Source organism: Haloactinomyces albus (assembly GCF_031458135.1).
In the GTDB taxonomy this organism is placed as follows: Bacteria; Actinomycetota; Actinomycetes; order Mycobacteriales; family Pseudonocardiaceae; genus Haloactinomyces; species Haloactinomyces albus.
Map to the genome: position 1 here is coordinate 172,835 of NZ_JAVDXW010000002.1, position 57,671 is coordinate 230,505.

The following is a 57,671-nucleotide window of genomic DNA, read 5'->3' on the forward strand; positions in this document are numbered from 1 at the left end:
CACGGAAGACGAATCTGCAGATACAGGGGATCGATACCATCGATGAGAAAGCCGTGCTGAACCTCGACCTCAACCTGCTGGTCTCGCTGCACCACCTGCTGCGGGAACGCAGCGTCACCCGGGCTGCCCAGCGCATGAGCCTCGGGCAGCCCGCGCTGAGCGCCGCCCTGGCGCGACTGCGGCGACACTTCGGTGATCAGTTGCTGACCAGAGTGGGCAATCACCACGAGCTCACCCCGTTGGCCGTGCGGCTGCGTCCGCGCACCGAAGCCGCACTGGCCGGTATCGAACGAGTGTTCACCAGTGAACCCGTCTTCGACCCCGGCACCTCGCAGGCGACCTTCCGGGTGCTCGGTTCCGACTACGCCATGTCGTTGCTCGGCGGCCGGGTCGGACGCCTGCTGGCCGAGCGGGCACCGAACGTGCGGCTACGGTTCGAGCTGCACAATCCGAGCGTGATCGACACGGCGGCGGAGGTGCTGCGCGACGTCGACGCGCTGTTGCTGCCACACGGTTTCCTTGCCGACCTGCCGAACCTCGACGTCTTCTCGGACACCTGGAGCTGCCTGGTGGCCACGGACAACCCCCACGTCGGCGAGACGTTGACGATGGAGCATCTCGCCGAGCTGCCGTGGGTGCTGACCTACCACTCGCCCTCGGCGTTCACCCCGGCCGCGCGCCAACTGCAGATGCTCGGCATCGAGCCGAACGTGCAGGTGGTGGTGGAAAGCTTCCTCGCGTTGCCGTCCTTCATCGCCGGGACGAACCGCATCGCGCTCACCCAAACCAAGCTCGCGCCACTGCTCACCGCGGGCGGCGAGGTCCGCGCGCTACCCTGCCCGTACGATGCCGTGCCTCTCGTCGAAGCCCTGTGGTGGCACCCGACGCACGACAACGACCCCGAGCACGCCTGGCTCCGCTCGATCTTCGCCGAAGCCGGACAGCAGCTCGCCGACACCGCCGTGGACGCCCACCACCGACAGCCCGACATCCGTGACTGAACAGCCCCGCGCACAAGTCCGGGAAGTCCTCACGCGCCCCCATCGTCAGACCACTGTGGACAGCGTCCGAAGACGAAGAAGACCCCGGGGAATCCGAGGATGCTCACCGTACCGGCCCGGCTCACTCGAACCGGTCGGTGGTGAAGTAACCGCGGCCACGGTCCTTGGTATCGCCACCGCGGCACCGTCGCCGACCCGACCCGGCCGAGCTCGGCGTCTCGCAGCAAACCAGCCGTAATTTCGTCGGCTACGGCGGCGGTGCCGTGAAAGGCCTGCTCTACCCTGGGGGCCACCCGCAACACCAACCTCGACTCATCATCGGCGACCCGATATGCCGACCGGCCATGCAACGAGATGGCGTTGAGGCTGTGGGCTTCTCCCTCTGGAAGCCTCCGCCCATCCCTGGATGGCGGTTGCGACTGCCAGGATCGCATCCACGACGATCAGCAGCTCCTCGTCCGACCCACCGAATGCGAGCAAGTCCCGATAGCTGACTCCGTACGTATGTACCCGCTGCAAGCGCAGCGCTACATCCTGAGCCAGGTCTGATAGGGGAAATCCTGGGACAGCATCTCTGCGATCCACATGTGCAAAGGGGTCACCAAGTGCTCGGGCAAACCCGGGAAAAGGACTTCCTCGGCTGTCTTCCCAGCGAGTCGATCATCAAGACGCTGAAAGGGACGTAACTCCGACACGAGCGAGCACGGTACGGGGTCGTGAGGAAGATCCGAACGAGCAGTGGTCAGTGCGACAGTAGAGCCGCACCGGGACGGCCAGAGAGGCCCGTCCGGCAGCGGTGGCCCGGCGGTGCTGCGTGCTGACCATCACCGCCGGGCGGGTTCGGCCCCACCCTGGTGGGCGCAGGCATCCGGTGTTCGAGACCGCGGCGCACAGCGACGGGCACCACTCGGCAGGCAGCCAACGCCGACCATGACACCGCTCTGTGGAAAGACCTCACCGGGTCCGGGAGACCCGAGACGTCCGTGAACGACTGGCCGCTCCGTTGTCATGAGGGACACCCCCAACAGAGCAATCTCTCCACTCCGGTCGGGTGACATGCTATTGATCTTGCTGCGGGGTGAGGTCGCCAGCTAGTACGAATACAGAACATGACCACTACGTCACCAACCGTGTCCGAAGAAACCTGGGAAGCCTTCATCGCCTCATACGAGTCCGAGCACCAGGCGATGGCGAACCTGCTCCGCGATCCGGAGAGCTTCGCCGCCCTGACCAGCACCGACTCAGCCAGCTCCCCACCAGAACCATTCGGGGGACTGTCCAACGTTGACGACGACCTTGAGCACGCGATGAACAAGCTGCACGAGGCCACCGCGAAACCACTTCCGCACCCTGAACACCCGGCCACGCAGCTCGCGAAGCAATGCGGCCAGAAGATCCACGACGTCGTCGTCAATGCCGACAAGCAGGTCAACGCCGAGATCGGCAAGCTCAAGGACGCCAAGAGCCTGGACACCGCCGCGTGGAACGCGATGGTGGACGACCGCGAGAAGAAAGACGGCGAGGCGCTGCTCAAGGCCAACCACGAGTTCTGGGAGGGGATCCGGGATCGCGGGAACAAGAATCCGCGTGAGCGGGGGTTCCTGCTGACCATCGCCGATGCCTACAGCGCGGCCGCCAAAGCGATCATCAACTTCCTCAAGAAGGCCGCCCTGTGGCTGATCCAGAAGCTGGAGTGGGTGTGGGACAAGATCAAGGAAGCAGCCGGCTGGGTATGGGACAAGATCAAGATAGCAGCTAAGGCAGTCGCTCACTTCTTCGGACTCTGACCAGCGTTAACCACGAACACAACAGTGCCCGGCCGCCCCCTCGGTCGGGCACTGCTGTGGTGGATCTGGTCCCGCCCCCTCCTGTCGCACAAGCACCTATCTCGGGGATTACCCCTTTCCATCTGGTCAAAGGCCGGTCTCCGTGCCCTCCGGCGGGGACCGGTCTTGTACTCAGGTGAGTGGTCAGCCCTCGCCCTGTCGCCGCTTGGCTTCGCGCAGGGTTTCGCGCAGTTCGGGCGCATGCAGCCCTGAGACGAGCCGGGCGTGATCGGCCACGGTCCGGGGTCTGCGTGGTGAGGCCGGGCATGTGTAGGCCGCAGGCACAGACAGGTGTGGCGGGTGTCGGGGTCGGCCAGGTCGACTGCGGAGATCCCGTGGTGGTGTCCGCAGGAGCCGCAGCCCAGCCGTACCGGGTGTGACCAGGCAGGAATCCCTTCTGAAGTACCCTCAGGAGCGTCAGGTCAATTAGGCCGTTCCTGGTCCCCCCAAAGGGTAGTGGGTGACGAGAAAGTGGTGGAGGTCCTCGCGAACTTGCACCAAGCGGGCATGTGTCGCTGCCATGTCTTCCAGTAGTTGTGTGCTCTCGACATCAGAGCAAGAACTGAGCCAGCGGTTGATGTGTTTGCGGTGCTTACGTGTCCACTTGAGACGCTCTTGGATGGCATCTTCAAACTCTCTGAGGAGATTCGGGCAGTAGACGTTAAGGAGAGTGCGGAGGTTGCGCCGTGCTGCCTGACGTCGCTTCGATGCGCGCCATCGTTGCAGCATGGGCGGCTTTTCGGACAAGATTCCTCCCACGTCTGTGGAGGCGGTTTCTACATAGCCTGGGGCAAAGTTCGTAGCGCCGTGGAAGCTGAAGCCGAAGGGGCCGAAGGCATGCTCAGAGTCCGTGTTTGGTCGCGGCTCTCCGATGTGAGCGTTGATGTAGTGCGTAGTTTGTTCAGCTCGTTCGCACCAGTCGTCCAAGATTGCGTACAGCTCGAGCAGTGATTCGTGAGCATTGGGCCACGAGATGGGCCTGTTTGCTTGCCCGAGCCCATGCACCACGCTTGCGCCAGCTCTTGCGAAAATGCTCGCTTCATTCGCAACGGGGAGCACCATGTTCTCCATCCTGCCAGCGTGATCACCATTAACGTAGCGCACAGGGGACTTCACCGGCTTACAGTCGAGCATCGACCACGTCACGGGGAGTGGTCACCGGATGCATAGTGGGTCCGGATTCCGCCGCCTTGGATACTCAGCCTCGGCTGGTGATGCCGAGCGCGGCCAGCAGGTCGACCACGGCGGCTTGGCGGTTCTTCGCGTAGCGGCCGGACCCGCTGTGGGCCAGGGCGTTCCCGGCGCTGTCCTGGGCCTGCCGGCCGCTGTGCCCATAGGGGGCGCGGACGATGGAGCCGAGCAGGTCTCCGGCGATGCGCACCCGGTAGCGCAGGATCTCGCCGGTCCCAGTGCGCACGGGTTCCAGGCAGTGGGCGCTGAGTTCGGCGGCGGTGTAGCTGTGCCGCTTCCGACGGTGGGGCCGCTGCGGGGACCGCGTCGTGGGCGTGCCGCGGGAGGCGCGCCGCGGTGGTTCGGCAACCGCGGGCGCGGACCGCTCCGTGTGCGATGTGGGAGCAGGATCAGGACTTGCGGACGGGGCGGTGGGTTCGTTAGTGCGTACCTGGGGAAACGATCCCGCCGGTTCCGATTGCATGCTGGTCGGGGCCTACCGCAGCGACGGGGAGGTGGGGCGGATCCTGCGCGAAGCATTGCCGCCGTACCTGGTCGTCCACGATCCGGCCCCGCACATCACGGAGCTGCTCAACCTGGAGATCGTCCGCGACGAGGTGGGCCAGGGAGGCGTACTCGACCGCCTGCTGGATCTGTTGCTCATTGCCACGTTGCGAAAGTGGCTGGGGAGGCGAGCCAGAGCAATACGTGGATGTCCTCCAGCCGAGATCCGGAGGTGCACAGTGCAGTCAAGCTGATCCACGGCAGCCCGGATCATCCCTGGACGGTGCAGTCGCTGGCCGCGGCGGTGGGATTGTCGCGGGCAGCGCTGGCCAGAGAAGCGGATCTTTCCGGAGGACGAGTCGATGACTCTCGCCGCCATCTCCCGCTCAGTCGGATACAGCAGCCCGTTCAGCTTCAGCACTGCGTTCAAGCAGCACTACGGGGTCAGTCCGCAGAAGTACCGATCCCGCTCCTGGATTTGCCGTTTCAGGCCAATGCCGGGGAGTTGAGACTTGTCCTGATCATAAGGCCTCCCCGCGGACTGGTACCGGCCTGGGCGCGATGGTCGACACCTGTACGGTCCGGCCAGTGCGCCTGGCCGTTCGGGAGCTTTCGGTGCGTGATGCAGGATCCCATTACTTGTCAGTGAAATACTGACGGTATGCGCACCCCTCCCCGTGTGACCCGTCAGGAGCTCGAGGCCGCCGTGCAACGGATCCACTCACGACGGTCTAAAGTAGACGATCAGAATCGGGAACTCCTGGGCAACGACCCAGCGAGCACCCTGGATTACCTGCGAAAATACACCGACCGCGACATTCCGAGCTGGGTACGTCAGGCTGATGTCGCCGACTGTCTGATCCTGCACGTGTGGACGTGGTGGGAGGACCGTCGACGGGAGCGCGCCCTCCTGCGCGCGGGGCTCCGAGAAGGGATGTTCCTGTCCCAACTCGGTGCGCCGCTGGGGATATCCAGCAGACAAGGAGTGCGGGATGCTCTCGACAGGCTCGAAGCACTGCTCGAGTACGACCGCCCGGACGAGAAGATCACGCGGGACGCTCGACGGGTGAAGCAGTCGAGTGATGCTCGACAGGCATGGATCGACGACAACCTCGACGAGGTGCGAACTGCAGCAGCACGCCTGCTCGCTTACTCGAACATGGTCACCGACGAGGACACCGAGTGGTTCGAGGAGTTGCAGGCTGACTACGAGGCCGACGCCTGGACGCCCGCGTCTTTGACCGTGTTGGGGTTGGCTTCCGGCGAACTGCGCGCCTCCCCCGTGGTATGTGAGTTGGATGAGCAGCACGCCGTGCATCGTGCTCTGCGATATGCCGATGGCCTCCGCAGTGCCTTCTCGACCATCCGAAAGACCAACCCCAACGGGGCAGGCTAATTACGTCACGGTGACGGTAATTCTGGTCGGCTGCTACGCCGCCCTTCCTCCGGATATCGCGGCTTCGCCACCGCGACAAGAACACGGTGGGAGGTGCCGGCCTATCACCGTCACCTCCCACCGTGGACAGTGTCGTACTCAGGCTTGGAGCAGACGCACCAGTTCGTTGCGTTCCTCGGTCGTGTACTCCTGCGCCAGCCGTGCTGCCAGTTCCGAAGGGGCGGGCAGCTTGCGCTTGGGCTGTGGCGGGCGAGTACTGACCACGGCCGGACCGTCCGAAACGGCAGCGGCTTCATCGGGCACATCAGTGCCATGCGAGGAACCGTTCACGCTGTGGGTGATTACGGCGTAATCACCCACAGGCTCAACGCTCGGCGCCTCCACATCCGGCATCTGTGATTCCGAAGCAACGGGGGTCACCACCGGCTCGGGAATGGAGGCATCCGGGTCTTCATACGGCGGACCGGCTTCCACTGCCCGGCGTTGCCGTTCCAGTGGAATTCCCGCCAAGTTCCGCGCTTGAACGACGGTGATCTCCCCGCGGGCAAGTGCGTCCTGCATTTCCGGCACCAGATCCAGCAAGGACAGTCGTTGCGAGATGTAGCCCTGACTCTTCTTGATCTTTCCTGCCAGTTTGCGCTGGGATCCGTACTTGTCCAGCAGCTCTCGTAGGAGGGCTGCCTCCCGTAGCGGTGGGAGATCCGTGCGATGCACGTTCTCGATCAGTGTCGACTCGTCGAAGACGTCTTCCCTACCGAGACGCTCCTGGATGACAACCGGCACCTCGGCGAGGTCGGCTCGGCGAGCTGCCGTGAGCCTCCGGTTTCCCTGGATGACCACCCAGTGGGCCGAGCCGATCTCGGACTCGAACTCCGGGTACCGACCGAGAAAGATCTCGTACCGCACCACACCGAGCGGCTGAAGGAGACCGTACTCGTGAATGGACTCCGCCAGCTCCTCGATGTCGTCGTAGTGGTCACGCGGGTTGCGCGGATTGTGTGCGATGCCGTTGACGGGCACGCTTGTTGGTGAGTGGGCGCTGTCTACAGTGGCGGATCCCTGTACACGCCGGCGCCCCATCAGGCCCCCTCGACTTTGCCGCCGTAACCGAGCTCGAGCGCCAGGCTCAGAAAGTCCGAACGAGCCTCGGTCGCTGTGCGCCCCGGTGGATACTGGGTCACGACCTTGCCTTCGGCGGAGGCGTTGGTGTGCATCTTGTACCGGCGGATGATGGTGTTACTGTAGTCGAGTTTCTGCTCGCCGAGCCACGCCGTGAGCGCATCGAGATCCAGACGGCCGTCTCGTCGGTCCCACAGATTACGGACGATCCGGTAGGGCAAGCTTCGGGGCTCGATCAGCTCACGCACGGTGCGTTCTGTGGGGCCGTATGCCAGCGGCTCGGGAACCGTCGGCACGATCACGTCGTCGGCCACATCAAGAGCCCGCGCCAGGACCGCAGGGCGGGCCAAGCTTCCCGGGGCATCGATGAAGATGTGCTGGTATCCGGTGTCGGCCAGCTCGGCCAGCCCCTCGGGGCGATCGTCGAGTTGGTCGTAGTCGAATGGCAGCGCCTCTGCATTACCTCGTTCCGCCCACCACACGGCTGAAGCCTGCGGGTCGATGGAGGCAACGAGTACTGGTGGCATTTCGGGATCGGCCCCGAGAGTATCGGCGACGACAGCACCGAGGTTCACCGTGATGGTGGTCTTTCCGACGCCGCCCTTCTGCGACAGGACCGCATGCACCTGAGTCATGTTTCTCCTTGTGATTCCGTTCGCTTCGCCATCCAAAATGGCTACTTCGGACAGCATGATCGTGCCACACCGCGCTAGCGGAAGGGAACGCGCCACGCCGACGGAATCCCGCTCAGGTGATTACGCCGTAATCACCCCCGGCAAGCCGATCGAGCCATAGGGCCTGCTCCAATGGCGCTCACCCTCGCGGGGTGATTACGGCGTAATCACCCCGCGAGGGTCAAGCTGCTGTTCGCAGTACAGCACTGCCGGGAAGTACCTGCCGGGCAAGGTCACGAGCAGTCTTATAGTCGGCTCGTCCGCCCACTCGCGTCGGAAACCGCCCCAGTCTCTGCCGCCAACCAGCACTTCCCACAACGGGCAGGATCACCTGAGTAGGCCCTGGGGCCGCTCCCGTGCGACGTTTACCCGGCCGTCGACGCCACCGCTCCTCCTCGTCCCACCAGTCACGCACGATACGGTCGATCACATGCTCGTCAACACGCTCGGCTCCCCTGCCCAACACGCCGAGCTGCGCTGCGACTCCCGATGGATCGCCACAAGCACGCACTCCCCGGTTGTCCTGCACGGCCAGGCCCCAATCGCAGAGTGTCTCGATGTGCCGCCACACACGAGTAGCGCCGTAACCAGTGGCACTCATCAGATCAACGAGTGTGGTCAATCCGCACAGCAGTGCCCACCGGGTTCGTTCCAGGTGATGTCCAAGACCACGCCCATACGTCCACACATCCTGCTTGACATGCTCGAGACGCCTCTCCAAACGAGTTTTGAGACTTCTTCTCTCCTCTTGGGCCACTTCGGCATCCAGTTCATCGCTCACTGAAGTTTCAGTAGTTACCGAATCAAGCCCTCCAAGTTGGACTTCTCCACCCTCCAGTTCGGAAACCCCGGGGGCGGGTGAACCTTGTGTCCCACTTTGATCCACAAGCCCGAGAAGCCGCCAAGTAGCTGCTTGAGTGCGATCCCCCGGATGTTCCCGGACGAGCCAGGCATGGCCGGTGTCATCGGGGGAGGCGAGGCGGTGTGCTGCTCGGGCAACTGCGGAGCGGCTGTGTCCGGCTGCTTGGGCCCAGCGGCGGACGTCGATGTCGACTGCCGGACGACCGGCTTCCAGAACTTGCCGGCACAGTGCGTCGAGGACTGCCCGATCCGCCGGTCCGCTTCGACCGGCCCAGCGCCATGGCACGGCATCGGCGGCAGCCTGGATGGCTGCGACCGTGGCGACCACGGCGGCGTTGCTTCCCCGCGATCCGGGGGGACCCTCCGGGAGGTGTGCGGCAGCCAGGACGGCTCGGTTCCACTGCCGCTCCAGTAGGGAGCGTGCCTCGGAGGAGCTGCGCGGAACGCGTCTGCCGCTTTCGGCTCGGCTTCTGAAGTGCTCCATGCCGATGTTGGCCTGTGCGTGTGCCAACGCGGTGGCGTCTTCCAGGCGCAGCCGAGCGAGCGCGAGGCCGAGCAGGATGCTGTATCCGTGTGCGCTGTAGTCGCCGTCCGGGGCCGGTTCGGCCAGGCGTCGCAGTGTCCCATCGCCCAGGTCGCGTACCGCACCGGTCAGCCGCAGTGCTCCGGATTCGTCGGTGGCGATCGTCCGAGGGTGGTCTGCCGCGCGGTCGCCGGGGGAGGGGGCGGCCGGGGCGGGCGTTTGCAGCGTAACCAGGAGCTCGTGCAGGACATCGGCGGTCGTTCCCCGTTCGAGCGCGGCGGCCGCCGTGTGTATCTGGCGGGGCGTGATCGTTCCGTGCACCCCGTGGATATCGGGATCCAGTGCGGAGACATGGCCACAGCGATGCCGAGCCCCTGGCGGCCGCACGCATCCTGTCCGAGGATTGGTCAGCGCTGCCGTGTCGAGTGTCGGCAGCCAGCCGCTCAGCGCGCGGGCGATTCGGGAGACCAGCTCGGCGGAGGCACCGTGAGGGACGCCGACCCAGACATGCCGACTCCCGGGTGTTCCGGAGTGGGCGACCACGTGCGGGATCGCCCGTTCGGACAACCAGAGCCGGAGACGGGCGAGATCGGTCGCCACTGCATCCGCTCCGTGCCGGTGTGCATCGAGGTCGAATGCCAGGAGCCGGTAGCGCCCCTGCCGATCGGCGAGGTACAGCGCGTGCGGGTGGCATGGCGGCCGGTCGGGGAGTGCCGTCGATGTGTAGTTGTGGTTGTGTTCGGCATCGATGCGGACCCGGGCACGTGGCGAGACGCGCACCGTGAACAGGTGGTGGAGCCGGTCTTGCTCGGCGGCATCGGCCGGAACGTTGTGCTCGGCACCCCACGCATTCGGCGTGGACGCACTGGTACCGAGCGCTGTATCGATTACCCCGTTCGGATCAATCTGCGTGTCGGGGCTAACTCGAGTGGAATCTGTGTCAGGGCGTGCGCTACCCTGGAAGCGACTAGCCAAAGTCAGCTCCCTAGGTAGGGGCACCGGTGAGGGGCGAGGTGGTGCTCGCCCCCGCCAAAAACCAAGCAAGTCGATCGGTTTCCCGTGGTGGGGAGGCCGGTCAGTGAATTGTTAACCGACCTCACCCGCCCTCACCCGAGGGCGGGTTTTTACTTGCTCGGCTGGCTCTGCACCGGTGCGATATTCGGATGTGGAGTGTCGCGGATCAGGCGGTTTGAGCCAGCACCTCCTTGTCGTCCTCGTCGTCGGTCCGCAGGTGCGGATTGTCCAGATACAGCCGCATGGCACGGCGGGCGAGCTCGGCGACCGACTCGTTCATCGCGGCCGCCTGGCTGGCTGCCTCACCATGGAGCGCAGGATCGACTCGTACGAACAGCACCTTGTCCTTGATGTCAGTCACGGCGTCCTCCCACCGCTATCGGGTTGCTTTGATCAACATAGCGTATCGACGCTAGCGGCTGTGAGTGACACGCCGTATGCGTTGTAGTTGCTCTCAAGTTGTGTACCAGACCGCTTGAGAGTGAGATCAACGACCTTCGCTTCGGGAACGCCGCAGCGGATCCGAAGCAGGTGGCGTGGCATCCGGATGATGTCACGCCGTTCCCCTGGTGCCAGGGGCGCTGCGGGCAACGCCTGCCGCACGCTCGATCGTCGCAGTCGATACACGCCCTACCTTGGCGCAGATCATCCGGACTCGCATAATGGTGGTGTGGATCCCTCCCACGTGCGTGGGGTAGCGGGTTTGGCTTTTCATAGGAGTTCCCAGGTTCAGCGGCGTATCGTCGCCTCATGGCTGCGGCCATGCGGTGCTCGCGGTATCGATCCCATGCGGCTTCCTTGCCGGGGCGGGGCGTGCCTGGGGCGGGGAAACGGAGCCTCGCGTATCAATAACTCCTGCCGTTGTCGGGCAGCAGCGAAGCTTGCGGGCTTTCTCTGGCGGTTCGACGTTCGGCGGGTCGCTGTCGTGATGCGTCGTCGCGGGGCAGCAGAGGCAGGCGAGGACGGAGGTGCTTTTGCTGGTCACGTGCCCGCAGTAGTCAGGGTAAGGTGATAAAGGCCGGTGTGAGAGATCGACGGGAAGGGCGGACATGGTTACGGGTGACGCCATGGTCAGCGACAACGACACCGTGCTCGGCGAGAGCACGGATGCGTTCAAGGCGCTCGGCGACCCCGTCCGGATGGATCTGTTCCTCCGCATCGCAACGGTCGACGAGGTCTCGTGTACGGATAGGGGTTTGAAGAACAACCGGGGAGGATTGAACGTTATCGCTGGTCACCAGGCTGGCTCAGCTTCCGTCGGAGACTGGTCACGTGCTCGTCTCCGAAGCTATGACCAGCTATGATGTTCACCAGTGTTTAATCTGTCACGGATTTTCCCCAGACCCCAGCCTGACCGCTGAGCGGACAAGTGATGCGACGGCCGGTGAGTGGCTGCTTGGCGGCCATGCGATCACTGTGGTGACGTTCGGCGCGTCGACGATGGGCACCGCGACGTGTTCGGGCCACTGCCAGGCACGGCTGGAGGCAGGGATGACGAGCAGCGTTTTGCCGAGCGCCACGAGCTGAGCGAGCTGGGACTGAGTGTGCACTTCGGGTCCGGGCCCGTCCGGGTAGGACCCGTCGAGCCGGGGCCATCGAGCGATCGGCAGGTCCGGTACGTCGCGAACATCCGCCAGCGTGAGCTGATCGTGCGACGCGAGCGGGTGCTCTGCGGGAAGGATCGCGACCTGGCCTTCGACGCAGAGGTCCTCGGTGTCGAACCCGGCGAGGTCGTCAAACGGCTGGTGCATGAGTGCCACGTCAGCGTGCCCGTCGCGGAGCAGCCCAGCCTGCTCGCCGACCTCGCACAGGAGGACCTCGATCGGCGCCGCACCAGATTTGCTCGCAACCGCGTCGAGGAGCCGTTGTAGCAGTTCATGGGACGCCCCAGCCTTCGTCGCGAGCACTAGCGGCCGCGTCGGGTCCCCGGCACGCCGCGTCCGCCGTGCAGCGGCCGCGACCGCGTCCAGGGCCGATCTGGCCTCCCGAAGTAGCACCCTGCCGGGGTCAGTGAGCCCCACTCCACGGCGATCCCGATCGAGGAGCTCGACGCCGAGCCGCCGCTCCAGCTGGCGGATTGCGCGTGAGAGCGGAGGCTGTGCGATTCCGAGCCGAACGGCGGCACGTCCGAAGTGCAGTTCCTCGGCAACGGCGACGAAGTACCGGAGCTCGCGGGTCTCGAAATCCTCCACGGACGGAGCCTAACAGCTGATACTTGCTGAGTATCACAGCCTGCTGAAACGGTCTTGGACGAGGAGTGCGCGGTTCGCAGAGCATGGATCGTGTGAACGACACGAAGACCGCGCTGGTCACCGGCGCGAACAAGGGAATCGGTTTCGCCATCGCACAGGGGCTCGGGGCGATCGGCTGCACGGTCGCGGTGGGGGCTCGCGACGATGCCAGGCGCGAGGAGGCCGTCGAGCGCCTGCGTGCCGCAGGCGTCGACGCGTTCGGGGTCGCACTCGACGTCACCTCCGACGACAGCATCGCCGCGGCGGCGGCGACCATCGAGCAGACGGCCGGGCGGCTCGACGTGCTCGTCAACAACGCAGGCATCTCTGGCCGGGCCGACGGCGACGCACAGGATCCGACGACGCTCGACCTCGACGTCGTCCGCACCGTCCTTGACACAAACGTATTCGGGGTCGTTCGGGTGACGAACGCGATGCTCCCGCTGCTGCGCCGCGCAAACTCGCCGCGCATCGTCAACATGTCGAGCGATATGGGCTCGCTGACGCGGCAGACCGGCCCGATCATGGCCGCGTACGCCCCGTCGAAGTCCATGCTCAACAGCATCACGGCACAGTACGCCCGCCGACTCGCCGATACGAACGTCATCGTCAACGCTGGCTGTCCCGGCTATGTGGCAACCGACTTCACCGGCTTCAACGCGCCGCGGACGCCCGAGCAAGGTGCCGCGGTCGCAATCCGGCTCGCCACCCTGCCGGACGACGGGCCGCGCGGCGGCTTCTTCGACGACGAGGGCGTCGTCCCCTGGTAACCCCGGACGGAGGGGAGCTCCTTCCGCACCGTCAGGAACGCCTCCCCGTAATCGGCACGCCCTACCCCCGCACCACAGGGGCCGGTAGCGGTGTGACCACAGGGTCGAGCAGGTGAACGGTCTGGTCGGTGTGCAGCGGGCACCGGTGGGGACCTTGATATGGGGTTGATCCAAACGGTGGGCGATCCTCTGCGTGTTGCGGATTCGCTGTGCTGGGCGCGTCCGACGCCAGGGTGGATTCCCGGTGTTGGGGAGATCCCGGGACGCAAGCAGTTGTTGACGGAACGAGGGGACTGGGGCGCGGTCGTGGGATCAGTCAACCGCCATCCGGTCGACGACGTGCTCGGCGATCGCGAGACTCGAGGTCGCGGCGGGCGACGGCGCGTTGCGCACCGTGGTGATGCCGTCCTCGTGGCCGATCCGGAAGTCGTCCACGAGTGCCCCGTCCCGCTCCACGGCCTGGGCACGGACGCCGGCACCGGCGCGCCGCACCTCCTCGGCGCCGATGGACGGCACATAGCGGCTCGCGGAACGCATGTAGGCCTTGATCGAGAGGCTGCCCCACATCTCCGCTGCGCCGGTACGCCAGTGGGTGCGGGCCATCCGCCAGAACCCCGGCCAGGTGGCCATGCTGCGCAGGTCGGCCGGCGCCATGTCGCGGCGGTGGTAGCCCTCACGATCGAGGGCCAGGACGGCGTTCGGACCGACCTCGAGCTCCCCGGAGACGCGGCGGGTGAAATGTACGCCGAGAAACGGGTAGCGCGGGTCCGGGACGGGGTAGATCATCCCGCGAACCAGATCGCGCTTGGGCGGGGCGACGCTCATGTACTCGCCCCGGAAGGGCACGACCCGCGGGCCGTCCACACCATCCCCCAGCCGCGAGACCCGGTCGGCCTGCAGTCCGGCGCACACGACGAGCCGGTCGACCGGGTGCACACCACCTGCGGTTTCGAGGTCGATGCCGCCGACCCGCCGGCGTACGCCGGTCACGGCCGTGGACAGCAGCACGCGTCCGCCGGCCTTCTCGATGTCCTCGCCGTATGCCCTCGCCACCGCGGCGTAGTCGGTGATCGCGGTCTCCGGCGAGTGCAGTGCGGCCAGCCCGGCCGCGTGCGGCTCGATCTCGGTGATCCCCGATCCCTCGACCCGTCGCAGCCCGGGTACGCCATTGCGCCGCGCGGTCGCCTCGAGGGCGTCGAAGCGGTCGAGTTCGGAACGGTCGACCGCGACCACGAGCTTGCCGCACTCGTCATACGGCAGCCCCCGCTCGGCGCAGTACTCGCGCAACATCGAGCGGCCACGTGTGCACAGTTCGGCCTTGAGGCTGCCGGGCTTGTAGTAGAGGCCCGCGTGCACGACACCGGAGTTGTGCCCGGTCTGGTGCACCCCGAGCCGATCCTCCTTCTCGAACACGACGACCCGGGTGTTCTCGTAGCGTCGGCTGAGCTCGCGCCCGACCGCGAGACCCACGATGCCGCCGCCGACGATGCCGATGGTCTGACCGGTCACCGATTCCCGTCCTTCCTTCTTGCGTTGGTCCAACGCTCGTCAGTTCAGCATTCGTCACTCGACGAGGCGGAGCGCGACGGTCTTGACACGGGTGTGGAAGTGAAGCGCTTCCTCGCCCTGCTCCTTGAACGACGAACCCGAATCTCGGAATCCGCCGCGTGCTGGGATGGCGACCTGACGATCCCATCGGGGTCGCTGTGCCGTTCGCCGTCGTCGTGTGGGCCGGTAAGCACGATCATGGCCAGCTCGGCCACGGCGGTCCCGACGACGTGGAAGCCGCTGTCACATGCCCTCGCCGATCCGCGCACGATGGCTGCCGTAGACCGCGTCGCGCACCTGCATGTCGGCCAGGAAGTCTCCCGGGAAACCAAGCTCGATCGAACTCGCCTTGTCCAGCTCGGCGAGGTGATCAGTGGAAAGCTCAATGTCGAGGGCGCCGAGGTTTTCGCGCATCTGCTCGGCCTTGCTGACGCCGATGATGGGAATGACCCGCCCCGACCGACGACGCAGCCACGCGATCGCCACCTGCGTCGCCCTCGCACCAATCTCACCCGCGACGTTCTTCAGGGCTCCGACGAGCGGATCCTTGCTGCCCCGCGCCAAACGACCTCCACCCAACGGCGACCAGGCGGTCACCGCCAGCCCGAGCTGTGCGGCCATGGGGACCAGTTCCCGTTCCACCGTTCGCTCGCCCAGGGAATACGGCACCTGCAGACCCGAGAACGCCGTCCAGCCCCGCAGCGTTGCCAACGTGTTCGCCTGAGCCACCTCCCAGGCATACCAGTCGGAGACCCCGACATAGAGCACCTTGCCCGCTCGAACCTGATCGTCGAGGGCACGCATGGTCTCCTCGACGGGGGTCAGCATGTCCCGAGCGTGTACCCAGTACACGTCCAGGGGGCACCATGTCGACCTCTCAGTCCAGTGGAGGCTGCGGTGTAGTCGGTGGGAGGTGCGGTGGTTTGCTGCCGCGTCGGCGTGTGCGGTGGGCCAGTTCGGCGGCCAGGCCTGCCACGGCGAGGTCACCGTCTGGTGCACAAGCTCCAGCAAGGAACCGAGCATGGCTACTCGCTATGCGATGTGTGTGGCTGCTGACGCCGCCGCAGCAACGTGGTCAGAGCACGCCCGCCAAGTCCGGTCAGCAGGACTGCGGTGCCGACGAGCACACTGGGCAGGGGCAGGGTGGCGGCCAGCAACAGGCATCCGGCGAAGCCGAGCACGGTCAGCGGGCGCAGCCAGTGGCGCTGGGAGCCGGGCAGGGTGAACGCCGAGGCGTTGGCCAGGGCGTAGTAGCCCAGCACGGCGAAGCTGGAAAACCCGATCACTCCGCGCAGGTCGGCGATCAGCACGATGACCAACACTACCGTGCCCAGCAGCAGTTCGGCGCGGTGTGGGACCTGATAGCGCGGGTGGATGGCTGCCAGCCAGGTGGGTAGTTCGGCATCGCGGGCCATGGCCAGGCTGGTGCGACCGATGCCGGCCATCAGCGACAGCAACACCCCCGCCGAGGCCACGGCGCCACCGATACGCACCAGCATCGCCAACCCGTCGAGACCGCCGGCACGGACGGCGGCGGCCAGCGGCGCCGTGGAACCGGCCAGTGTCCGGGGCCCGACGGCCAGCAGTGCGGCCAGGCCCACGAGCGCGTAGATGACCACGACGAGGCCCAGGGCCAGCGGGATCGCCCGGGGGATGGTGCGGGCCGGTTCGCGGACTTCTTCACCGAGGGTGGCGATGCGGGCATAGCCGGCGAAGGCGAAAAACAGCAGCGCGGCCGCCTGCGTGATCCCGAGGAACCCGTGCGGAAACCACGTGGTCAGATGTGCCGGGTCGGCCGCTCCACCGCCGAGGCCGGCTGCGATGACTCCGGCCAGGGCCAGCAGAGTCAGCGCCACCAGCACGCGGGTCACCCGGGCGGTCCTGCCCACCCCGAGATAGTTCACTCCGGTCAGCACCACGACCGCCGCGACCGCGATCGGCACGGGATGGGCCGGCCAGGCATAGGCACCCAGTGTCAACGCCATGGCCGCGCAGCTGGCGGTCTTGCCGACCACGAAACCCCACCCGGCCAGAAACCCCCAGACGGGTCCGAGCCTGCGATTGGCGTAGACGTAGGTACCACCGGATTCGGGATAGCACGCCGCCAATTGAGCCGAGGCCATGGCGTTGCAGTAGGCCACCACTGCCGCCAGCCCCAGCGCGAGCAGCAGCCCGGAGCCCGCCGCGGCCGCAGCCGGCCCGAACGCGGCGAACACACCGGCGCCGAGCATCGAGCCCAGCCCGAGTACCACGGCATCGAACACCCCCAACCGGCGCGCCAGCTGCGGGGACGACTCAGCAGATGTGGCAGACACGAGAGGGCTCGCTTCCTTCGCGCATAACCAGAGTGGCCAAAAACCGCCGGACGGGCCTCGGCGGGGTCATTGGGCGGTGTCCGGCTGCATGGTCCGGGTGCATGTCCGGGCGGGGTGGGATGGCCAGCCGCTTATCCGGCGACCAGGCTCCGGCGCCGACGATGAGCAAAAGCAGCAGACTCCCGAGCATGGCGACCAGGACCGGGATCACCGACCTCGGCGCATGGGTGCCCAGCAGCCACACCCGCCAGGACGATGCCACGGATGCAGTAGTGGTCATGTGTGCTCCCTAACCGTTTGCCTCGGTGCCGCTGCCGCGGTCCCCGAGGACTTCGCCGGCCAACTCCCGCAGCGCGGCTCGATCGGCGGCCAGGGCCTCACGCCCGGCGTCGGTGGCCCGGTACACCCGCCGCATGCGGCCCTCCACGGTCTGTTGTTCGGAGACCAGCAGCCCGTCGGCTTCCAAGCGGTGCAGCGTGGGATGCAACGTGCCCGGACTGATCTCATAGCCATGACTGGCCAGTTCACGGGCCATCCACGCGCCGTGGATGGGCTCCTCGGCCGCGTGATGCAGGATGTTGCAGCCGGATCGCCCCCCCCCCCGCTGAAACTCGTGCATCGTCTGCTCCACCTCGACGCCTGTCCGTCCCACCCGACACAGGAGCGACGGAACCGATATCGGAAACCGATACTACGTCGTGGAAAGATCCACTCACCGCCACTGATGTCGGCCGAACCACCCGGGCTCAAACTCGCCCATTAAGCCGCTGTCGATGGGGCGACGGCCCGGTCCGGTAGCGACCAGCTCTCGGCGCCGGACCGGCCTGCTGCCGACAAGCTCCACGAGCAGTTTCCTCGCCCGTCAGGCCACCGGTGTCCGGCACGTCACCGGCGTCAACCCGGGTACGGTCCCCAGGCTTGGCGTTGCGTGGCCGCGGGCTTGCGCCCAGCTTGCCCGCGCGGATGAGGACCGCGAGGCTGTCCATGATCACCCGGCTGCTGATCAGCGCGGACTGCTCGGCCCAGTCGTAGGGCGGGGAGCATTCCACCACCTCGATGCCGACCAGTCCTGGTTCGGACACCCGCCGGATCAGGTTCAGCGCCTCGCGGGCAGCAACCCGCCCGGTTCGGGCCAGCCGGTGCCGGGCACGAACCCGGCATCGAGCACTTCGATGTCGAACGACTTCTCCAGGTTGCCGGGGATGGTCAGCACATCGCCGATATCGACGACGTTGAGCTGTTCGCGCAGGTCCACTCGGAGTTCGTAGGAGTAGGTCCCGAACAGGTTGGTGGCGCGCCGAATCCCCCGCGGACCGAACCGAGCGCCCGGCCGGTAGGTCGCGCCCGCGTCCAACGGCACCCCGAAGATCGCCACCTCGACATCGGCAATGTCGTGCACGTTCTCCGTGAACGGCGACTTCAGGAACGTGCCGCGCTCCCCGGCGAAGTGCGGCAGTTCACTCCGCGCGAAGGTGGACAGGGTCCGGTCGTCCAGTTCGCGGAGTCCACTTCGGACTGTGTTCACGAAGTTTCGGGAGAGGGCGGTGTCGGGCCTGTGTGACCAGGTCGCCGAGCACAGCCCGGGATGGTTGCCCCGGCTGAGATTCCGAGGGGGTCCCGGCGCGGGAGCTGCCGGCTCGGCGTCCGGCCCGGTCAACCGTCGCGGTCCTCACCGGTCGGAGTGGCGACCGGAGTGGGGTCGGGGCGAGTGCGGATGAACAGCGCCGCGATCAGGGCGAGCACGCCGATGCACCCGGCGACGACGAACGCGGTGCGCAGGCCGGCGGCGTCGGGGCCGCCGGAGTGGTCGACGCTGCCGAGGGCGGCGACGGTGACGAACACGGCCGTGCCGAACGCACCGGCGACCTGCTGGAGCGTGGTGAGGATGGCGCTGCCGTGGGAGTAGAGGTGGTCGGGCAGCCCTCCGAGTGCCTCGGTCATCAGTGGGGTCATCATCAAACCGAGCCCGGCCATGAGCAGCACGTGGATACCGATGACCGCGGCCAGCGACGAGCCCGGGCCGAGCGCGGTGAACAGCCACAGCGACACCGCCATGGCCAGCGCCCCCGGAATCACCAGGGGGCGAGCCCCGAACCGGTCGAACAGCGCCCCGACGGGACGGCCGAGCAGCCCGAGGACCAGCCCACCGGGCAGCAGGGCCAGTCCGCTGACGAACGTGCTGGTGTGCAGGACGGTCTGCATGTAGAGCGGCAGCAGGATGGAAGCGGCGCCCAGCAGGCACATGAACAGCAGGACGGTCAGGATCAGAGCCACCACGAAGCTGCGGTGGGTGAACGGGCGCAGGTCGAGCAGGGCTCGGTCGTGGCGCTGCAGGCGGGTCTGGCGCACCACGAAGATCGCGAGCGCGACGATCCCGACCACGAGCGGTAGCCACGGCGGCAGCGGCTGCTCCCCACCACCGGACTTCCCGAGAGCGGACAAGCCGTAGAGCACACCGCCGAACCCGACCGCGGACAGCAGCACCGAGAGCAGGTCCAGCGGCACCGACCTGGTGTGGCTGTCGAGGCGCAGCCAGATTGCTCCGATGACCAGTGCGGTCACCGCCAGTGGCAGCACGATCCAGAACATCCAGCGCCAGCCCAGCGAGGACAGCACCGCCCCGCCGATGGTCGGTCCGAGCGCGGGGGCGACGGCGATGACGATGGTGATCGTGCCCATCGTCGCGCCGCGCCGCTGGGGCGGTACCAGGCGCATCACCGAGGTCATCAGTAGCGGCAGCATCACCGCGGTGCCGCAGGCCTGCACGACACGCCCGACCAACAGCGTCCCGAATCCCGGTGCCAGCCCGCTGAGCAACGTGCCCAGGCTGAACAGCGCCAGGGAGGCAAGGAAGATCTGGCGCGGGGTGAACCGCTCGAGCAGGAATCCGGTGGTCGGGATGACCACGGCCATGGTCAGCAGGAACCCGCTGGTCAGCCACTGCACCGTCGTGGTCGAAACACCGAGTTCGACGGTCAGGTCCCGCAGCGCGACGCTCAGGATCGTCTCGTTGAGGATCATCACGAAGGCCGAGGCGACCAGCACGCCGATCAGCAGGGTGGCCCGCGGCGCCGCGGGACTTCGGTCGGGGGCCGCGGTCGGGGCGCTCGCGGTGTCGGTCATGGGCAGTACCTCGTCAGGAGCGGATTCGGTGTGGCGGGGCCGTGGTGATGTCGAGCGTCAGGATGTCGCGGTGCGGGCGTCGTCGAGCAGTTCTGCGACACCGTCCGCATCGCGCCGGTCGAACACCTCCGATGCGGAGAGCACGCATTGCCCCGTCCCGATGCACTCGGCCCGGGCGATTGCGATCTTCATCGCTAGCCTCCCTCCGACAGGGCTCCGGGCGCGGCTCGCTGGACCCGTGTTCTCATCAGGTGATTGATTCACCCGCACGCTAGCATTTAAGTCAGTCAACTGTCTGAGAGATGTGGCCCACAAGACCGCGTGAGAGGCCGACATGCGGTGCCTGTCGCCGCACAGGGCAGTGGCCACCGTGTCGAGAACGACTCGCTGGTGTCGGTGAGCAGAGGCGGGCGATCCCGAGGCCGGACGGCCCTACCCCACAGATCGTGTGCGGTAGCCTCTGGCGACCTCGCAACGCGCGACACGGCGCAGCGAAACCGGGTGCTGTTACCGCGCGTCCGATGGGGGAATTCGCAGTGATCAAGGGAGCGATACATGTCCATCGCAGCGGCCGGGCCCCGGGATCAGGGGCTCGCCGAAGCGGTCGGTGAAGCCGCAGAAGAGGCCACCGACGAGTTCGCAATCGACCCCGGAGACTTCATCTCCGCGCGGGAACAGGGCACCTCGGCGGATACCCGGATCGAACAGCAGACGGCACCGATCGGCGAGATCGGTGAAATCGTCAACCGCAGCGTTTCCGAACGTGGTGACGACGGAGGATGGGTCAATGTCATCTGCCCCGTGGTGATCCCCAAGCGCAGTGCGTTCACCACCGTCATTCTGCCGGTGCTGGCGCTGGCTGCTCTTGCCGTGATCGGGGTGCTGGTGACCACCTCGACCGGCACGGGGCAGGCGTGGTTCGGCCCGCACATCTGGGTGCTGCTGGTGATCGTGGCCGTGCTGTTGTGGGCGCGGCGCAGCGTCATCATGGTGCCGGACGGCTGCCAGGCGATGATCACCAAGTTCAGCAAGCTGGACCGAACGGTCGGACCCGGCCGCACGGTACTTCTCGACCCCCGCAAGCAGGTCAGCTATGTCGTGAACACGACGCGGGAGTACCCGTACAACGCGCCGATCAGCGAGGCACCCACCCGGGGCGGGATCAAGGCCTCGGTCGATCTGTTCCTGCAGTTCCGCATCGAGGATCCGACACAGTTCATGTACGCCCTGGGCGCCGTGTCCGGGTTCTCCGACAAGCTGTTCAATGCGGTCAGCGAGGTCACCCGGAGCCTGATCTACCAGCAGCGGGCCGAGGACATCTACGACCTCGTGGGAGAGAGCACCCAGGAGCTGCTGGACGGCCTGAACGAGCAGTTCCTCCCCGCTGTGCGGTTGACCAGCGCCAACATCACCCACGCCGAGCCCTCCGACCAGCAATACCGGGCCGACCTCGCCGCGCCGGAAATGGTGCGCCTGGCCAAGGAGGCCTACACCTATGAGCACGAGCTCAGCCTGCGCAAGGAGCAGGACGAAGGTGACCTGAACAAGGAATTGGCCTCGATGAACGAGAGCCTGTCCGGAATCAACGCCGAGATCGCCAACCACCAGGCGCAGATGGACACCGCACTGGAGCGGGAAACCAATCGCGCCAAGGCACAGGCGCGGCAGCGCTACGTCGAGGCGGAAAGCACCGCCAACGCCAACGCCGCGCTGCTGGAAGCCCAAGCCCTGGACATTCGGGCAGTCAGCGCGGCGGAAACTCCGGAGATCCTGGAGCACCGCTACGAGCAGGACGTGCTGAACAAGCTGGAGGGCCTCGCGGAGCACCTGCCGATGCTCGTCTCACTCGGTGACGGCGATGGTGGCGACATCGACTATCTCGCCACCGCACGGCGGATGCTGGGCATTTCCGAGGATGGTGCCGGGTTGTCCGACACGGACGTGGCTACGATCCGGCAACGTACCGAGGCAATCCAGGAACGCATCCACGCCCGGGAAGCCGAGATCAGCGACTTGCTGGCAGCAAGCGCGCACGACGTGACCGGCGACGAACCCCCTGCTGAGGAAATCCCCGGTGAAGAGACCTCTGGTGAAGAGATCTCCGGTGAAGAGATCCCCGGTGCGGACCGGATCGAGCAGATCAAGGCCTCGGTGACCGACGAATCGATGACCGGGCAGGCCGAGCACCTCGACGACCCGATCTCCGGTAGCACCACTCAAGGCAACGAGCAACACCAGGCAGGTGGGCAGTGATGGCGACCCAGCAACGCAGCTTCTCCAGGATCACCGATGCGGTCGCGGCATGGTCGAACATCCGCCAGCTCATCCGAGGCGGCGACGAGGGCAATCTCGTCCCCGTGGTGATCCCGAAGGACAATCGAGGCATCGGGTGGCTCGTGCTGCTGCTGGCAGCCCTCTACCTCGCCGGGACGGCCGCATTCGGTGGTGGGGTCGTGGCCACAGTCGCCTGGGCGGGCGCCGCGCTGGCGCTGGTGCTCGCCGTGATAACGCTGTGGCGTGGTTCGATCGTGGAGATCGAACAGGGCACGACCGGCGTCCGAAGCCGTTACGGCGCGTTCAGTGGCACCTTGTCACCCGGCAGGCACTACCTGTGGTGGCCGTGGGACAAGGTGGAGTTCGTCGTCGACACCACCACGGAGATCCCGTACAACGCGCCGGTTGCGGCCTGCCCCACCTCGGAGGACGTGCCGCTGAAGGCGATCGAGTTCTTCCTGAAGTTCCGCATCGACAACCCGGTCGACTTCGTGCGCACGATCGGCGCGGGCAACTTCGACGTGGTGCTGTTCAGCGCGGTGCAGGACGCGATTCGCCAGCGCGGCAGGCGAGTGCACACCGAACAGGCCTACGACCTGCGGGGCAGTGATGTCGAGGACATGCAGGCGACGCTGAACCGACAGCTCAACAAGTACGGTGTGCAGATCCTCGGCGCGAACATCCCGGACGTGCAATTGCCGGATCAGTACCAGCAGCACCTCGCCACCCGCGAGCGTGTCGCCAAGGAACTCAGTGCTTACGAGCGCGAGTGGGAACTGACACGGAAGCGACGTATCGACAATCTCCTGATGGAGATCGAGCGCGCCAAGAAGACCCGCGACGCCAAGCTGGTCGAGGTGAACGCGGCCCGGAACAGGGCGCGCCAGGATGTCGCCAGGATGCTGGAGGAGCAGGAAACCGAGGCGCAGCGGGCGCAGTGGGAGATCGAGACTCGCGGCAGGGCGACGCTGACCGAAGCGCAGAACGAGGCGAAGTCCCGTCAGCGACTCGGCCAAGCCTACCGCGACAACCGCGCCGTGCTGCACTATGAGCTGGCCCGGCGCAGGCTGGAAGTGGGCGAAAAGCTCGCCGGGCACGCGCCGCGTCCGGTCGTCGTGCACGGCGGTGGGGGAGAGACGTCGCCACTGTCCACGCTGATGCTGTCCCAGTTGCTGCCGAAGATGAGCTCGCAAGCATTCGCCACGGGCAACGGCGCGGGTTCGGCGACGGCATCCGAGGAAGGCCACAGTGCCTCCATGGGTGAGGCCATGCACGCGATCGGGCAGACCGGCGAGCTTGCACAGTCGCTGCTCGACCGTGACGGCTCGGGGAACTAGACACAACGCCTCAGGGCGTTGTGTCCGGCGACCTCAGTAGAACGCGAAGTGGGGAAGACCGCCACGGATTCGGTGCCGACCACAGCAATCCGCACCGAATCCGTGGAAGTCCTCGCAATGCGCCACCACGCCGGTGTTCGTGCTGGACGAGGAGACCTCGGTCGAACGGCTCGGTCGGTGGTTCGCCGACCGCTGGGGTAAGTCTGCGGCGGCGACGGCCAATGCTCGGCTGGACGCGCTGCGCTCGGCCGCCGCATGGTGGCGGATGCTGTACGAGACCGCGGCCCGCGCCGAGGAGGTCCTCGCGTTGGACGTCGACGAGCTGGACCTGCGTAACCGTCGCGCGAGGGTGCCGCCGTAAAGGCGGTGCGGCCGATGTCATCGTGTGGCGCACCGCCACCGCTCGGCTGCTTCCGCGCCTGCTGGACGGCCGGAAGTCAGAACCGGTGTTTCTCACCGACCGGCGTGCCCGTGTCGAGCTACCGCCGGTGGATGTGGACCCGGGATCCAGGCGAGCGCGGTTGTCGTATCGGCGCGCGACCGAAACCTTCGAGCAGGCCACCACGAACCTGACCGGTGGTCCCCACACGCTGCACCAGCTGCGGCACTCCACGCTGACCCATGCCGCCGAGGACAGGACCAACACCTCCACCCTGCTGGCTTTCTCCGGGCACAACATCGGTGGCCTCACTGGCCCGATGCTCGAAGGTCTCCCCGGAAGTGCTGACCCGTTGGCAGCATGCCCGCGACCCTGCCGCTCGTCGCCGGTGACATGCGGGGGGGCTCCTGTAGTGGGTCAGTCTCCGTTGGGTTCGGGGCTGGTGCGCTGGGCCGGTGGGTGTGCGGGTGGCACGGTATCCAGCACCGTGGTGACCAAAGCAGTGGCATCAGCCGGGGCGCCTCTCGAATTCCCGTGGCGAATCGGCAACGTGATCACCGAAGCCGACGTGGGGTCTGAAACCGGCAGGCTCTTGTGATCAACTGGCCTGTATTCCCGTTCCGGCTTGGTGGCTGTTACTGGTTGTGGTTGCCGGGGCGTAGCGATTCCAGGTGCCCCCGAGGATCAAAGGAACGACGAGCTGGCGCAGGAGCGCGCTGATGGTTTCCGGACGCAGCGGCTGACCTGCTCGCCGACCGGGGAACAACCACGGCGAGTTCGGGTTGGGCGTAGAGCAATGGTCCGGGCGCGGATAGGTGAGCCGATGGCGAATCCGGTCTCGGGCTGAGCACGGGCGCTGCGCCAGCGCAGGTAATCACCACCTCGGGAACGCCTCGGTCGACGTCGTCCCCGTTGGGCACAGGACCACACCCCTTCCTCAAGACACCGCGGTCGCGGATCGCTTCCGTGGCATCTGCCCCGCCCGATGACAGGGGTCACGGCTAGCTTCATCGGTATGACTGATCAACAGGCGGGCCGCACGATCGAAGCTCCTTTCGAGATCACAGAGTGGGACGAGATCGTCTACGAGGAACCCGGCGAGGGACCCAAGCTGACCCGGATCACGATCCGAAAGCGCTACCAAGGCGCGATCGAGGGCTCGGGAGTCGTCGAAGTACTCACAGCCCAAGGAACCGCGGGCGCCGGTTACGTGGCCTCCGAGCGGATCGAAGGCACGCTCGACGGTCGCGAGGGCACCTTCGTCATCCAACACGGCGGTCTGGCCGAGGGAACCAACCAGAGCAGCTACGGAAACATTGTCCCGGCTTCCGGCACCGGAAGGCTCACGGGCATCTCGGGCCACGCAAAGGAGGTTCAGCAGGAAGTCCTCACACTCGTCTACACGCTATGAGAGCCACCGTGCGGCCGGACTCCAGTCTCCGTGGTGACGACCTCGCTTCACCGGGGAGCAGCCACTGCTGGCATGGGTGCAATTGGGTAAGTAATGCGCGTCGATGTTACTTGGCGTGGTGACCCGGAATCGGCCAGGACTTCGGCGAGCTCCAGGTGCCAGCGGTGCAACTGGTCGACGGCATCGAACACGCCGTCGATCCCGGGCAGACCGCCATGTTCGACGGCGACACCCCGCAAACCTGCCGCGGTGCGGGCGCCGAAACCTGCCCCTGACCATGACCGTCCACCTACCGCCCGGTCCCGCCGCTGCCCCTGAGACCTGCCCAGCGCGCAGGTTACGCAGGTCTCGGGGGCGGAATCGCTATTCCGGCCAGGCGGAGTTTTTGATGACTTCGACGAAGTCGCCGCGGACGAATCCGGGGACGCAGTGGGCGAGCACGTCGGCCTTGACGTTGCCGAACGTCGTCTCGGGGCGGTCCTTGATGCCCTCGGTGAACGCGGCCAGGAGCCGGTTTTTGAAGTCCGGGGCGGGGATGCGCGGCGACCACGGCTGCGCGCTGCTCATCGGAGACCGCGTCGTAGCCGATGCCCAGCACGTCCAGTTCCACTCCCCGGGTGACCAGAGCGATCTCGGAGGTCATGTGCAGCGGGATCTCCGGTGTGGTGTGTAGCGCGATCGCCGTCCAGACCCGGTCGGCCTGCTCGCCGGTGACGCCGTGGGCGTGCAGGAACCGCCGCGCCTCGTCGGCACCGTCGATCTCGAAGCGCTGATCGGTGCGGCGGAACCGCTCGGTCAGCCCCAGATCGTGGAACATCGCCCCCACATGCAGCAGCTCCGGATCGAACCGCAGGCCCTGCTCGTGCCCGCGCAGCGATCCCCAGAAAAACACTCGCCGGGAATGATCGAACAGCAGCGGCGCAGTACGACGCCGCTGACGGAGGGCCGCTCCTCTGGTCGGGACTCCATCTCATAGCGGGACCGTGTACCGCACCCTGGAGGGCCTTCTGCCCCTGATCGACCTACTTCCCGGCAGCGCGGACGGGATCGACTACATCGCCGAGATCGCGGACGAGTACCTCACCGGGGAGAAAGGCGTAACAATCCCCGCCTGACAACCGGGTTCGGCGGGCACTCGCGCGAGTGACCGCCGAACCGGAACGTGAGTCGACGCCTTGCCGGGTCACGCGGCGCCCCGAATAATCGCTCCCGGCCGGGCACACCGGACCCAGCCCGGGCCTCATCGGATCAGGCCCGCCTGTGTTCCGTTCCGTCGGAGACACCGCGACGGCCCCGACGGAGCCACTCGCCGGTGCTTGCGGCGAGGGTGCACATGAGTGTGAAGCTCGGACCGAGCAGACCGACGCACACGAAGGGGAGCCCCATCTTCAGAAACCCCTCGGTGGAACCGTCCTCCGTGCCCACGAGCAGCACCAGAAGGGACACGATCAGAACGACGAGCGCCACGATCCCCCCGACCGCGCCCGTGACCACCATCCACCGTCCGGCAGGTCGGCGCAGCAGCAACATGACAGCCCCCACCCCCAGCGTTGCCACGATCAGGACGTTGCCCACGCCCGCGAGCAGTTCGAACAGCTCGACCCCGTAGCTCCACTCCTCGAACGCTGCGACCGCCCAGGACCCGTGCGCCAGCAGCCCCGGAGCCACGAGCAGCGCCGCGAGGACGGCGAGGAAGGCCCCGTGGCTCCCGGAATCCGAGCTTGGTGCCTCGGACACACTTCCCCTCGATCGACGACTGCCACGCCGCCGGGAAAACCCGGCAACGAAACGAGCCACGACCGTACCCGCCCCGGTTGCCCCGGAACGACACTCCATCCGGCTCGCGACGACGGCACTCACCCGGCAACACCTCGACCCGGGCATACACCTCGACGACAGCGTCCCGGCGGATGGTGGCAATGCGCTCCATCAACGAGATCACACCGGGCCGTTCAACTTCTCACGATTTTTCTCCAGAGCCCGGCTCTGTGGGGGCACCGGTGAGGTCGTTGCGGTCGGGATCGGTGTCTGCCGTGGTCAGCGCCAGGTCGCGGTGGACGGGCCGTTATTGCTGTTGCTGCTGCGGGAGGGGTGTTTGCTTGTTCAGCAGGGCGTGGAGGTCGCCGTTGGGCAGGGGATGGGAGAACAGGAACCCTTGGTAGGCGTCGATGCCGAGGGCGATGAGCAGGTGGAACTGGACGGTGGTTTCCACGCCTTCGGCCACGCAGCGGCGCCTGATGGCGTGGGCCATGTCCACGGCCGAGCGCACGATGGCGCGGTCGAACTCGTCGTTTTCGATGCCGGCGATGAATTGGCGGTCGAGTTTGATGCTGCCGACGGGGAGGTCCTTGAGGCGGGCCAGGGAGGAGTAGCCGGTGCCGAAGTCGTCCACGGCGAAGGTCACGCCTTGGTCGATCAGGGTCTGCATGGCTTGTCGGGTGGCGTCGGAGGGCTCGAGCAGGGAGGTTTCGGTGATCTCCAGGACCAACCGGTGCGGCTCGACGCCGGAGCGGGTGAGGGTGTTGCCGAGGGTGGTGAGGAAGTCGGCGTCGCCGGCGGTGCGGTTGTTGAGGTTGACCCACACTTGCACCGGTCCCGGCGGTGTCTCGGGCCAGTCGGCCGCCTGCGCCAGGGCGGTGCGCAAGATCCACTGGTCGAGGTCCTGGATCAGGCCGGCTTGTTCGGCGGTGGGCAGGATGACCGCCGGGGACAGCATTCCCCGCTCCGGATGCTGCCAGCGCACCAGGGCCTCGACGGCGATGGGTGACCGATTGCCGTCCACGACCGGCTGGTAGTACAGCTCAAGGGCGTCGGTGTGCAGCGCCTGAGCCAGGTGTCCTTCCAACTGCACCTGCTCGCTGACGTGGGTGAGCATGGCCTCCTCGGCCAGCTGCACCTGGCCAGGGCCTTGGCGTTTGGCGGCAAACATCGCCGCATCGGCATACCGCAGCAGATCCTCACCGCTGGCAGGCTCCGCCGGCAGCATCGCCGCGCCCACGGAGGCCGAGATGCGGATGAAGTGCCCGCGCAGGGGCACGGTCATGCGCAGAATCCCGGCCACGCGTCCGGCCAGTGCCTGCAGCCCTCCAGCTTGCTCGAGCTCGGTGCAGATGATCAGGAACTCGTCGCCGGACAGGCGCGCGACGGTGCAGCCCGGCAGCTCGGCGTGGCGCAGGCGCTGGGCCACCTGCGCGATCAGTTCGTCACCGGCGGCGTGGCCCAGCGAGTCGTTGACGCGTTTGAAGTTGTCGATGTCGCACAGCAGCACCGCCGTGTCTCCGGTGGCCTGCTGCAGCGATTCCTCAATGCCGCGTCGGTTGGCCAGCCCGGTCAGCGCATCGTGGGTGGCCTGCTGCTGCAGCAGCTCGGCCTGGTGCAGGTAAGTGGTGATGTCCTGAAAGATCACCAGCCAGAACTGGCTGCCCTCCTGGGACGAGGGGGCGTAGCGCACCTCGCAAATCACCGGCCGGCCGTCGCTGCGCATCAACGTGCGCTGGCGAGCCCCCGAGGGGCCGGTGCCGTGTTCGCGGCCGGTTTCGGTGCTGATCCCCTCGCTGCGCTCACGCGGGTGCAGCAACTCGGTGCCCGACATGCCCGACAGCTGTGAGCGCGAATACCCCGTCAGCCGGCGCAGCGCCTCGTTGGCCTCCCGGATCCGGTCGTGCTCATCGAACAGTCCCACCCCCACCGGAGCGAGGTTGAGCAGGTCGGAAAACCGCTGCTGGCCCGTTTCGATCGCTTCGTGCAACTGGGCGCTGCTGCGGGCACTGGAAAGCGCCACCGCGGCGTGGGCGCCCAGGATCCAGCCCACCTGTTCGGAGTGCTCGTTGAACGCGTTGGGCTGCGAGGAATAGAGATTCAGTGCGCCGAGGTTGTCCTGCTCGGTGAACAGCAGAAACCCCATCATGCTGCCGACCCCGAGCTCGCGGGCCCGCGGCCCGTAGCGCGGCCAGCGGTCCTGGGATTCGGTCAGGTCGGGGATGCGATAGATCTGCTCTTTCCCAACGGCCACATCGAAGCACGGCCCCTCACCCAACTCACCTTGGATGTGGTCCGACTTGCGGACGCGGTCGCTGCTCGCTGCCAGGGTCTGCACCTGCTGTCCGGCTCGCAGCACCAGCACCCCGGCATCGTCGCACCCATCGACGATGCCCACCGCGTGCTGCACGATCCGATCCAGAGTCCGCTGCACCGAATCCTGCTCGAGCAGGTCGCGGGCCATATCGGCCAGCGCCTGCGCCAATTCCTCCGGCTGCCTGCTCCCTGCCATGCTCACCGAATGCCCGTGGCCGCCCGGCCGACAAACCCTTGGCCGCGTGTGCATCGGGCGGCGTTTTGGCAGTTCACCGGCCTGTCCTCACCCGATAGTGCTGTGACCGCGAAGGTTGGTCGGGTTTGATCACGTGTCAGTAAGTCACATGCTGTCACTGATTCAAAAGTAATGACACGATGAACAATTTAGAGTCTTCATTGGGTAAATAGTGCGTGTCACACTGGAACCATGCCACACGACCATGGGGAACAGCCCGAAGGAACGGTCGGCGTCAATGGCCAAGGCCGAGTGACGCTGCCGAAGACGGTTCGGGAAGCCGCCGGGATCAAGCCCGGCGACACCCTCTACGTCCACACCGACAAGGACGGACAGCTCGTACTCGAAACCCGCCAAGCTCGCATCCGGCGCATCCGCGAGCTCGCGAACCCAACGGGAGCCACGGACTCGTTGGTCGACGAACTGATCGCCGACCGGCGTGCCGAGGCCGCCCGCGAGGCCGACGAGGACGCAGCATGAGCGCCGTCCTCGATGCCTCCGCGTTGATGGCCTGGCTGCGCGACGAGGACGGCGCCGACCAGGTCGATGAACACATCGAGGGCGGCGTCATCGGCGCTGTGAATCTCAGCGAGGTCGCGCAGAAGATCAGCCAGCACGGCGGCGACGGGAGCCGGGCAGCAGCTGAAGTCCTCGGGATGGGGCTGGTCCTCACCCCGTTCGCCGGTGAGGACGCGTTGGCCACCGCCGAGCTGTGGCCGCGCACCCACGCGCACGGGCTCTCCCTCGGCGACCGGGCGTGCCTGGCACTGGCCCACCGCCTCGACCGCCCGGCCCTCACCGCAGACCAAGCATGGAAGACACTGGATCTCGACGTCGAGATCCAGCTGATCCGATGACTACGGGCGCCGCCGCGAAATCCACGATCGGCTATGGCGACTGGGCCGACCACGGAGGCAACGAGGCACACCAGTTCTGCGGCGCCCAGGCCGCCGCTGCAGCCCGCACTGCTGGCGAAACTCGGCGTGACCATCGGCGTGAGCCTCCTGCGCTGGCCGGCCGGCGCGGTTAGCGGGCAGTTCGCCCTCTTGGTGGTCGGGCTCGGTGTGTGCCTGCCTGTATGCGGGCTGCGGTGTCCCAGGGCGGTAGAAGTCCCCGCGGCCAGTGCGGTCGCGGGGACTGTGATGTTGCTGGTCCTCTTTCGCTGGGGGTCTTCACTCGTGATATTGCGCTATGGTGTTGGCTGCGGGTGCGTAGTTCGCAGAGCTCTGGGGGCGGGTTCGATCGGTGTTGGTGCTTTTGTGGTGTTGTGGATCAGGGACCGGGTCCACCGTCTGGCTTCGGTGCGGGTTCTGCTCCATACCGTGGCCTGTCCGGTGTTCGGGCTGAGCACGGTCCGGCCTGGCCCGGAGTTGACGATGAGTTCGTCCGGTGTCGGTGTGTTCATGGGGCTCACTTCGGGATGGCGAACTTCGGCTTGTCGGTGATGTTCGTGGTCACGGCCGCGGAGTAGAAGACCGTTCCCTTCGGGGCGGTGAGGTTGGCCGGGAGTGTGAGCTCGTCGCGGCCACCGGGTTTGACCACCACCTGCCGCTGGCCGATGTATTGGTAGTCGGACTTGTTGAAGATGATTTCCTGCCGGATGTGGCCGGTGGAACTGACGCGGCCGACGGCGATACCGGGTTGGCCGTTGAAGGTGGTGGTCTCCTCGGTGACGGTGACGCCGGGGATCTTCAGGGCCGCGCGGTAGAGGGCAGCGCGTAGCTCGGACGGCACCAAACCGCTGGTCAGCACCCCGGAGAGGCGTCGGAACTGGGTGTCGGCACGGCTGTCGTTGAACACCACGGCCGATTCGCCGTGTCCGGTGGCCAGCGCATCCAGCAGTGCTTGCGGCTCATGGGGGAGCGAGGCCAGAAACTTCGGGGTCGGGTCCAGCCACGTGGCGGGTTTGTCCTCGATCGGCGTGCGGTGACTGTCCTTGGAGTTCCGGTCGCCGACCGCGCTGCCGGGATGTCCGGGTTCGATCGGGTGCATGGTGCGGCCGGTCTGCTTGCCGTGGTGACTCGGGCCTGCGAAGTACCGGGTTGTCGTCTCGAACCGGTCGGGATAGTGGTTTTTGACGTAGCGCTTGTCGTCGGCACTGCGAAACTTCGTCGCGATCGGCCCTGTCCGGGTTCGATACATCATGCCCTGGGCCTTGGAGGGTATCCACACCTCCTCGCGAGTCTTCTTCCGGAAGGCAATGAACGCGTCGTCCGGAACGGGAGTGGACGTGTGCTGCCCCTCCTTCGCGGGGATGCGGGCCAGCCGCCAGTGCTCTGTCGTGATGTGGGTGTACTGGCCGGGGCCCGGCTTCGCGGTGTCCGCGTTCTCGGCCGCGGTGTGCAGCACGTGAGCTACCGTCTCCACACGCGCGGTCCGGGACGCGCCGCCGGCCGAGCCGAAGCCGGCCACGTTCAGGCCGGCGCCTGCCACCACCACGGCGACCGCGGCGGCCCCGGCCGTGCGGGCGCGCCGAGCACCCCGAGCGCGCCTGCCGCGCCGCAGCACACTTTGCCAGGCCCGGCCCTGACCGTCCGGAGACAGCCCCGGCTCGGAGGACGCATCCCCCAAAGCCCGGAGATGGGTGATCAGGTCTTCGTCGTCGATGTTCACAATGCCACCTCTTCGATGTCCGATCCGGTGAATAGGTCCCCATAGGCCTTGCGCAGGTTCCCGAGTCCGTGGGCAGCCTGGCTTTTGACCGTGCCGGGCGAACAGCCCAGCGCCGCGGCGACCTCGTCGATGGGAAGGTCGTAGACGAATCGCAGCACCAACACGGCCCGTTGCCGTGGAGGCACCCGTAACAGGGCAGCCCGCAAGCCTTGACGCTCGAGCTCGCTGTGCTCCTGCTCCACCGGACGCTCCGGCACGTCGGCCATAGCGTGCTCGCGGCCACGTCTCCCGCGACGGGTATTGATGAACAGCCGCGTCACGGTCTTACGCAGGTAGGCCTGCGCGGTCGCCCGCCGGACCCGGCGCCAATGCGAATACATCCGCACGAACGCCTGCTGCGCGATCTCCTCACTCTCCGCGTGATTCCCACAGAGGGTGTAGGCATACCGGCACGCGGAGGCGAACTGCGCGGCGAAAAACTCGGCGAACTCGCCGTTTCCCACCGCCGCGGACTGTCCATCATCGTCTGTGCTCGCATGCCGCACCGCAAGTCCCTCCCAGGGCCAATACCCGATCTGCTCGACTGCTCTGCCCCCACTACAAGCAGGCGGCCAGCCAGGTTGTACGACGCCAACAAACCCACCCGAAAAGTGACCTGAACCACTGACATCGACGGGCACGACCCGGATTCGACCGGGCACTGGCCGCCGTCCGCGGCGGCGACACCCTCGTCGTGCCGAAACTCGATCGACCGGCCCGCTCGGTACCGGATGCTCGGCGCCATCGGTGACAACCTCACCGACCTGTTCTCCGTTGGACGAGCGGCCGTGTACCGCACCCTGCAGCGAGACTCGACCTCAGGCACGGCCGCGTGGCCGACGCTTTCCATGTGGCCGGCCGTAGCAATCGGAGAACCGGGCTTACGTGGAGGTTACTGGATAGGAGCACTCGCAGAGACACACGCCGGGATGCGTGCTGCCCTGTGCAAGTCTCCGTCGCTGTGGCAGTTCAACGCCGACCTGCATCTGGTGGGCTGGTTGACCGAGATGGGCTACGAGTTCGACGTGGTTACCGATGAGGACCTCCACCACGAAGGACTCGAAGCGATCGAACAGTACCGGGTGGTCATCACCGGCTCGCACCCGGAATACTACTCCGGACAGATGCTCGAGGCGGTGCACAGCTACACCCAAAACGGTGGCTGCCTGATTATATGGGCGCGAATGGTTTCCACTGGGTCATCAACCACTACCCGGAAAACGGAAACATCGTCGAAACGCGGAAAGGCAACGGCTCGCAGACATGGCGAGCCGAACCGGGCGAATACCACGTGTCATTCACCGGCGAGTACGGCACCATCTGGCGGCACCGCGGCCGCGTGGATGTTCGACGGCATCGACCTCGACGAACAGCTCGGAAACTTCGGGCTCGTCGGCGACGGCGCCGCCGGCTTGGAACTCGACATCTACGACGCCGAACTCGGTACGCCACCCGAAACAATGATCGCGGCAACCTCCGAAAGCCACACCGATGTCTATCTCGAACTTCTCGAAGACCAAGGATTCAACCAGCCCGGCCTCTCGGGCACCCAAAGCGGACGGGTCCGCGCCGATATCACTTACCGCCCCACACCCCATGGAGGCGGCGTATGGTCCGCAAGCTCCATCGTCTACTGCGGATCGCTGTCGCACAACAACTACACCAACAACATCTCCCGGCTGACCAAGAACGTACTCGACCGATTCCTATCCGATCAGCCAACCCCCCCGGAATATCCTCACAGGAATAAAGCACGATCCAGCCGTTCAGGACCGGCCTTCCGCTCGTCGGTGCTGGACGCCGTACTTTGCGCTCCGGGACACGCTTCGGGGCGCCGGCACGTGTCGAGGATCCACTGCTCGAAATGCGGCCTCCGCGCTCCACAACAACGTTTCCGTGAGCCGATCCAGCTCGGCGAACGTGACGGGGGATCGAGGGACCTGCTGTTCTCCGAACGTGTACCCCGCGATGGCTTTTGCGGTGCTCATGGGACGCTCCCTTCTTCCCTCAGAAAGCCATTGGGTACCCGGTGTGCAGGATGTACGCCACCCCACCGCGCGCCCGCTGCGCTACGCCCGCCCGAGATGGAGGTGCGCGTGGGCGCGCGCGGACACCTGCCCGGCCGGCCACCACAGTGGGCAGGCTCGCTGTCTGCGACGCGTGTTCGCCACCCGCGGTGCGCGGATGTCCGCGGCGTCTGTAGCACCGTCGCGTACGGCCTGCAGATGCGCGCTCGAGCAGGGTGACACACCGAGTGGCATCGGGGCAGCCCGTGCATCCCTACAACATGCACCCCGGCCAGCGCTGGGTCCTTCCTCCCAGGGTGGGGCGGGCTCAACAAGCTGAAAGCATTGTCACGATTGTCGCTTTTGTCTGGATACCAGGATCGAGTGTCTGGATAATGATCCACAGCGATCCTCGCTGTCACCGTGGCGGCGAATGTCGACGAGGAGGTAGCAACGGTGGGTTCCTGGTTCGATTCGCTGCGCCCGGCCAAGCGCGATCATGGTTCACGTTCGGGCAGTGGCGGCCACAAACGTCACCGCTCCGGTAGCGGCAGCGACCACAAGCGTCGCAACCGCTCGGGCGACCGCAGCGACTCCAACCGCCGCCACCGTAGCGATAGTTGACGTCGGTGGTGGACACAGCGTTGTCGACCGGGTCAGCCGTTCCGGCCGGCTCGGCCGGTTCCTGCTCCGAGGAACCGGTCCGGTCCAGGCGACCGGCGAAGCCCGCGACAGAACCCGGAGCATGGTTGTCGCCGGGATACCGGGTCGTCGCGCACTTGCGGCGCGGAAATCGACTGGATGTCTACGACCTGTGGAGCGAGGAACGGTCCTGTCGCTGCGTCGGTAAAACCGTGCGCCCGGAACACGCCGACGACGAGTCCGTGACCGGATGGTTGCGCAACGAGGGGATGCTCCTGACGACGTTGACGCACCCACACCTGGTACGTGGCTACGACACAGTGCTCACCACGGAACCGATCCGCCCTCTCGTGATCACCGAAACCCTGCCGGGCCACACCCTGAGCCTGCTCATCGCAGAACACGGAGCTCTCGCACCGGACGACGTCGCCCTGCTCGGAGCACACCTGTGCTCGGCGCTCGGTTACCTGCACCGCCGGGGATGGAACCATCGCGATGTCAAGCCGTCCAATGTGGTCGCGTTTGGCGGGCGCGCCGTACTGCTGGACCTGAGTCTCGCGTGCCGCACAGGCACACGCGGCTCCGGCGGTACCTTCGACTATCTCTCCCCGGAACAAGCACGTGGCGAGGAGACGACCGAAGCCACCGATACCTGGGGACTCGGCCTCACCCTGTACGAGGCGCTGTCCGGGACGACGCCGTGGGCGGCGGTGTCACACCGGGAACGCCGCGAGGACGGCACACCCCGCTACCCGCAGCGCGACAGCACTGCCGCACCGTTGCGTACACACCGGAACCTCCCCACCGCGCTGGCCGAAACCGTCGACGCCTGCCTCGCACCCGAACCCGGCTGCCGACCCACGATCGACGAGGTATCAACCCGCCTGGCCACCTGGTCGGGAATCGATCCAGCCACCGTGGAAGAAGCCCCATGAGGCAAGATGGGGCACTACCGCGTCATTCGTGTAGCTTCCCCGCGCGGGGGCATCGTCGAGCAAGGCGTGCTGACGTAGGCGGGTCCTGAGCATCTAGTCTTCCTCGCCGCGGGCCGTGGAGGCGCGTACCTCGTTCCACGCGCTGGTGGGGAAGTCGCAATTTCCCCACCCGGGTCCCTGGGAGTGATCCCCGGGTGCGTAGCGGGTCCAGGTTCCGCCGACCTCGGTGACGGCCCGGGGACGTGATCGTGGGTGTAGCCGAGCATCCTGGCGACGACGGGTGCGGGTGCTTGGAGAACGAGCTGGCGCAGTGCTGCCGTTCGGTGAGCGAGTGCCGGGATTCCGCGACCTGCTGACCCCGCAAGAGAACCTGCGTTCGTTCGGCCTTCGGGAACCGCGCGCCCTCACAGACCGTTGCCGGGGCGAGGCGTGATCGCGACTCCCGTGGCCACGGAGGGACCGGCAAGTTTGCCCGGCCCGTGATCGGGGTAAAGCGGCGGCAGCCCTGAGGGCCTCATGTGGTCCGTATACCGACCTGGCGAGAGGAGAGGCCGACATGAGCATGATGGACAAGCTGAAGGAGCTCGCCAGCAAGAGCCCGGACAAGGTCAAGCAGGGGATCGACAAGGCGTCGACCTTCGCCGACGAGAAGACCAGCGGCAAGTACCACGACAAGATCAGCAAGGGTTCCGAGCAGGCCCGGAACTTTGTCGACAAGCAGGGATCGCAGTCCCAGGGCGGCCAGGAAGGTCAGCAAAGCCCCGGGCAGCAGGGACCCAATCAGAGCGGCGACCAGTCCCAGGGTGGTGACCAGCCCCGCCAGTAACCAACCACATCGGTAATCAGCAGTAGCGGGCCGGAAGGGGTTTCGCTCCCTTCGGCGCGCCCGCTCCGGAGCACGACCCAGGGGTGCGATGCCGCCCGAGTCGGTCGGCGCCAGGGGTCCGACATCGGTCAGCCGTCGAGGAGCGCGCACGCGACAACTGCCATGATGACGTATCCCTGGAGGATCGCTCCGGCTGTCACCGCGTCCAGGTCGAACGCTGCCTGAACGTCGGCGGTGGGGTGGCTCCAGCGCTGGACGAACATCCAGGCCCCACCGGCCACGGTGAACGTGCGGAATGCCGGGATGGTGAAGGCGATCACGGCGAGGACGTGCAGCACGCCTCCGCCACGGGTACCGCGCAGCCGCTCGATCGCCGGCCGCGGTGCGCGGGAAGAGCCGGTGAGAAGCAGCGGCAGGGCGACGTTCTCGCGCGCGGGCAGCTCGGGCAGGAGCTTGCCCCTCCTGGCAGACGGAACCGAGCTTGTCCCGAGGAATTACGTGCTCACCCATACGGTGAGCACGTGCTTCTCGGTGCCTTTCCCGAGCACGGTTTCGTTGGTTATTCGTCGGCGATTGCGGCCACGACCGGGACGCGGGCGGCGCGGCGGTGTCGGTCAGCGTGCGTGCCAGGTGTGTGGCCTGCTGCGTGCTCACCCCGAGAAACGACTTGTCGGCATACCGCGGGGACTCGCCGGGATCGACGAGGCCGACGATGCGCAGCGTCCGGCTCGCGGAATCGAGACCGTCCACGTTCACGGTGACGGTCTCGCCGAGGCTCAGCCCGCTGCGCTGGGCAGTGGCCCGATCGAGAACCGCCTCGCCGGGCTGGGCCGGCAGTCGGCCCGCCGTGACTTCCGGCCAGCCCAGCCTCGAGTCACCGGGGACGCTGACGAGGGTGCCGGCTACGGTCGGCCCGCTGGGATAGTGCACCACCGCCCGGTTCGACACGCGTATCCGCACGTACGCGCCACTGACACCGTCGACCTGGCGCACGGCGGCCGCCACATCGCGGGGGACATCGGTGGTGCCGCCGGAAGTGGTGACCACGACGTCGGCCCGTCCCAGATTCTGGTTGTAGGTGCTGGTCAGCGCGGTGCGCATCGCGTCGGTGAACAGGAACGCGGCGGCCAAAAACGCCGTCGCGGCCACGATGGCCACCGACGACAGCAGCAAACGGCCCATGTGGGCGCGCAGATTCGCCAGAGTGGTCTTCAGCACGACGGGTTCACTTCTCCAGTGTCTTCAGCGTCTCGAGGATGCCCTCGGTGGTCGGAGTGGTCATCTCGCCGGCCAACTGGCCGTCACGCAGAAACACCACCCGCTCGGCGTAGCTGGCCGCGGCCGCGTCGTGGGTGACCATCACCACGGTCTGGCCCAGCTCGCTGGCCGACATGCGCAGAAACGACAGCACCTCCGCCCCGGAGTGGGAGTCGAGGTTGCCGGTCGGCTCGTCGGCGAAGACCACCTCCGGGCGGGTGATCAGAGCGCGCGCAGGCCACCCGCTGCTGCTGGCCGCCGGACATCTCGCCGGGCCGGTGCCCGAGGCGGTCACGCAGGCCGAGTGTGTCGATGACCTGGTCTCGCCAAGCCGGATCGAGATCGCGTCGGCCGGCGATGTCCAGCGGCAGGTGGATGTTCTGCTCCGCGGTCAGTGTGGGCAACAGGTTGAACGTCTGGAACACGAACCCCACCCGCTGCCTGCGCAGCAGGGTCAACTGCTTGTCACCCAAGCCGACGATCTCGGTGTCGCCCAGCACCACCGAACCCGACGCGACCGTGTCCAGACCGGCCAGGCAGTGCATCAACGTCGATTTCCCCGACCCGGACGGGCCCATGATCGCGGTGAAGGCCCCGGAAGCGAACGACGCCGACACGTGATCCAGTGCCGTGACCGGGGATCTCTCGGTGCCGTAAACCTTGACCACCTCGCGGGCGGTGACGGCAACTGCTCGGGTGTGCTGGTCACGAGTGTCCTCAGAGGCTGTCACCGGCACCAGGAACTCCTTCCCTGCGCCCACGGGCGCCTCTCGATGTGATCCGGGCGCGCCCTTCCCCGGTCCGTCGTTGCGGGGTTTTCAAGGCCGCCGACTGTGCTCTGCACGGATACACAGTCTGCGGCCCACAATCGTGATCCCACATCGCACGCAGGATCGGGATTCGCCGTAGAACCTGAGGACGAGCTCGCACACAGCACTACCGCCCAGGTCGCACACGGTTGCCCCGGATTCACGAGGAGTCGCGTGTGCTCCCGGTCTCGGAGCGCCGAGTTCGCGGATTCTCCTGCCACCGGGAGAGATTCTCGTTCTCGGTGGGGAGCATGCCGTAGCAGCTGTGCACACCGCTGGTGGTCACGTGTCGGTGCGACCTGGGGAGTAGCCGCATGTCCGACCGACGCTGGCCGTCACGGTTCCCAGCCGAAACGTAACCTGACAGGCGTGTATCGCGCCGTAGGAACCTGGATACGCGAGCTACCCGCGGCTTGTCGACACGGCCCTCGCAGCACCGCTGCTGATCCTCAGCACCGCGGGCGTGGCCAGCGTGTCCGATGCCCCGATCTGGTGGATGGCGCTGCTGGTGGCCGGCGGACAGTGCGGCCCGGTGCTCATCCGACGCGAATGCCCGATGACCGCGTTCGTGATCGCGTCGTGTGCGGCGTTTGCGCAATGGCTGCTCAACATGGGGCTGTTGCCGGCCAACCTCGTGCTGTTCGCCGCGCTCTACAACGTCGCCTCCCGATGCCGTTGGCACAGCGCGGCATTCGCGGCTGCCGTCGTGGAGCTCGGCGCCCTGCTGGCGAACATCCGGTGGTTCACGTCAGCCGGTGGGCCGCGCATGCCAGTGGAACTGATCCCGGCCACGATCCTCATCGGCTCCATGTGGATCTGGGGAAACAGCGTCCGCACCCGGCGGGCGTACCTGACGAGTCTGCAGGAACGGGCCGTGCAGGCAGAACGCGAGCGCGACAACCAGGCGCACATCGCGGCGGCAACGGAACGTGCCCGGATCGCGCGCGAGATGCACGACGTTGTCTCGCACAGCCTCAGCGTCATGGTGGTGCAGGCCAACGGCGCAGCATATAGTCTGCGCAGTCAGCCCGATCGCGCGGAGCAAGCTGTGACGACGATTCGCGACACGGGCCAGGCCGCTCTGACCGAGATGCGGCGCATGCTGGGAGTTCTGCGGGATGGCGAGTCCGAGAATGACTCGTATACGCCACAACCAGGGATCGCGCAGCTCGATCAGCTGGTGGAGGACGTGCGGGACTTGGACCTGCCCGTGGAGTTCACCGCGGAAGGGGTTCCACGAGCGTTGCCGACCGGCATGGAACTCGCGGTATACCGCATCGTTCAGGAAGCACTCACCAACACGCGCAAGCACGCCGGACCTCACGTGAGCCGGGCACGGGTGCGGTTGTGGTATGGCGATGACGTACTGGAAGTACGCATCTCCGACGATGGTCGTGGCGCGGTCACGTTTCTCGGCAGTACGACCGGCGGCGGGCACGGACTTGTGGGCATGCAGGAGCGGGTCGCCGTCTATGGCGGATCCATACACAGTGGCCCACAGCCTGGGGGAGGGTTCGAGGTCGTCGCATCATTACCCCTCAATGCTCCGATGAACGGTAGTTCCGATTAGCGACGACGTCCAAATTCCTCGTTCTACGTCAAACGCTATCAGACAAGTTCCGTCAAGGAGGGAATGCGGAAACGGTGACCGAATCACAGAATGGACCGGAGATCCGCGTCGTGCTGGCAGACGATCAGAAGCTCGTGCGGGAAGGTTTCCGCTTAGTCCTCGGAGCGCAGGCGAATATCGACGTGGTGGGCGAGGCCGAGGACGGCGAGGGCGTGTTGGACATACTTCGGACGCTCCCCGTCGATGTCATCCTCATGGACGTGCGCATGCCGCGAATGGACGGAGTGGAAGCTACACGGCGCAGCTGCGCGACGACCGGGAGCGCGCGTGTACTGATATTGACGATCTTTGACCTCGACGAGTACGCATACGCGGCACTCAAAGCGGGAGCAAGTGGCTTTATACTGAAAGACGTCTCGCCAGCGGACCTGCTGTCCGCGATCCGCTCCGTGCACTCGGGAGAAGCGGTCGTAGCTCCCAGCACGACACGACGACTTCTTGACCAATTCACGGGCCAATTGCCCAACACCGGCGAGACACCGCCCCCTCCCGCCTCTCTGGAGGAATTGACACCCCGTGAACGGGAGGTACTCGCTTTGATGGCACGCGGACTGTCGAATGCGGAGATCGCGGGAAGGCTCGTGGTCTCCGAAACAACGGTGAAGACCCACGTAGGGCGCGTGCTGACAAAACTCGATCTGCGCGACCGGGTGCAAGCGGTAGTGCTGGCATACGAGACCGGACTGGTCAACGCCCGGAACGCCTGACACTTCTGCTCGCCCTACCAGCGCTAGACCCAATACCGCTGATTTAGGTTGGGTGTGGCTGGTAGTGTGTGTTCATGCCCAGGCCTGGTCAGGTGACGTCGTCGTCGCGGGAGCGGTTGCCGGATCGGATTGCGATTGGGGTGCTCACGCGGGCGTTTCCGCCGGAGTTGGTGGACGAGGTGCTGGCTGCCACGGGGCGGGTGGAGCAGCGCAAACGGCTGTTGCCGGCGCGGGTGGTGGTGTATTTCGTGCTGGCGATGTGCCTGTTTCGTCAGGAAGGCTATGAAGAGGTCACCCGGCTGTTGACCAACGGATTGGCCTGGACACGGCACTGGCAGACGCAGTGGCAGGCGCCGACGACGGCGGCGCTGTCGCGAGCCCGGGCCCGGCTGGGTGCCGAGCCGGTGGCCGCGTTGTTCGAGCGGGTGGCTACTCCGGTGGCTACCGCGGCCACGGCGGGGGCGTGGTATCGCGGCCACCGACTGGTTGCCGTGGACGGCACCACGTTCGATCTGGCCGACACTCCGGCCAACGGGGACTACTTCGGTCGGCCGGGCAGTTCCCGCGGCGACGGAGTGAGTGCCTATCCGCAGGCCCGCGTGGTCGCGCTGGCCGAGTGCGGCACGCACGCGATCTTCGCCGCCACGTCGGCGCCGCTGACGACGACCGAGTCCAAACTGGTCCCGAAGTTGTGGCCCGCCCTGGCACCGGACATGCTGCTGCTGGCCGACCGGGCTTTGTTGAGCTTCGGCGCCTGGCGGGCCGCCACAGCCACCGGGGCCGACCTGCTGTGGCGAGCCCGGTCCAGCGCGGTGCTGCCCGTAACCCGCCAGTTCGACGACGGCTCGTATCTGTCCGAAATCGTGGCCGCCCGGGACAAAAACCGGCGGGCCGACCCGGCCACCGTGCGGGTGGTCGAGTTCACCCTCGGCGAGGCCGCGACGGTCTACCGGCTGGTGACCAGCCTGCTCGACCCGGAGCAGGCTCCCGCTGCCGAACTGGCCGCCCTGTATGCCCAACGGTGGGAGATCGAAACCGCCCTGGACGAACTCAAAACCCACCAAGGCGGGCCCAACCTGATCCTGCGCTCGCAACACCCCGACGGGGTCGAACAGGAACTCTACGGTTTCCTACTGACCCACCACGCCCTGCGCGGCCTGATGCACGACACCGCCGCCAGCGCCGAGACCGATCCCGACCGGATCTCGTTTCTGCGCACACTGCGCGTCGTCCGCCGCCAGGTCACCGACCAGGCGGCTTTTTCCCCCGAACCGCCTGATGCGAGCACTACGGTGCACCCGTAAGGAACTGCTACGTCATCCGCTGCCGCCCCGCCGACGTCGTTCCAACCCCCGCGTGGTCAAACGCAAAATGGCCAACTGGCACCTCAAACGCGCCCACCACCGAGACCCACCCCCACCCAACATCACGATCACCATCGTCACCGCCACCAAACCGGCTCCACAACGCCGAAAACCACCAAAGTAAGCAGTATTGGCGCTAGACCGCATGGGGAGGTCGGCGCCTCGCTCGTAAGTTGGCGCGGGACACGGTGATGCACGGTGGCTTTGTCTGCGGTACCGCGAGCGTGACCGGCCTCGTCGAGCAGGACGACATGTTCTGCTGTGGCTCCTTCCTGGGACGAGTCGGTGAAGCTTTGTCGATCTTGCCCGTTTACCGTTAGTTGGTCGACGTATCGTTCGTGTGATGCAGTACGGGCCAGCACCCTGTCGCCGTGTGCTGTATCGATCACCGACTGTGCTTAATACAGGCAAGTGATCACTCGATTTCGTGATCGACACGGCAACCTCAGCCCGACACGATCATGTCGACCAAGATCACGTTCGGACGCGCCCTGGTGGGACACGTGGTGAGACGAATCCACAGTGGCTCACGGACGGATCGCCTCTTCCGGGTATGCCGACATGCGTTCCTGGAGTGACATGAATGGGTGGTGTGTGGTGACGAGCACGGAGTCGGTGGCTGGACAGGAAAGTGGCGACGGCCGGTCGCAGTTGAGTCTGGGGACGGCGGCTGCGCGGAATCTGGCGACGACGAAGACGCCGCCGCAGATGCAGGCGATCAGCCCGCGGTGGCTGCTGCGCATGCTGCCCTGGGTCGAGACCACCAGCGGCACCTACCGGGTCAACCGCCGGTTGACCTATGCCCTCGGCGACGGGCGGGTGGCCTTTTCCAACACCGGGGACCAGGTCCGCGTCGTGCCCCCGAACTACGTGAACTGCCCTCGCTACGTGGGCTCGACGACGAAGAGACACTGACCGTGCTGGCCGATCGATTCACCCAGCACCACTACGCTCCCGGCGACGTGCTGACCACTGCCGGGCATCCGGCCGAGGAGCTGCTGCTGGCCCACGGCAAGGTCAACACCCGCATCCCCGGTGCCTACGGCGGCGAGGCCTCACTGGAGGTACTCGCCGATGGCCAGTTCCTCGGCGACGGCGTCCTCACCGGCACACAACCAACCTGGCCGGTCACCACCACAGCCATGACTCCGTGCGACGCCCTCGGCGCGTTGGAAAACGTCGAAATCGCTCGGTGAAAGGAGCGAGACCATGGCCTCCACCGAGATGATGCCTCACGAACCTCAGGCGCAGGAAGCGCTGGCGTGGAGCCGCCGGCACGTCGATCCCGCGCTGCGGGCGGCCATCGACACGCTGCCCGAGGACATGCGCCACATCGCCGGGTATCACTTCGGCTGGTGGGACGAACACGGCCAGCCCATCCAGGCCGGAAGCGGTAAGACCCTGCGCTCCGCGCTGCTCCTGCTCACCGCCGAGGCCGTCGGCGGGTCCGTGCAGGCGGCGGTCCCGGCCGCGGTCGCGGTGGAGCTGGTGCACAACTTCTCGTTGATCCACGATGATGTCATCGACACCGATGCCACCCGTCGCCACCGTCCCACGGCTTGGAGCGCGTTCGGGATCAGCGCGGCGATCCTGGCCGGAGATGCCCTGCTCACCTTGGCCTCCGGCGTGCTCGCCGGCAGTGGGCACCCCGCCGCCCTACCGGGAATGCGGCTGCTCAACACCGCGGTGCAAGAACTGATTCAAGGCCAGGTCATGGACCTGTCCTTCGAGCAACGCAGCGACGTCGACCTGGCCGAATGCCAGCACATGGCCCAAGCCAAAACCGCCACCCTGCTGGCAGCCGCCTGCGAACTCGGTGCCCTGTTCGCAGGCGCCAGCTCCGAACGAACCGAGCACCTGCGCAATTTCGGCCACGAACTCGGAGTGGCCTTCCAGCACGTCGACGACCTGCTGGGCATCTGGGGCGACCCGCAACACACCGGTAAACCGGCCTATTCGGACGTGCGCGCCGGCAAGAAAACTCTGCCCGTGGTGTTCGCACTGAACTCCGACACACCAGCCGGAAACGAACTCGCCTCCCGCTATCACCACGACACCCCGCACTCGGCCACCGAACTGACCGAGACCGCAGAACTCGTTGACCACGCCGGCGGACGCGCCTGGAGCCAGACCCAGGCCGACCAGCGCCTCACCCAAGCCCTCCAGCACCTCCACGCGGCAAGCCCCGTCACACGCGCCACCGAGCTGGACGCCCTCGCCCGTCTGGTCACCCACCGCGACCATTAGCACCGCAACCACGAGTCAGTCGATTACAAGAGCCTGCCAGTCCGGGAAGCCGAGGTTGGTTCGCCATGGACGCTGCCGTCCGGGATGAGGGCATAGCTTCAGGTGACCACCTGCCTCGCGGAGCAGGACGCCCCCATCCACCTCCGTGCCCACAGACGCGTCGACGCCCACGTGCGCTACAACATCGTCGAACGCACCCTCGGCGACGGCAATCGCGAGATCCTCGCCACTGGTGAGCGACCACATGCACCGCACCGTGCCGCGCCTGCGGCAGCGCGTGGGCCATCTACGAGGAAAAGAAACCGACGTCAACATCGCCGTGACCCTCGCCGAGGACGCGGCCCTGGACACACCGGTTCGGCACCGCCCTGTTGATCTCCGCAGACAGCGACCTGTGCCCGGCGATCCGCTCCGTACGCCGCATCGACCCACAGGCCGAACACTCCTGGTGGGGGCAGGGGGTACGGCACAAGCTTGATCGGGCGATCCCTGCGGTGGGCCAGCCGGTCACAGAGCACATGAATGTCCAGCGGGGTGTCGAGGCGCAGTTCCCGCAGGAGGTCCCGGACACCGCGGCGGAGTTGTAGGTCGTTTCGCCAGCCTCCGGTGTCGTGCTTCACGGATGTGGCTTCGTGAACAGCTTCCCGAGTGCGGACGCGCCGGCCCAGGGATGGCTGACCAGCCCATTGTGCCCACCGGGCATCTCGAGCATCGGGCGATCGAGGGCGTCTGCCAGACGCTCGGCGCAGCGATATTCCCACCGGCCCCGTGACTGCTCACCACCGGTGGGAACGATCCTCGCTGATGCCGAAAGGGACCCGAGCCGCGCGGTATCCACGGTGGCATCACGTACCGCGGGAAAGTCATGGGCGAAAAACCGGCGCAAATTCGCCTCGACATCACCGACCTGCGGAGCCGCCTGCGCCCCGGCCTCGGCAGTGCCCGGTTCATTGCCGCTGAACGACACGAAGTGCTGGATCGCAGCGTGCACGTCGTGGCGGGCGAGTTCGGCCACCTCCGCCAACCCGGTTTCCTGACGCGCATCGGAGACCAGCGAGAGCATCGGTGGTTCGTGCGCGACCAGCATCGCCACCCGCTCGGGGTGCCGTAGAGCCAGGTACAACCCGATGACCGCACCGATACTGGGGCCGACCACCAAGGCAGGCTGGGCTACCACCGCAGCCAGCAACGCTGCCGCGTCGTCGGCATGGGTGCCCATCGTGGTCGGTGCAGTCGCATCGTCACCGGAGACGGTACTTCGGGACAGGCCGCGGCGATCGTAGGAGATCACCTGGTAGTGCCGGGCCAACTCCTCGGCGATCTGTTCGGTGGTGCCCGCCTCGCTCAAACCCCCTTGAATGAGCAAGACCGGACGACCTGCACCACGCGTCTCGTAGTAGAGCTCCGCGCCGTCGACCGCGACCGTTCCCCGACGTACCGGCACCGCCACCCCACTTCCCCGGCCCATCTCCGCTGCTCCTCCTCGCTCCACACGCACTTCCAAACGATCACTTCCACACACCCCAGCACGGCGCATACTCACTCGGAGGAGTGGTTTTTTCCGTACGTCCGCTTTGTGCTTCGTCCACTGTGTTCGGTCCTGCGGCGGTATACGATCCTCCGGCCGCCTTCAACCGACGCAACTGCCGTCCTTGGGTGAAGTCCTCCACGGTGATGGAAAACCGGGTGGGCGGGTTGTCCAGGATCGCACGGACGGTGCCGGCCTGCCAACCGTCGGCCAGCCGGTGCCGGTTCTGCTCCGGCCGCTGCGCCGACGGATAATTGAGGATCAGGACGACTTCTCGGCTCGTGTAGTAGTCCGATCACCTGACGTTGGACATACCGAGACACATGAAATTCCTCAGTCGATCGGTGATTTCAGTGGGTTTTCCGCTGGTTTCAGCGTGTTTGTGAAATGACATGTGAGCCACAGGAAAAAGAATGATTCGTTACGCGGAGCGAGAGAAAACCGTCAGCCTCGGCGCCGGGGTGGTGTCAAGAGCACCCGCTCCTTCCGGAGAGTTGAGCGACGGAGTCCAACGCGGATCGTTCTCACACAACGCTTCCGTAGTCGTGGCCGGATCGTGCATTATGCGGCGTGTGAACCAGACGAAGTGGATCGAGCGTCGAAACGCCAATCCGCAGGCCCGAATCCGGTTGTTCTGCTATCCCCATGCCGGCGGCGCCGCGTCGGCGTTCCAAACGTGGCAGCAGTCGATGCCGGAGACCGTCGAGGTATGCCCCGTTCAACCGCCTGGCCGATGGGCGCGGTACCACGAGTCGCCGTTCCGCCGCGTTGAACCCGCCGCTGCCTCGTTCGTCGAAGCGATCGAGTCGCTTTCGGACCTCCCGTTCGTTTTCTTCGGTCACAGCCTCGGCGCCCTCGTGATGTTCGAGGCGACAAGGCTTCTCGAAGCGGGTGGCGGACAACGCCCGAGAGCATGCGTCGTAGGCGCCCGTGGGGCGCCGCACGTTGATGCGGGACGTCCCGCGCGGGGCATCGTGGCCGATGACGAATGCCTCCTCGCGTGGGTCACTGAGCGTTACGGGCAAATCCCCGGCTTTGACGATCCGGGAGTTCGCGAGCTCTTCCTTCCCGTGTTGCGCGCGGACCTCGAGGCGTTCGCGCATTATGCGTTCGCGCCCGCCCCACCGCTGGCCACGCCGCTCTTCGCGTTCAGTGGTGACGCGGACAAGGCGGTGCGGGCCGAAGACCTCAACGCCTGGCGCGAGCACACCACCGGTTCCTTCGAGGCCACTGTCCTTCCTGGCGATCACTTCTTCGTCCACGATCAGCGCTCGGGGTTCCTGGCTCGTCTCGCCGAGTTGCTCGAGAAGCTCACTATCGATCACGAATCGTGACCATAATTTAACAAATTCAATGTGCCCCGTCTGGATTGACATCACCCATTTGGCGGTGCAGACTACGAGAGATCCTCACGACTGACCGAAACGAGAGGTGTCCGGATTGGCACTGGTCCCGTCGGCCGCCCTATATCCTTCCTTCTCGGGAATGTTACCGAACAATAACCCCGTGTTGGTCTCGCCGTAAAGATTATGGCCAACGATATCGTTCCATGGTGTTTGATGCCCGATTGGGTTGTGTCTCCTGATTAATTGGATCAATGCGACCGGTACGCCTAAAACCGGTGTCGTCGGGTTTCTTTTTGTGAATTCTCCTGGAGGGGTTCAATGACCGTGCCCATCGCAGTGGTCGGGACCGCTGGGCGTTTTCCGGGAGCCTCATCGGCACGGGATCTGTGGCAGCTTCTGCTCCAAGAATCGTGCACGACCGGTGTGGTTCCACCCTCCAGGTTCGATATTGACAGGTTTTACGACCCGGACTCGCGGTCTCCGGGCGTGATCGGGTCTCGATACGGTGGGTTCATCGAGGGCATCGATCGATTCGATGCGGGATTCTTCTCGTTCTCCCGGCGTGAAGCGCGGACCATGGACCCCCAACAACGCTTGCTGCTGGAGGTCGCGTGGGAGGCGTTCGAGGACGCTGGGCTTCGCGCCGGCGCCGATGCGGGCGTGTATCTCGGAATCATCGCGAACGAGTACGCCGAGCGGCTTCCGTTGGATACCGTCGACCTGGCCTCGCTGACCGGCGCCGGGTCGCGGAACGCGGCGGCGGGTCGGCTTTCCCGGTTCCTCGGCACCACGGGGCCCAGCATGGTGCTCGACACCGACCGGTCGTCGTCGCTGGTCGCGGTGGAACAGGCAAGTCAGGCACTCGCCCGTGGTGAGTGCTCGGTCGCGCTCGCCGGAGGGAGCAATCTCATCCTCTCCCCGCGCACGAGCATGGCCTTCTCGAGCGCGGGGGGCCTGGCCCCTGACGGACGATGCAAGTTCGGCGACGCCAACGCGGACGGCTTCGTACGCAGCGAGGCGGTCGGGCTCGTGGTGCTCAAGCCGTTCGAGGCCGCCCTCGCGGACGGCGATTCGATCTACGCCGTCATCCTCGGCAGTGCGGTGAACAGCAACGGCGAAGACACGCCCGACCTGATGCGGCCGAGCGTCGACGCCCAGGTGGATGTGCTTCGCTCGGCGTGCCGGGCGGCGGACGTGGCACCGGAAGAAGTGGACTACGTCGAGGCGCATGGCACCGGGACGCCTGTGGGCGATCCGGTCGAGCTCACCGCCCTCGCGACGGCATACCGGGGACAGAGCGGGGACCTGATCCGGGTCGGGTCGGTCAAGACGAACATCGGTCACACCGAGGCGGCAGCGGGAGTCTGCGGGCTCATCAAGACCGCCTGGGCGCTCCGCGAAGGCGTTCTCCCACCGAGCCTGCACTTCGAGACGCCGCGACGCGACATCGACTTCGACGGGCTGGGCCTGCGGATCGTCACCGAGCGTGAGTCGTGGTCCGAGGCGGGGAACCACTCGGACGGCGTGACGCGGCGACACCGGGGAGGTGATCGGCTCGCAGGCGTGAGTTCCTTCGGCCTCACCGGGACCAACGCGCACGTGGTGCTCGCGTCGGTGGCGGAGGCGAAGCGGCGTTTCCCCGTGCTACTGCCTCCGGCACCGGAGCCGGAGCCGGAGGGAACCACCCCGGAAGCCCAGGTCATCGCGATCTCGGCGCACTCACGGCCTGCGCTCGCCGCGCACGTGCGGGCCTATCGCGACCGCGTCGCCGGATGGGACGAGACGGCGCACGGCTCGCTCGCCGATCTCGCGTACACCACAGGTGCCCGACGCATGCATCGAGAGCATCGTCTCGCCGCAGTCGTGCGGTCGATGGGCGAGCTCGGCCGCGAGCTCGACGCCGTTGCCGAGGGAGAGCCGACCGGGACCGTGTCGACGGGGGTTGCCGGGTCGGGGCGTCGCGTCGTGTTCGTGTGCTCCGGACAGGGCTCGCAATGGCTCGGCATGGGGCGCGAACTGCTCGCGCGGGAGCCGGTGTTCGCCGACGCGATCCGTCGGATCGACGTCGCCGCGCGGCCCTACCGGTGGTCGCCGCTCGAGGAGCTCTCTTCCGGCAGCGACAGCATCGACGTGGGCGCCTACGATGTGCAGCCCGCCCTGTTCGCCATGACCGTCGGCCTCGCGGCGCTGTGGCGCTCCTGGGGTGTCGAGCCGGACGCCATCGTTGGAAACAGCATGGGCGAGGTCGCTGCCGCGCACCTCGCGGGCGCGCTGACCTTGGACGACGCCGTCCGGGTCATCTGGGAGCGGAGCCGGTTGACCGCGAGCATCAGCGGTACCGCCGGCGAGGTGATGGCGGTCGACCTTCCCGCCGAGGCGCTGACGTCGTGGATCGAGCCGTACGAGCAGCGAGTCGTTGTCGGCGTCTTCAGCAGCCCCTACGCCGCGGTCCTTTCCGGTGATAGCGCCGCCCTCGCTGAGCTGGCCGAGCGGTTCGAGGCGGAAGACATCACGTGCCGCCCGGTCCCGTTCCGCGCTCCGATCGCCTCCCACAGCCCGTTGATGGAGCCGCTGCGTGAGCCGATGCTCGACGCGCTCCGCTCGGTGCACATGCGCGAGTGTGCCACGCCGTTTCTGTCCACTGTGGACGTCGACTATGTCGCGGAGCCGTTCGGCGCCGAGTACTGGTGGCGCAACCTCCGCGAGCCGGTGCGGTTCGAGCCCGCGATCCGTAGGCTGCTCGCCGAGGGGCATGACACGTTCGTCGAGCTGAGCCCGCATCCGGCCTTGCGGAGCCCGGTCGAGGACACCGCCTGCGAAGCGGGCGCGACAGCGAAGGTCGTCTCGTCGCTGCGAAGAGAGCGGCCGGAGCGCGAGACACTGCTCACGAATCTTGCCGAGCTCCACGTCTGGGGCGTTCCCGTCGACTGGGGGCAGCTCCACGAGAACCCCAGACCCACGGTCGCGCTGCCAAGCTATCCCTGGCAACGGCAGTCGTACTGGTTGAATCCGACGGCGGAGGAGCCGGGCAGCGGAGCCGGAACCCTCGACGCGTCGGAGGGGGAGTCGCCCGACGACACGGTGGCCGCCCCCGCAACCGAGGAGAGCGACGACCGCGCTCCGTCGTTTCGCGCCCGGCTGGAAGCGGTCGAGCCGCGGGAGCAAGCGTCGCTGCTCGAGTCGTTCGTCCGCCGTGAGGTCGCGCGCGTGCTCGGCGAGGAAAAGCCGGAAGACATCCCCCTCGATGCACCCTTCCGCGAGCTCGGCGTCACCTCGGTGCTTGGCATCGACCTCTGCACCAGGCTCGAACGGAACCTCGACCACCGCGTACCCGCTCCGGTCCTCTATCGGACCGGCACGGTCGAGGCGCTGACCAGCCGGCTGGTCAGCGAGCTCGACCTCGACGCCGCTCCGCGTTCGTCGCGGTCCGGAACGTCGACTGTCGACCCGAACGCCGCGGCGGGCGAGCACAGCACCTCCGGAGCCGCCTCGTCCTCCACCGCGCAGGAGCCGATCGCCGTGGTCTCCTCGGCGTGCCGCTTTCCCGGCGATGTCGTCGATCCCGACGGGTTCTGGGAACTGTTGTGCAACGGAGAGGACGCGATCACCGACATCCCCGCGTCCCGGTTCGACGTCGATGCGGTGTTCGACCCCGACCCGGAAGCGGAAGGCAGCACCTACAGCCGCTCCGGCGGGTTTCTCGGCGGTCTCGACGCGTTCGACCCGGGTTTCTTCGGGATTCCGCCGCACGAGGCGAAGTCGGTCGACCCGCAACAGCGGCTCCTCCTCGAGACGACGTGGGAGGCCCTGGAACGCGCGGGTGTGCGGGCGGACAGGTTGAAAGGCTCGAAGACCGGCGTTTTCGTCGGCTTGTGGGCCAATGAATACCAGAGCGAGGCGTTGCGCGACACCCACCGGATCGACGCGTACACACTGCTCGGGACGAACCCCGCCGCGATAGCGGGGCGCATCTCCTACTGGCTCGGGCTGCGGGGACCGAACTTTCCGGTGAACACCGCGTGCTCCTCGTCGCTCGTCGCGGTGCACCTCGCGTGCCAGTCGCTGCGGGCCGGGGAATGCGAGCAGGCGCTCGTCGGGGGCGTGAACGTGCTCCTGTCGGCTGCGGGATTCGTGTATTTCAGCCGGGTTCGCGCGCTCTCGCCGACCGGGAGTTGTCACGCGTTCTCAGCCGACGCCGACGGGTACGTGCGCGCCGAAGGCTGCGGCATGGTGCTGCTCAAACGACTGTCCGATGCCGAGCGGGACGGCGATCGCGTCCTCGCCGTCGTCCGAGGCAGCGCGGTCAACCAGGACGGACGTTCCAACGGGTTCACCGCACCCAACGGCGCAGCCCAGGAGGAGATGCTGCAGCAGGCGCTCGCGCAGGCCGACATAGCGGGAGAGACGGTCGACGCCGTCGAGTGCCACGGAACCGGGACGCCGCTCGGGGACCCCACGGAGGTACAGGCACTGGCGGAGGTCTACGGCCGCGATCGGCCCGCGAACCGGCCGCTGCTGCTCGGCTCGGTGAAAAGCAACATCGGGCACACGGAGGCAGCCGCGGGCATCGCGGGCCTGCTGAAGGCCGTGCTCGCGCTCCAGCGGGAAACCGTACCGCCCTCGTTGCACATCGATCGGTTGAATCCGCACGTCCCGTGGGACGAACTGCCGGTCCGGGTGGTGACCGAGCCGACGCGGTGGCCGCGCGGTACCCGCCCCCGGAGGGTCGGCGTTTCGTCGTTCGGGATCTCGGGGACCAACGCACACGTCATCCTGGAAGAAGCGCCGGGAACCGCCGTCGAGGAAGCGGTCACCGCGGACGAACCGAATCCGGCTCTCGTATCCGTGCCGTTGATGGTCAGCGGTCACACCGAGCCGGCGCTTCGGGGAAACGCGGCGCGGCTGGCGGCGCGGCTGACCGAGGCTTCCGACGAACCATGGGAAGCAGTCGGGCTGCGGGACGTGGCTGCGGGATTGGCGACGAGGCGGACGGCGTTCTCGGAGCGCCTGGTGCTGTCGGTGTCGGATGGACAGGAAGCGGCCGAGCGGCTTCTCGCGTTCGCCGAGGGGACGCTTCCCTCGGGGGCGGTCCGAGCGAGCGCGACGTGTTCGCGGGCGGTGTTCGTCTTCCCCGGCCAGGGCAGCCAGTACCCGGGCATGTGCCGGTCCCTTCTCGGTGAGCCGACGTTCCGCGCCGCTCTCGCCGAGTGCGACGAGGCGCTGTGGCCGCATGTGGGCTTCTCCGTCCTCGCGTTGCTCGAGGAGGACGAGACCACCCAGCGGGAGGCGCTGGCGCGGGTGACGGTGGTGCAGCCGGTTCTCTTCGCGGTGTCAGTGGCGCTCGCGCGGCTGTGGGCGGAGTGGGGGGTGCTGCCGTCGGCGGTGATCGGCCACAGCCAGGGCGAGGTCGCGGCTGCGGTGGTCGCCGGCGCGTTGAGCGTGCGGGACGGTGCGCGGGTCGTCGGTGTCCGCAGCCGCCTCGTCGCCGGTCTCGGTGGCGACGGTGGCATGGGCAGTGTCGGTCTGCCGGTGACCGAGGTGGAGCGGCGGCTCGCCGGGCGCACCGGGGATCTGTCGGTGGCGGTGGTGAACACGCCGGAATCGACGGTGGTCGCAGGCGACCTGGGTGAGCTGGAGGACTTCCTCGCCGCCCTGGAAGCCGAGGGTGTCCACTGCCGTCGCATCAAAGTGGACTATGCGTCGCATTCGGCGCAGGTTGCTCCGATTCTCGATGCGCTCCGGTCCGAGCTGTCCGATCTCGAGCCGGGGACCGGGGATGTGGCGCTGTATTCGACGGTGCGTGGCGAGCGGCTCGACGGCAGCGAGCTCGACGGGGCGTACTGGGCGGACAACCTCCGCGAGCCGGTGCGGCTCGATCGCGCGCTCGAGGCGCTCGCGCCGGGGGAAGAGACGGCGTTTCTCGAGCTCGGTGCGCATCCGCTGTTGGTGGGACCGCTCGGTGGTGCCGGGCATGTGGCGGTCGGGTCGCTGCACCAGGACCACCAGGCGAGCGCGCGGGTCAGAAGTGCAGCCGCTGAGCTGTTCGCCCACGGTGTTCCGGTGGACTGGGAGGCGGTCTGGCACGGAGCCGACGCGCAGGCCGTTGACCTCCCCACCTACGCGTTCCAGCGTGACTCGTACTGGTTACGGCTTCCGAAGACGGGACCCGTCGACGCGGCCCGTCTCGGTCTCGACAGCGGCGAACATCCGTTGCTGCCCGCACGCACCGATCTGTCGGACGGATCGGTGCTGTTCACCGGCTCGCTCGACCGGACGGCCCAGCAGTGGCTCGACGACCATCGGGTCTTCGAGACAGTGCTCGTGCCGGGCACGGCGCTCGTCGAGATGGCGCTGCACGCCGCACGGGCGGTCGGACTCGCCGGGGTCGGCGAAGTGCTGCTCGAGGGCCCGCTCGCCCTCGCGGCGGAGGAACTCCGACGGGTGCAGCTGGTCGCCGCCCCGCCGGACGACGAGGGAAATCGCACGTTCACGATCCACAGCCGCGTCGAGGGAGGTGCGGCCGACGCTGCGTGGGTGCAGCACGTCACGGGGACGCTGGCGGCCCGCGACGTCCCCGCGCCCACCCCGGTCGCCGCGTGGCCGCCCGCCGAGGCCACACCCGTCGACCTGACCGGGCTGTACGAGCGACTCGCAGCACGCGGGTACGGCTACGGGCCTGCTTTCCGGGGCCTCGCGGCGGCATGGCGCCACGGCACGACAACCTTCGCCGAGGTGACGCTTCCCTCGAAGATCCCGGAGGACGAGGGCTTCGGTGTCCACCCGGCGCTGCTGGACGCGATGCTGCACGGCGTCCTGGAGACGGCGGCCGACGACGAGGGCGTGATCCTGCCCTTCGAGTGGCGGGGCGTGGCGCTGCACGCGATCGGGGCCACGGCGCTGCGTGCCCGCATCGAACGCACCGGGCGCGAGTTCCGCATCGACGCGTTCGACCTCGCCGGGCAACCACTCGCGACGATCGAGGCCTTCGCGGCGCGGTCCACGACGGAAGCGCAGCTGAACGCGGCGCTCACCGAGGTCCCACAGCAGCTCTACCGGCTGCACGCGATTCCGCTGCGGGACACCGAAGCGATGGGCACGTCGAAACCGTGCTTCGTCGAAGGGCTCACCACCGACGTCGAGTCTGCCTTCGCCGAGCTCGAGAACACGCTGGTCGCCACCGACGACGCCGGGGAGGACGGAGCCGAAGCTCCGCCCCCGACGATCGTCGTCGACTGGTCCGGCTCCGGCCCCAGCGCTGAGGGAGTTCACGAGGCGACGCAGCGAGGTCTGGCGTGGCTTCAGCATTGGCTCCGGGCCGACCGCGCGAGCGCGGCCCGGGTCGTCTGGATGACCAGGGGCGCGCTCGCCTGCCGCGTTACGGACACCGACGTGAATCCGGCCGCGGCGGCACTGTGGGGCCTCGGCCGGACGGCACAGCTCGAACACCCGGATCGCGACCTCGTGCTGCTCGATGTCGACGACACGGTCGACCCGCCCCTTGCCGACGTCCTCGCGCGAATCCCCGCGGGCGAGCCGCAGCTGGTGGCGCGCCAGGGTGAGCTGAGCCACCTGCGCCTCGAGTCCGCGGAACGTTCCGACGGCCTCGAGCCCCCCGCGGCCGACGCGTGGCGACTCGACATCGGCGAGCAGGGTGACCTCTCGACGCTTCGTCTCGCGCCGCACCCGGAGGCAGCGGACACGCTCGCGTCGGGATGTGTCCGCATCGCCGTCCGGGCCAGTGGCATCAACTTCCGCGACGTCCTCACCGCGATGGACATGTATCCCGGTGCGCCAGAGCCACTCGGCTTCGAGGGGGCCGGGGTCGTGGTCGAGGTCGCCGACGACGTCACCGATCTCGTGCCCGGCGACCGGGTCGTCGGGCTCTTCGCCTCCGCATTCGCGTCGCTGGCCATCGTGGACGCGCGGAAGGTCCGACCGATCCCCGCTGCTGTCTCGTTCACCGAAGCGGCGACGGTTCCGGTCGTGTTCCTGACCGCGCTCTACGCACTCGACCACCTGGCGCAACTGGCGAGCGGGGAGCGGCTGTTGCTCCACTCGGCGGCAGGCGGCGTCGGGCATGCGACCATCCAGCTCGCGCGACTGCGGGGAGTCGAAGTGTTCGCCACCGCGAGCCCGGCGAAGTGGGACGACCTTCGAGCGCTCGGCCTCCCCGACGATCACATCGCCTCGTCACGGGACACGGATTTCGAAGCCGCCTTCGCGCGGGTGACCGGGGGCGCGGGCGTCGACGTCGTACTGAACAGCCTGACGGACGAGAAGATCGACGCGTCGCTGCGGCTGCTCTCTCCTGGCGGCCGGTTCATCGAGATGGGCAAGACCGACATCCGCGACACCGAAACTCTGCGGGAGCGGTACCCGGGCGTGTTCTATCGCGCCTTCGACCTCATCGACGAGGTCGCTCCCGAAGGGATCGGGGCAATGCTGGATTCGGTCCTCGCGGGGATGGAGCAGGGGTCGCTTCGGCCGTTGCCGTACCACGCCGTGGATCTGCGGAACGCACGTGACGCGTTCCGAGCCATGGCGCAGGGGCGGCACACCGGCAAGCTCGTCTTTCAGCCCCCGCTTCGACCGCTGCACCGGGAACTCGCCCCGGAGGGAACGGTACTGATCACGGGTGGCACCGGAGGACTCGCCGGTGCCCTCGCGGAGCATCTGGTGACGGTGCACGGTGTGCGCCACCTGCTGTTGCTCTCCCGGTCGGGGAATGCGGCCCCCGGGGCCGATGACCGCGTCGCGAAGCTGCTCGCCGCGGGCGCCGAGACGGTGCGGGTCGAGGCCTGCGACGTGTCCGACCGGAAAGCCCTCGCGGACGTTCTCGAGACCGTCCCCTCGGCGCACCCGCTCACCGCCGTCGTGCACGCGGCCGGGATCCTCGACGACGGGTTGCTTGCCGACCTGTCTCCCGAACGCGTGGACACCGTCCTCGGCCCCAAGATCGACGCGGCCTGGCATCTTCACGAGCTGACGCGCGAGCAGGATCTGTCCGCGTTCGTGCTGTTCTCGTCGGTGGTCGGCACCTTCGGAAACGCCTCCCAGGGGCCCTATGCGGCGGCGAACGCGGCACTGGACGCGCTCGCGACACGCCGTCGTGCGACGGGGCTCGCCGCGACCAGCATCGCCTGGGGCACTTGGGCGGACGTGGGCATGGTCACCCGTCTGGAAGCAGCACTCCAGCAGCGGTTGCGTCGCGGCGGTCTTGTCCCGCTCCGGGCCGAGCAGGGGCTTCGCCTCTTCGACGAGGTCCTTGCCGGTGGTCGCACGAGCGCGATCGCGGTACAGGTCGATCAACGGGCGCTGCAGCGTGCGGCGGAGGACGACGTTCTGGCGGTTCCTTCGGTGCTGCGTGGGTTCGTTCGGGCTCCCGTTCGCCGCGCCGCGGACGCCGCCACGGCGGCGACGGGTGGGCTGGCGGAACGGCTGGCGGCGTTGGACGCCCCCGAGGCGCGGCACGAGGCGCTTCTCGAGGTCGTGCGTGCGGAGATCGCTGCCGTGATGGGGATGGCGGGTGCCGAGAGCATCCCGGTCGGCGGCGGACAGGGCGCTCCGGCGCTGCGCGAGCTGGGAGTCGACTCGCTCATGGCGGTCGAGATCCGCAATCGCCTGTCGAAGCTGATCGGCGAGGCGCTTCCGGCGACGCTGCTGTTCGACCATCCGACGGCCGATGCGCTCACGCGCTTCCTCGCGGAGAAACTCGGCGAACCCGTGCGGCGGGCGCCGATCGTCGCGAGCAAGGCCACGGAGCGGGACGAACGACACGACGAGCCGATCGCGATCGTGTCGATGGCGTGCCGCTTCCCGGGAGAGGTCCGCACCCCTGAACAGCTGTGGGGCCTCCTCGCGGACGGCGGGGAGGGCATCACGCCGTTTCCCGAGCGTCCGGGTTGGGACGTCGACACCCTCTACAGCCCGGACCCCG

The 57,671-nt window shown here is 67.1% G+C and carries 46 protein-coding genes and 7 pseudogenes (1 of these 53 cut by a window edge); 28 read left to right on the top strand and 25 right to left on the bottom strand.

Annotation, left to right across the window (positions count from 1 at the left end; genetic code table 11):
- The first annotated feature begins 53 nt into the window (after positions 1-53).
- Entirely contained in the window at positions 54-1,001 is a 948-nt protein-coding gene (locus JOF55_RS23685; protein ID WP_310278913.1) for a LysR family transcriptional regulator, read from the top strand.
- A gap of 1,109 nt (positions 1,002-2,110) precedes the next feature.
- Positions 2,111-2,788 (top strand): hypothetical protein, encoded by a 678-nt coding sequence (locus tag JOF55_RS23690; protein ID WP_310278916.1) that lies wholly within the window; start codon positions 2,111-2,113, stop codon positions 2,786-2,788.
- A gap of 1,237 nt (positions 2,789-4,025) precedes the next feature.
- On the opposite strand, the gene JOF55_RS23695 is transcribed toward JOF55_RS23690, so the two are convergent.
- Positions 4,026-4,244, bottom strand: coding sequence for a hypothetical protein (locus tag JOF55_RS23695; protein ID WP_310278919.1), 219 nt, complete (start codon positions 4,242-4,244; stop codon positions 4,026-4,028).
- Between the two features lie 184 nt (positions 4,245-4,428).
- Between JOF55_RS23695 and JOF55_RS23700 the strand changes: the two genes are divergently transcribed.
- From JOF55_RS23700 to JOF55_RS23705, 3 genes are all read left to right on the top strand, one after another.
- Positions 4,429-4,755, top strand: coding sequence for a cupin domain-containing protein (locus JOF55_RS23700; RefSeq protein WP_374727602.1), 327 nt, complete (start codon positions 4,429-4,431; stop codon positions 4,753-4,755).
- A 108-nt stretch (positions 4,756-4,863) separates the two neighbouring features.
- Positions 4,864-5,010 (top strand): helix-turn-helix domain-containing protein, encoded by a 147-nt coding sequence (locus tag JOF55_RS24650; RefSeq protein WP_374727603.1) that lies wholly within the window; start codon positions 4,864-4,866, stop codon positions 5,008-5,010.
- A 152-nt stretch (positions 5,011-5,162) separates the two neighbouring features.
- Positions 5,163-5,897, top strand: coding sequence for a hypothetical protein (locus JOF55_RS23705; RefSeq protein ID WP_310278921.1), 735 nt, complete (start codon positions 5,163-5,165; stop codon positions 5,895-5,897).
- 138 nt (positions 5,898-6,035) lie between these two features.
- On the opposite strand, the gene JOF55_RS23710 is transcribed toward JOF55_RS23705, so the two are convergent.
- The 4 genes from JOF55_RS23710 to JOF55_RS23725 form a co-directional block, all read right to left on the bottom strand.
- Positions 6,036-6,977 (bottom strand): ParB/RepB/Spo0J family partition protein, encoded by a 942-nt coding sequence (locus tag JOF55_RS23710; RefSeq protein WP_310278924.1) that lies wholly within the window; start codon positions 6,975-6,977, stop codon positions 6,036-6,038.
- Positions 6,977-7,651 carry a ParA family protein gene (locus JOF55_RS23715; protein ID WP_310278928.1) on the bottom strand — a complete coding sequence of 225 codons (675 nt, stop codon included), beginning with the start codon at positions 7,649-7,651 and terminating at the stop codon, positions 6,977-6,979. Before JOF55_RS23715 ends, JOF55_RS23710 begins: the two co-directional genes overlap by 1 nt.
- Before the next feature lie 220 nt (positions 7,652-7,871).
- Positions 7,872-9,854, bottom strand: coding sequence for a hypothetical protein (locus JOF55_RS23720; RefSeq protein WP_310278931.1), 1,983 nt, complete (start codon positions 9,852-9,854; stop codon positions 7,872-7,874).
- Positions 9,855-10,254: 400 nt separating this feature from the next.
- Entirely contained in the window at positions 10,255-10,449 is a 195-nt protein-coding gene (locus JOF55_RS23725) for a hypothetical protein (protein ID WP_310278934.1), read from the bottom strand.
- A 688-nt stretch (positions 10,450-11,137) separates the two neighbouring features.
- On the opposite strand from JOF55_RS23725, the gene JOF55_RS23730 reads away from it, so the two are divergent.
- The gene (locus JOF55_RS23730) at positions 11,138-11,392 is read left to right on the top strand and encodes a hypothetical protein (RefSeq protein WP_310278938.1); all 255 of its coding nucleotides are present in this window, start codon (positions 11,138-11,140) and stop codon (positions 11,390-11,392) included.
- A 21-nt stretch (positions 11,393-11,413) separates the two neighbouring features.
- On the opposite strand, the gene JOF55_RS23735 is transcribed toward JOF55_RS23730, so the two are convergent.
- Positions 11,414-12,280 (bottom strand): LysR family transcriptional regulator, encoded by an 867-nt coding sequence (locus JOF55_RS23735; RefSeq protein WP_310278941.1) that lies wholly within the window; start codon positions 12,278-12,280, stop codon positions 11,414-11,416.
- Positions 12,281-12,363: 83 nt separating this feature from the next.
- On the opposite strand from JOF55_RS23735, the gene JOF55_RS23740 reads away from it, so the two are divergent.
- Positions 12,364-13,089, top strand: a complete 726-nt coding sequence (locus JOF55_RS23740) for an SDR family oxidoreductase (protein WP_374727604.1) — start codon at positions 12,364-12,366, stop codon at positions 13,087-13,089.
- A gap of 312 nt (positions 13,090-13,401) precedes the next feature.
- Here the strand turns inward: JOF55_RS23740 and lhgD are convergent, their stop codons facing one another.
- The 8 genes and pseudogenes from lhgD to JOF55_RS23785 form a co-directional block, all read right to left on the bottom strand.
- A complete protein-coding gene (gene lhgD / locus JOF55_RS23745; protein ID WP_310278948.1) occupies positions 13,402-14,598 on the bottom strand; it encodes an L-2-hydroxyglutarate dehydrogenase in 1,197 nt (398 codons plus the stop codon).
- A 282-nt stretch (positions 14,599-14,880) separates the two neighbouring features.
- Positions 14,881-15,660, bottom strand: coding sequence for an aldo/keto reductase (locus JOF55_RS23750; protein WP_310278951.1), 780 nt, complete (start codon positions 15,658-15,660; stop codon positions 14,881-14,883).
- A 2-nt stretch (positions 15,661-15,662) separates the two neighbouring features.
- Positions 15,663-16,952 (bottom strand): APC family permease, encoded by a 1,290-nt coding sequence (locus JOF55_RS23755; protein WP_310278954.1) that lies wholly within the window; start codon positions 16,950-16,952, stop codon positions 15,663-15,665.
- Positions 16,933-17,232: a hypothetical protein gene (locus tag JOF55_RS23760; protein WP_310278957.1), complete on the bottom strand. Its 300-nt coding sequence runs from the start codon at positions 17,230-17,232 to the stop codon at positions 16,933-16,935. The genes JOF55_RS23755 and JOF55_RS23760 overlap by 20 nt, the downstream gene beginning before the upstream one ends.
- A gap of 9 nt (positions 17,233-17,241) precedes the next feature.
- Positions 17,242-17,571 (bottom strand): Rv3488 family transcriptional regulator, encoded by a 330-nt coding sequence (locus tag JOF55_RS23765; protein ID WP_310278960.1) that lies wholly within the window; start codon positions 17,569-17,571, stop codon positions 17,242-17,244.
- A 275-nt stretch (positions 17,572-17,846) separates the two neighbouring features.
- Positions 17,847-18,609 (bottom strand): annotated as a pseudogene (locus JOF55_RS24655) (arginase family protein).
- On the bottom strand, positions 18,606-20,075 hold the full coding sequence (locus JOF55_RS23780; protein WP_310278969.1) for a DHA2 family efflux MFS transporter permease subunit: 1,470 nt from the start codon (positions 20,073-20,075) through the stop codon (positions 18,606-18,608). Before JOF55_RS23780 ends, JOF55_RS24655 begins: the two are co-directional and overlap by 4 nt.
- A 57-nt stretch (positions 20,076-20,132) precedes the next feature.
- The gene (locus JOF55_RS23785) at positions 20,133-20,267 is read right to left on the bottom strand and encodes a ferredoxin (RefSeq protein ID WP_310278971.1); all 135 of its coding nucleotides are present in this window, start codon (positions 20,265-20,267) and stop codon (positions 20,133-20,135) included.
- Between the two features lie 363 nt (positions 20,268-20,630).
- Between JOF55_RS23785 and JOF55_RS23790 the strand changes: the two genes are divergently transcribed.
- From JOF55_RS23790 to JOF55_RS23810, 5 genes are all read left to right on the top strand, one after another.
- Positions 20,631-22,328, top strand: coding sequence for an SPFH domain-containing protein (locus JOF55_RS23790; RefSeq protein ID WP_310278974.1), 1,698 nt, complete (start codon positions 20,631-20,633; stop codon positions 22,326-22,328).
- On the top strand, positions 22,328-23,686 hold the full coding sequence (locus tag JOF55_RS23795) for an SPFH domain-containing protein (protein WP_310278978.1): 1,359 nt from the start codon (positions 22,328-22,330) through the stop codon (positions 23,684-23,686). Before JOF55_RS23790 ends, JOF55_RS23795 begins: the two co-directional genes overlap by 1 nt.
- 139 nt (positions 23,687-23,825) lie before the next feature.
- Complete coding sequence (locus JOF55_RS23800) at positions 23,826-24,047, top strand: site-specific integrase (protein ID WP_310278982.1); 222 nt, start codon at positions 23,826-23,828, stop codon at positions 24,045-24,047.
- Between the two features lie 22 nt (positions 24,048-24,069).
- Positions 24,070-24,663 carry a hypothetical protein gene (locus tag JOF55_RS23805; RefSeq protein ID WP_310278984.1) on the top strand — a complete coding sequence of 198 codons (594 nt, stop codon included), beginning with the start codon at positions 24,070-24,072 and terminating at the stop codon, positions 24,661-24,663.
- Positions 24,664-25,080: 417 nt separating this feature from the next.
- The gene (locus tag JOF55_RS23810; protein ID WP_310278987.1) at positions 25,081-25,476 is read left to right on the top strand and encodes a DUF3224 domain-containing protein; all 396 of its coding nucleotides are present in this window, start codon (positions 25,081-25,083) and stop codon (positions 25,474-25,476) included.
- A 363-nt stretch (positions 25,477-25,839) separates the two neighbouring features.
- Here JOF55_RS23810 and JOF55_RS23815 read toward each other — a convergent pair.
- Positions 25,840-26,401: pseudogene (locus JOF55_RS23815) on the bottom strand (HD domain-containing protein); the annotation flags it as partial.
- A gap of 58 nt (positions 26,402-26,459) precedes the next feature.
- Between JOF55_RS23815 and JOF55_RS23820 the strand changes: the two are divergent.
- Positions 26,460-26,591 (top strand): hypothetical protein, encoded by a 132-nt coding sequence (locus JOF55_RS23820; RefSeq protein ID WP_310278990.1) that lies wholly within the window; start codon positions 26,460-26,462, stop codon positions 26,589-26,591.
- A 133-nt stretch (positions 26,592-26,724) separates the two neighbouring features.
- On the opposite strand, the gene JOF55_RS23825 is transcribed toward JOF55_RS23820, so the two are convergent.
- Positions 26,725-27,213: a hypothetical protein gene (locus JOF55_RS23825; RefSeq protein WP_310278993.1), complete on the bottom strand. Its 489-nt coding sequence runs from the start codon at positions 27,211-27,213 to the stop codon at positions 26,725-26,727.
- A gap of 328 nt (positions 27,214-27,541) precedes the next feature.
- The gene (locus tag JOF55_RS23830; protein ID WP_310279096.1) at positions 27,542-29,746 is read right to left on the bottom strand and encodes a putative bifunctional diguanylate cyclase/phosphodiesterase; all 2,205 of its coding nucleotides are present in this window, start codon (positions 29,744-29,746) and stop codon (positions 27,542-27,544) included.
- Between the two features lie 231 nt (positions 29,747-29,977).
- Here JOF55_RS23830 and JOF55_RS23835 point away from each other — a divergent pair, with 231 nt between their 5' ends.
- The gene (locus tag JOF55_RS23835; protein ID WP_310278996.1) at positions 29,978-30,265 is read left to right on the top strand and encodes an AbrB/MazE/SpoVT family DNA-binding domain-containing protein; all 288 of its coding nucleotides are present in this window, start codon (positions 29,978-29,980) and stop codon (positions 30,263-30,265) included.
- The gene (locus JOF55_RS23840) at positions 30,262-30,642 is read left to right on the top strand and encodes a type II toxin-antitoxin system VapC family toxin (RefSeq protein ID WP_310278999.1); all 381 of its coding nucleotides are present in this window, start codon (positions 30,262-30,264) and stop codon (positions 30,640-30,642) included. Before JOF55_RS23835 ends, JOF55_RS23840 begins: the two co-directional genes overlap by 4 nt.
- Positions 30,643-31,195: 553 nt before the next feature.
- Here JOF55_RS23840 and JOF55_RS23845 read toward each other — a convergent pair.
- Together JOF55_RS23845 and JOF55_RS23850 are read right to left on the bottom strand one after the other, a co-directional pair.
- Positions 31,196-32,398: a CU044_5270 family protein gene (locus JOF55_RS23845; RefSeq protein ID WP_310279001.1), complete on the bottom strand. Its 1,203-nt coding sequence runs from the start codon at positions 32,396-32,398 to the stop codon at positions 31,196-31,198.
- Positions 32,395-32,901, bottom strand: coding sequence for a SigE family RNA polymerase sigma factor (locus JOF55_RS23850; RefSeq protein ID WP_310275387.1), 507 nt, complete (start codon positions 32,899-32,901; stop codon positions 32,395-32,397). Before JOF55_RS23850 ends, JOF55_RS23845 begins: the two co-directional genes overlap by 4 nt.
- Before the next feature lie 170 nt (positions 32,902-33,071).
- Here JOF55_RS23850 and JOF55_RS24660 point away from each other — a divergent pair.
- The 4 genes and pseudogenes from JOF55_RS24660 to JOF55_RS23865 form a co-directional block, all read left to right on the top strand.
- Positions 33,072-33,176, top strand: a pseudogene (locus JOF55_RS24660) (recombinase family protein); the annotation flags it as partial.
- A 190-nt stretch (positions 33,177-33,366) separates the two neighbouring features.
- The gene (locus JOF55_RS23855) at positions 33,367-34,683 is read left to right on the top strand and encodes a N,N-dimethylformamidase beta subunit family domain-containing protein (protein ID WP_310279004.1); all 1,317 of its coding nucleotides are present in this window, start codon (positions 33,367-33,369) and stop codon (positions 34,681-34,683) included.
- Positions 34,684-35,192: 509 nt separating this feature from the next.
- The gene (locus JOF55_RS23860) at positions 35,193-36,020 is read left to right on the top strand and encodes a serine/threonine-protein kinase (RefSeq protein ID WP_310279007.1); all 828 of its coding nucleotides are present in this window, start codon (positions 35,193-35,195) and stop codon (positions 36,018-36,020) included.
- A gap of 556 nt (positions 36,021-36,576) precedes the next feature.
- Positions 36,577-36,846 carry an antitoxin gene (locus JOF55_RS23865; protein ID WP_310279011.1) on the top strand — a complete coding sequence of 90 codons (270 nt, stop codon included), beginning with the start codon at positions 36,577-36,579 and terminating at the stop codon, positions 36,844-36,846.
- A 128-nt stretch (positions 36,847-36,974) separates the two neighbouring features.
- Here JOF55_RS23865 and JOF55_RS23870 read toward each other — a convergent pair whose 3' ends face one another.
- From JOF55_RS23870 to JOF55_RS23880, 4 genes and pseudogenes are all read right to left on the bottom strand, one after another.
- Positions 36,975-37,184 (bottom strand): hypothetical protein, encoded by a 210-nt coding sequence (locus JOF55_RS23870; protein WP_310279016.1) that lies wholly within the window; start codon positions 37,182-37,184, stop codon positions 36,975-36,977.
- Positions 37,185-37,476: 292 nt separating this feature from the next.
- Positions 37,477-38,028 (bottom strand): annotated as a pseudogene (locus JOF55_RS24665) (ABC transporter permease); the annotation flags it as partial.
- A 43-nt stretch (positions 38,029-38,071) separates the two neighbouring features.
- Positions 38,072-38,834, bottom strand: a pseudogene (locus JOF55_RS23875) (ABC transporter ATP-binding protein).
- A gap of 238 nt (positions 38,835-39,072) precedes the next feature.
- On the bottom strand, positions 39,073-39,198 hold the full coding sequence (locus JOF55_RS23880; RefSeq protein ID WP_310279019.1) for a hypothetical protein: 126 nt from the start codon (positions 39,196-39,198) through the stop codon (positions 39,073-39,075).
- A 132-nt stretch (positions 39,199-39,330) separates the two neighbouring features.
- Here JOF55_RS23880 and JOF55_RS24720 point away from each other — a divergent pair.
- The 6 genes and pseudogenes from JOF55_RS24720 to JOF55_RS23910 form a co-directional block, all read left to right on the top strand.
- Positions 39,331-40,023, top strand: a pseudogene (locus tag JOF55_RS24720) (sensor histidine kinase); the annotation flags it as partial.
- Entirely contained in the window at positions 40,012-40,482 is a 471-nt protein-coding gene (locus JOF55_RS24725; RefSeq protein ID WP_445352018.1) for a sensor histidine kinase, read from the top strand. The pseudogene JOF55_RS24720 and the gene JOF55_RS24725, both read left to right, overlap by 12 nt.
- A 74-nt stretch (positions 40,483-40,556) precedes the next feature.
- Positions 40,557-41,249: a response regulator gene (locus JOF55_RS23890; RefSeq protein WP_310279025.1), complete on the top strand. Its 693-nt coding sequence runs from the start codon at positions 40,557-40,559 to the stop codon at positions 41,247-41,249.
- A gap of 74 nt (positions 41,250-41,323) precedes the next feature.
- On the top strand, positions 41,324-42,553 hold the full coding sequence (locus tag JOF55_RS23895; protein ID WP_310279028.1) for an IS4 family transposase: 1,230 nt from the start codon (positions 41,324-41,326) through the stop codon (positions 42,551-42,553).
- Positions 42,554-43,192: 639 nt separating this feature from the next.
- Positions 43,193-43,776: pseudogene (locus JOF55_RS24670) on the top strand (cyclic nucleotide-binding domain-containing protein); the annotation flags it as partial.
- 46 nt (positions 43,777-43,822) lie between these two features.
- The gene (locus JOF55_RS23910) at positions 43,823-44,860 is read left to right on the top strand and encodes a family 2 encapsulin nanocompartment cargo protein polyprenyl transferase (RefSeq protein ID WP_310279036.1); all 1,038 of its coding nucleotides are present in this window, start codon (positions 43,823-43,825) and stop codon (positions 44,858-44,860) included.
- 15 nt (positions 44,861-44,875) lie between these two features.
- Here JOF55_RS23910 and JOF55_RS23915 read toward each other — a convergent pair whose 3' ends face one another.
- Complete coding sequence (locus JOF55_RS23915; protein WP_310279039.1) at positions 44,876-45,106, bottom strand: hypothetical protein; 231 nt, start codon at positions 45,104-45,106, stop codon at positions 44,876-44,878.
- 125 nt (positions 45,107-45,231) lie between these two features.
- On the opposite strand from JOF55_RS23915, the gene JOF55_RS23920 reads away from it, so the two are divergent.
- On the top strand, positions 45,232-45,447 hold the full coding sequence (locus JOF55_RS23920; protein WP_310279042.1) for a hypothetical protein: 216 nt from the start codon (positions 45,232-45,234) through the stop codon (positions 45,445-45,447).
- 29 nt (positions 45,448-45,476) lie between these two features.
- Here JOF55_RS23920 and JOF55_RS23925 read toward each other — a convergent pair whose 3' ends face one another.
- Positions 45,477-46,328 carry an alpha/beta fold hydrolase gene (locus JOF55_RS23925; RefSeq protein WP_310279045.1) on the bottom strand — a complete coding sequence of 284 codons (852 nt, stop codon included), beginning with the start codon at positions 46,326-46,328 and terminating at the stop codon, positions 45,477-45,479.
- A 632-nt stretch (positions 46,329-46,960) separates the two neighbouring features.
- Here JOF55_RS23925 and JOF55_RS23930 point away from each other — a divergent pair.
- On the top strand, positions 46,961-47,722 hold the full coding sequence (locus JOF55_RS23930) for a thioesterase II family protein (RefSeq protein ID WP_310279047.1): 762 nt from the start codon (positions 46,961-46,963) through the stop codon (positions 47,720-47,722).
- Positions 47,723-48,052: 330 nt separating this feature from the next.
- Positions 48,053-57,671: the 5' portion of a type I polyketide synthase gene (locus JOF55_RS23935; protein ID WP_310279050.1), read on the top strand. 4,703 nt of this gene lie beyond the right edge of the window; 9,619 of the gene's 14,322 nt are visible here — the first part of the coding sequence; it begins with the start codon at positions 48,053-48,055; its stop codon lies beyond the right edge, outside the window.

Coding starts and splice junctions, on each gene's coding strand:
- JOF55_RS23730 (WP_310278938.1), top strand. CDS start 11,138: ATGGTTACGGGTGACGCCATGGTCAGCGACAACGACACCGTGCTCGGC.
- JOF55_RS23705 (WP_310278921.1), top strand. CDS start 5,163: ATGCGCACCCCTCCCCGTGTGACCCGTCAGGAGCTCGAGGCCGCCGTG.
- JOF55_RS23925 (WP_310279045.1), bottom strand. CDS start 46,328: ATGGGCCGGGGAAGTGGGGTGGCGGTGCCGGTACGTCGGGGAACGGTC.
- JOF55_RS23895 (WP_310279028.1), top strand. CDS start 41,324: ATGCCCAGGCCTGGTCAGGTGACGTCGTCGTCGCGGGAGCGGTTGCCG.
- JOF55_RS23740 (WP_374727604.1), top strand. CDS start 12,364: ATGGATCGTGTGAACGACACGAAGACCGCGCTGGTCACCGGCGCGAAC.
- JOF55_RS23915 (WP_310279039.1), bottom strand. CDS start 45,106: ATGTGGTCGCTCACCAGTGGCGAGGATCTCGCGATTGCCGTCGCCGAG.
- JOF55_RS23795 (WP_310278978.1), top strand. CDS start 22,328: ATGGCGACCCAGCAACGCAGCTTCTCCAGGATCACCGATGCGGTCGCG.
- JOF55_RS23780 (WP_310278969.1), bottom strand. CDS start 20,075: ATGACCGACACCGCGAGCGCCCCGACCGCGGCCCCCGACCGAAGTCCC.
- JOF55_RS23785 (WP_310278971.1), bottom strand. CDS start 20,267: ATGAAGATCGCAATCGCCCGGGCCGAGTGCATCGGGACGGGGCAATGC.
- JOF55_RS24725 (WP_445352018.1), top strand. CDS start 40,012: ATGCTGGGAGTTCTGCGGGATGGCGAGTCCGAGAATGACTCGTATACG.
- JOF55_RS23910 (WP_310279036.1), top strand. CDS start 43,823: ATGGCCTCCACCGAGATGATGCCTCACGAACCTCAGGCGCAGGAAGCG.
- JOF55_RS23710 (WP_310278924.1), bottom strand. CDS start 6,977: ATGGGGCGCCGGCGTGTACAGGGATCCGCCACTGTAGACAGCGCCCAC.
- JOF55_RS24650 (WP_374727603.1), top strand. CDS start 4,864: ATGACTCTCGCCGCCATCTCCCGCTCAGTCGGATACAGCAGCCCGTTC.
- JOF55_RS23840 (WP_310278999.1), top strand. CDS start 30,262: ATGAGCGCCGTCCTCGATGCCTCCGCGTTGATGGCCTGGCTGCGCGAC.
- JOF55_RS23690 (WP_310278916.1), top strand. CDS start 2,111: ATGACCACTACGTCACCAACCGTGTCCGAAGAAACCTGGGAAGCCTTC.
- JOF55_RS23835 (WP_310278996.1), top strand. CDS start 29,978: ATGCCACACGACCATGGGGAACAGCCCGAAGGAACGGTCGGCGTCAAT.
- JOF55_RS23750 (WP_310278951.1), bottom strand. CDS start 15,660: ATGCTCGGTTCCTTGCTGGAGCTTGTGCACCAGACGGTGACCTCGCCG.
- JOF55_RS23790 (WP_310278974.1), top strand. CDS start 20,631: ATGTCCATCGCAGCGGCCGGGCCCCGGGATCAGGGGCTCGCCGAAGCG.
- JOF55_RS23765 (WP_310278960.1), bottom strand. CDS start 17,571: ATGCACGAGTTTCAGCGGGGGGGGGGGCGATCCGGCTGCAACATCCTG.
- JOF55_RS23865 (WP_310279011.1), top strand. CDS start 36,577: ATGAGCATGATGGACAAGCTGAAGGAGCTCGCCAGCAAGAGCCCGGAC.
- JOF55_RS23830 (WP_310279096.1), bottom strand. CDS start 29,746: ATGGCAGGGAGCAGGCAGCCGGAGGAATTGGCGCAGGCGCTGGCCGAT.
- JOF55_RS23855 (WP_310279004.1), top strand. CDS start 33,367: ATGCGTGCTGCCCTGTGCAAGTCTCCGTCGCTGTGGCAGTTCAACGCC.
- JOF55_RS23715 (WP_310278928.1), bottom strand. CDS start 7,651: ATGACTCAGGTGCATGCGGTCCTGTCGCAGAAGGGCGGCGTCGGAAAG.
- JOF55_RS23810 (WP_310278987.1), top strand. CDS start 25,081: ATGACTGATCAACAGGCGGGCCGCACGATCGAAGCTCCTTTCGAGATC.
- JOF55_RS23760 (WP_310278957.1), bottom strand. CDS start 17,232: ATGACCACTACTGCATCCGTGGCATCGTCCTGGCGGGTGTGGCTGCTG.